Genomic DNA, 57,671 nt, shown 5'->3' with positions numbered 1-57,671 from the left:
TTCAAGTAATGATGTATTTAGGGTTATTATTTCGGTTTGATTTTTGTTTCTTTTCCTCAAAACTTTTTCTACTCTATTTCCCCTAAAATATTGTTCTATAATATGATTTAATTCTTTTTTTGTACATCTGTATTCTAATCCAAGGTACTTACAAATTTGTGAAAGCTCTTCTCGATACCAGTAGTATCTGTTAAATTCTTCAAATGATTTTATATCTCTAAAATCAGGTCTATGTTCTTCCAAATGCTCGCCTCTACAACTCCAAATTTATCTCATTATACCATAGATAATAAAAGTCATATCAATTTATACCCATGCCACATAAAGCTATAACAGAATATATTACAATCTTGTAATTACTGTATTTCTATTAAGCTTAACATTCTTATAAAATAAATAAGAAAAACAAACGATATAGTCCATCACTAGTAACAAGAAATACTAGAAGTTGAAAGATATAAAAACATTTAAATGGAAAGCATAGCAATAAACAAAACAGTCAGTAAAACGATGGTTTTGTTGTGTTGTTTCACTTGCTTTCTAATTTCCTCTTTTGACTTTATCCGCAGACGCCCTTTGTATTTTGATTTAGTCATGGAACTTCTAATAAGTTCGCTGACGTCCGTACTCACTTAAGGAAAGTTTTTTATATGACTTTATCTTCAATCTGAGACCGTTAAAACCTCTTTGTTTGAATCTTTCTAACTGAATTGGACACAAAAAAATCCACTCACCTGTGGTGAAATGGATTGTTTCTTTATTAACGGTTCAATAAGAAATTGAACAATTTTTCGACAATTTTTACGACCAACCAGCATAAGAATCCGATATAGCTAAAATAGAAAATGAGTGACAAAATCGTAATAATCATGGTTTCCTCCTTCGTCGATTACAAGTCCTTGTCTTATTATACCTTTTTATGCAATCGAACTCAATAGAATTTTGAAAATTGTCAGATTATTCTTTTTCTTTCTTATCTTCTTTTGCGTCTTGATCAGCTTCTTCACTGCCTTTATTGACAGCTGTCTTAAATTCAGCAAACATTTTGCCGATGGACTGGCCCAACTCAGGCAGGCGTTTTGGTCCAAAAATCAAGAGGGCACCCAGGATGATGATGATTAAACCTGGTGCTCCAATATCACGTAAAATTCCCATTTTTTCTCCTTTTTCTCGAATAGATGACTTTACTGATGGCGACACTCACTTCAAATAAGAGGATCAAAGGGAGCGTCATGGCCAAGTCACTGATAAAGTCTGCTGGGGTCAGCACGACAGCTAAGACCAGCAGGACAAAGTAAGCGTAACGACGATAAATGATTAAAAACTGTGGTGTCAAGAGCCCAATTGAGGTCAGAAAAGCGACTAAAACTGGTAACTCGAACAAGACTCCTAAAGGTAAGGTGGTGTGCCATAAGAAGGTTAAATAATTTTGCGCTGTCAATTGGGTATCAAACAGTCCTTCTCCCAAGCGCATCAAGACCTCTAAAATAGCTGGGCTGACAAAGAAATAACCAAACGCTAGCCCCAGCACAAAGCAAATAAAGCTAGCTGGGATGTAGGCAAAGACTGCACGCGCCTCCTTCTCCCTCAAAGCTGGCCTTACAAATTGCCAAATCTGGTAGACAATAAAGGGCAGTGTCAGGCTAAAAGCTGTGAGATTGGCCAGCGATACATAGATCCAGAGGATATCATTAGGCCCTAATACCAGCAATTTTTGATGCAGGCTAGCGGTCAAGATCTGGTAGAGTTCTCCCCCAAATACAAAGGCTACGATGAAGACGATAATATAACACAAGACCACAGCGATCAATCGTTTTCGAAATTCGACCAAGTGCTCGACAATGGTCATTTTATCTGCTCTACTCTTTGCCATGTTGTCTCACCGTGATAAGGGCGATCAGGGCCACAAAGAGTAGTTGAGGAAGAAGAACTTCCCAGCTTGGATAGATCCCCGCCCAATCGATGGTTGGAAGTCCATTGACCAAATGACTCGGTAGGATATTGGTCAACTGAAGGGCGTGGATGCTGACACCGAGCATCTTGAAGGCCAAGGCGTAAATCAACCACGTCAGAATGAAAAAGATCCGATGAGGTTGGATAGCTTGACTGGCCTTGGTCATCGCCACTGCAATGATAATGAGAACGGCTACGGCAAGCCCGATTCCTAGTATGAAATGAGCGGTTGTAATCCGTGGAATGATCCCAACGTAGAAGAGAATGGTCTCAGCCCCTTCACGAAAGACTGCTAAGAAACTGAGGGCAAACATAGAAACAAAACTTCCTGTAGCCGTTACCGTCTTCATCTGACGGTCCATAAAGGCATTCCACTGTTTGACAGAGGACTTGCTGTGTAGCCAAATTCCAATGAGGATCATCATGACCACAGCGAAAATCCCAACGCCCCCTTCAATGATTTCCCGGTTAGACCCCGAAATAACAGCAGGAAAAGCTACTTGCAAAACAAGAGCGATCGCTGCGCTGGCAAGAACCCCCGCAGCAGCTCCACCGTAGACCCATTTGAGGCCTTTCCTCATCTTAGCAGCCTTAAGGGTCGTTACAAGCGCCATGACGATCAGAAGGGCTTCTACTCCTTCACGCAGAAGAATCAACATGGCATCAAAAGCGTTGTAAGAAGCTGTCGTATCGATCGCAGACAGGTCCCTGATCAAGGCTTGTAATTTCTCTTGATAGGTCTTTTCTTTCCCCTTAACCATAATGACCGGGGATTCACTCTCTACGCGCGTGTAGAGGCTCGGATTGGTCGTGCTGACATCCCCCTCAATGGTTGGCCAGATGGTGATGAACTGCTTCATAGTTGCTGCAGCAGATTTATCGTCGCCGGATTGGAATTGGCTTTGCGCCTTCTCCAAAAGCTTGATCCCATCTTTCAGTGTCAAATCCGTACTAGCACTGCTAATCGCTTCTCCTTTTACAAAGGCATCAATCCCATTTTTGAGGTCATCATAGGAGGACTGGATGCTGGTGAAGTCAGTAGGCTCTGTTTCAATGCTACTACGTAAGAGCGAAATGGCCGTCTCGATTTTGCCATAGTAAGCTGTGCTGTGATCTCTTACCACCGCTTCGTTTCGCGTCCAGGTATTATTAAGATCTGCATAGGTTTGACGGGTTTTATCCAGATCCTTAGCTGTAATGGCATCTTGTAGGTTCTTAAAATAAGGAGCGAGGCGACTCACGAGTTTGTCTTTTTCCGCCTCTAAATCGACTGGATTTTGCTCTTTTTCAAAAGCTAGCAAGGCTGATGAGATCTTGGTGATATCCTCTTTGGTTATCTCCCCTTTTATAGCTAAAGCTTGGCTAACTTTTTTTCCTGCCTTGGAATCATGGTGGTCCTTGGATTTAAAATCAGCCTGAATCTCAGCGATTAATGCCTTGGCCTTATCCTGGTTCTTATTTTCTACAGCGGTTGTTGCATCTGTGATCTTGATAAAGAGATCGCTATAAGATTCCGCAGCTACTGGATAAGTCCAGAACAAGGCAAGAATGCCTAACAAGATCAAGAGTTTATTCAAAGAGTGCTTGACCAAGGTAGCCTCCTTTCTCTACGCCTGAAAAGCAAGCAAAGAGTCCACTTCCAATATGGGTGATGTACTCGTTCATTTTATCCACTGCACCTAGATTGGTTTGGATTTTAACAAAACTGTTTGGATCTTTTTGAAAGGCGATAAAAATCAAACCAGCATCAAATTGCCCAGTCTGTTCATTGATGCCATCCGAATAGGAATAGGACCGCCGTAAAATCGGACGATCCACTTCTTTGGCCAAACGGACATGTGAATCTACTGGTAGTTTAGATAAATCTACTTCATCAAATTCGTTGGTTTTCCCAAATGGAGCGCCGGACTCCTTGTAGCGACCAAAGGTGTTTTCTTGCTCCTGCAAATTGGTCCGGTCCCAAGTTTCCAAGTGCATTTGGACTAGGCGAAGAGCCATATAGGAACCACCCTTCATCCAGTCCTTACTGTCAGTCCAGACGACCTTATCAAAGTCCTTCTCCGTCGTAACATTTGCTGTTCCATCTTTAAAGCCAAAGAGGTTACGCGGCGTTTCTTTTCTGTCACCAATCGCCGCAAAACCGGACTTGCTCCACTTCATGGTGATGGTATTGCGACCTTTGCGGATGAGATTTCGGACCGCATGAAAGGCTACTTGCTCATCGTCGGCACAGGCCTGAATGACGATATCTCCACCAGTGTATTTGTCCTGCAACTGCTCCTTTGGAAATGGAGGCAAATCACGAAAGAGCTTGGGACGTTTGGACTCTAAGCCCAGTTTCTTTAGAAAGGAAGCTGAAACCCCAAACGTCAGGCTCAAGCGATAGGGGTTGAGTCCCACTGTTTCACCTGTATCCGTTGGTGGCAAGAGGGCATTGGAACCATCTTTTTTGACCAATTCTCCTTCGACTAATTTACTACTATAGTCGGTCCAGTCTTTAAAGAGCTGGATGACTTCTTTTTTGTCCGTCGTGTGAAGATCCAGCACCACCAAGTAGCAAGCCTTCTGCATGGCCGTCGTAATCCCGGCTTGATGCTTGCCATAAAAGGAGATGTCTTCATCCCCATCATAAGCTTTTTTACTAGAACTGTCTTGATTAGCGAAAAAAGCAGATGCACCAGAGAGGCCCAGTGCTAGACCAGCCCCTCCAATACCTGCTTTTTTAAGAAATTCACGACGGTCCATTTTTTTATCTAAAAATTTTTCGTCAGCCATTTTTCTTATTTCCCATCTAAAATCACACCCATTTGAGACAACGGTTCACCAAGTTTGGTCACCGCTTCGGCCAATTCTTTGGTATCTTCCTTGGTCAAATCTGTGTAAGACTTGTAATTTGTTTCATCAGTCATGTGTTTGTCCAATAAATCATTGACATTTTTGAATTCTGCTTCCAAGGTTTTAACCAACTTGGCATCTTTTTTCTCAATCAAAGGTTTAAAGAGTGAGAAAATCTTTTCAGCTCCTTCAATATTGGCACGGAAGTCGTACAGATCTGTATGAGAGAAGACTTCTTCTTCACCCGTGATCTTTTGCGTTGCCACTTCATTGAGCAGATCAACAGCCCCAGTTAGCATCACATCAGGAGTCACATCAACGGTTGCGATCTTAGCTTTCAACTCCTTGATATCGTTCACCAGTTGGTCTGCATATTTGTCAGTGCCATCTGTGGTATTGTTTTCCCAAAGGATACGCTCAATGCGGTGGAAACCTGACCAGCCATCTTCTGATTTATTTTCATCCACATAATCCACCAAGCGGTAGTCGATCTTGACATCTGATTCTCCGAAAGTTTCAGCAATCGGTTCAGAACGTTCATAGGCCATACGGATCAAGGGGTATTGCTTTTTAGCTTCTTCCAAATTTCCAGCTTTTAGGGTATCTCGGAATCCTTCTGTATCCTTGAGCAATTGGTCAATTTGCATTTCAACAAAGTCTTTGTATTCAGCTGTCGCATTGTCCAAGGTCTTCTGGTCAGCCTTTGACAACTGCACCGTTGAGCTGGTTTGCGTCTTTTGATTCGACTGTTTGCTAGTAGAATTCGCACATCCTGCTAAAAGAGCAACACTCAATAAGAGTAGACTATATTTTTTCATGAAAGACTTCTCCTCATTTGTTCTTGCCCTCATTTTACCAGATATTTTCTCATTTTTCAACAATTGTCTGAAAATTTAATAATAGAAAGGCTTTTCTGAGAATTTGTCTTTTACAAAAGAATATCCTTGACCCGTCCGATTTCGGATTCTTTAACCACCACAAAGATGCTATCACCTAGATACAAGCGGGTCGCACCATTGACCGTATAGCTCTTACCGCTTCGAATTTGCGTAGTGATCAAGATATCTTGAGGGAGGTGCAGTTCATGAACTTGCTTTCCTGCGATCTTTTCTGATACAGGGATCTCAATTAAAGTCAACTCTCCTTCTTCTTGCGCCTTATCCGGCAACAATTGCTCTAGCATGGCTTCATAGACTGGCGCTCCATGGAAGAGATCCATGATCATATAAGCGAGCAAGGTCACCATACCTAGGGGCATTAAACTGCGAATATCACCGACCATCTCTGTTACCAAGATCATAGCTGTTAATGGCGCTTTTGAAATAGCCCCAAAATACCCACTCATTCCTAAAATGATGAAAAGAGGCAGCTGATTTTGAGAGATAAAGCCAATGTTTTGGAGGAAGGTTCCAACGATGGCCCCTAAAAGAGATCCTAATGCTAAAATTGGAAGGAAGATGCCTCCTGGCAAGCCACTACCATAGCTCAACATACTCCAGATGAAACGGATCGCAAAATAAAGAAGGATGGTCAGCACTGGATACGGTACTCGAGCTAAATCCAAAACCAATTGGTTCCCGCCACCAAGAATTTGTGGAAGGAAATAGCCGATTGGAAGAATCGAGACAAAGGCAAATAAGGAAGAGTAATGAGAGGGAACATGAAAAATCTTTTCAAGTAAACGATACAATCGACCGATATTCAGCACCACTACTTCATAGACATAACCTGCTGCCCCCAAAAAGACTCCAAGAAAAAGGTAAATCCAGTACTGAGACAAATGGAGCGGCGGAATATTTTGCGGCATATGAAGTACGGGTGTTTGACCAAAGACATTGAGTGAAATAAAATTAGCAGTCAGACTAGCAGCCAAGGTCGAAATCCAAAAGAATCGAGAAAAATGATGGTAGACTTCTTCCACGACAAATAAAAGTCCTGCTATAGGTGCATTAAAGGCGGCTGCAAGGCCTGCAGCAGCTCCACTTGCAATCAAAGACCGCTCTTCAACCGGGCTGACCTTCAAATGATGGGCCACTCCTTTTCCACCCATAGCCCCTAATTGAATACTAGGACCTTCACGACCAAGCATCAAGCCACTTCCGATGGCCAAGACACCTAGAATATACTTCTTCCATAAGGTATCCCACCAGCTCACCGCCAAAAGACCCTTGAGCTCTGCTTCGACTTGAGGAATTCCTGATCCCTTGATATCCCGATTGGTGCGAATGAGGCAACCAGCAATCAGTACGATCACTCCATACCCCAACAGCATCGCAAACAAATAAAATGGTTGAGTCGACATCTCCTTGTAAACGCCTTGAACAAAATGAAAAATATGTTCGATCAAAAAACGAAAACTCGAGACGATGCAGCCCACTACGATCCCAACCAGAACACCTCTGACAATATGGGCCACAATTGAACTAGAGGCAAATTGAAATTCATTTTTAAAGGCTTCTTCTTTAGCAGACATTCCCTAACTCCTTCAAACTCTTATCCTATTCATTATACCTTATTTCACTGCCTCTGAATACATGGAAAGACAGAAAAAAACAAAACTACCCTTGTTAGTTTTGTTTAGAATGTAGACAAACCATTTTATCAAGTAAAATAAGTTAAGAAATTCTACAAAGAAATATAAATATGTTCTATTTATTATGGAACGAATAAAGAAAAGTCAAAACTTTCCGCTGTGAGAAAAGTGCCTGAAACAATAGAGTTTCAGGCACTCGGAATTATTGAGACCTTAGGCTCAATAATTAGTCATGGAACTTCTACGAAGTTCGCTGACGTCCGTACTCACCTAAGGAAAGTTTTTAATAGAACTTTAGCTATTATTCAGCAGTTAAAGCTGCCATTGTGATGTAGTTGTATGGTTTGTTGAAGTGTGGCAAGAAGAACAAGTCTGTCAAGGCCAATTTATCAATCGTCACGTGTTCTTGAATCGCAAGTGAGAACATGTGGATAGCCATTGAAATGGCGCTATCACGTGATACCATTTGAGCTCCAAGGATTTGACGAGTATCTTTATCATAGACGATCTTGATACCAACTTCATAGTTATCGTGTTTGATAAATTCAGGTTTTTGAAGGTCGTTAAAGCCAGTTTCAGTGGCATTGAAGCCTGCAGCTTTCGCTTTTTCAAGCGTCAAACCAGTTGAAACCATGTGAAGGCCGTAGATAGAGATACCGTTAGAACCTTGAACACCGATTCCTTCTAATTCATGACCAGTCGCATTGTAGGCACCGACAATACCTGAACGAACCGCATTAGACGCAAGAGCGATGTAGCTCATTTCGTTACGAGCGTTATCGAAGATAGTCGCACAGTCACCAACTGCGTATACACCTGGAAGTGACGTTTCTTGTTTCTTATCAACAAGGAAGGCACCGTTGCGGAAGAGTTCGATCTTACCATCAGCAAGAGCTGTATTAGGACGGAAACCAACAGCCAAGATAACCATATCTACATCGAAGGTTTCTTTATCGGTTACAAGGCGTTCCACCTTACCATCTCCTTCAACCGCTTGAACCGTTTGTCCAAGTGCCAAACGGATGTTGTGGTCTTCCAAGTTTTTCGCCATGATGTCAGTGAAGTCTTTGTCGTAGTAGCCATTCAAGACAGTGTCCACGATATCCACCAAGACAACGTCTTTACCAAGACGTTCGAAAGCTTCAGCAAGTTCAACACCGATGTAACCACCACCAACTACGGCGATACGGTTCAAGTGTTTGCTGTTGTCTTTCAATTTTTCGATGACTTCTTCAGCATTTTGGTACAATTTAACGAATTGAAGATTTTCAAGTGTTGCTTTGAATTCGCGGTTACCAGGTACGATTTCAACTCCTTTAATTGGAGGAATGATTGGTGTTGATCCAGTCGCAAAGATCAATTTTTCGTAAGATTCTTTGTGTTCTTTCCCATCAACTTCCGCTGTTACCACTTTGTTATCATAGTCAATTGAAAGAACAGGAGAGTTCATGTAGACTTTCGCACCTTTTGCTTCCAATTTTTCTTTGTCAGAGTAGAAAAGACCTTCAGGACCATCGATTTGTTCACCGATCCAAAGCGCCATCCCACATCCAAGGAATGAAATGTTTGAGTTTTGGTCAAAAACCACAATTTCATTTTCATTTCCAAAATTATCTAACATAGTGTTGATACAAGCTGTTCCGGCATGGTTTGCCCCTACAACAACGATTTTACTCATAGAATAAATCCTACCTTTAATTTAATTTACTTCTTGAGTATATCATAAAAATGATATCGGTTACAATTATTTTGCTCAGAATTTGTGATCTTTTTTTCAATTTTCCAGAAAATCACACTTCACATGTTTCAAAAAATGTCAAACAATATGCTCGAAAGGATTGTGAAAACGATATCTTTTTGATATACTGTAAGTGAGTGAAAATAGGAAAGGATAGATTTTTAGTGGACCTAAGTAGTCGATCCGAACGTTTGATGGGAACGACCATCACTGTTTCGATCTGTCACCCACAAGCGAATGAACTCTTAGCCCGCTGCTTTGAGCTTCTTCGCTCCTACGAACATCGCTTCAGTGCTAATGATGCAAGTTCTGAACTCATGGAGGTCAATCACCAAGCTGGTATTGCTCCTGTCCAAGTTCATCCAGATCTTTTTGAACTGATTGCATTAGGTACCTTGCATAGTCAAGCTCAAGACAGCCATTTAAACATCGCCATTGGTCCTCTTGTACAAACCTGGCGAATTGGATTTTCAGATGCTAGACGTCCCCAGCAAGGGGAAATTGATCAAGCCCTGGCCAAGATCGATCCTCACCAAATCCAGCTCGACCCAGAAAAACATACAGTCTTTCTGATGCGTCCTGGAATGAAGATTGATTTAGGAGCCTTGGCTAAGGGCTATAGTGCAGACTGCATTGCGACCTTTTTAAAGAGCCAGGGAGTAACAGATGCCTTGATTGATCTTGGAGGCAATATCCTCACTGTCGGTCAACACCCCATCAAACAACAGCCTTGGCGGATTGGTATTCAAAATCCAGTCGAAAAAAGAGGCCAGCACCTACTGGTCCTCTCCGTCAAGGATAAATCTGTTGTCACCTCTGGTATCTACGAGCGTCATTTAGAAGTTGACGGCCAGTCGTTTCACCACATCTTTGATAGCGCGACGGGCTATCCGGTCGAGACAGACTTAGCCAGTATCACCATCATATCTGATCGATCCGTAGACGGGGAGATATGGACTACCCGCTTGTTCGGGGAATCTCCTGCTTCTATCCTCAACACTGTTGAATCACTTCCTGGTATAGATACCTTATTGGTTTCTCAATCAGGCAAGATCGCCTATACAAGTGGGCTTCAATCTTATTTATAATTCTCCTATCAGAAAGGAATTTTCCATGATAAAACTTATTGCGATTGTGGGGACTAACTCCAAACGTTCTACAAACCGTCAACTGCTTCAATACATGCAAAAACATTTTGCTGATAAGGCTGTGATCGAATTGGTCGAAATTAAAGATATCCCTGTCTTTAACAAACCAGCCGACAAACAAGTGCCTGAAGCTGTCTTGGATATTGTTGCAAAAATTGAAGAAGCTGATGGGGTCATTATTGGAACTCCAGAATACGACCACTCTATTCCAGCAGTCTTGATGAGTGCACTCGCTTGGCTCTCATACGGAGTCTTCCCATTGTTGAACAAACCGGTCATGATTACTGGGGCATCATACGGTACGTTGGGATCTTCACGCGCCCAACTTCAACTTCGCCAAATCTTAAATGCTCCAGAAATCAAAGCGAATGTCTTGCCAGATGAATTCTTGCTCTCTCATTCATTGCAAGCCTTTGATCAAAATGGAGACTTGGTGGATTTAGATGTTATTCAAAAATTAGATGCCGTCTTCAATGATTTCCGTGTGTTTGTGAAAATTACAGACAAATTGCGCAACGCCCAAGAATTACTTCGCAAAGATGCTGAAGAATTTGACTGGGAAAACTTGTAAGATAGGAGACAGAAAAGAATGAAATTTGTTGGACTTGTAGGATCGAACTACGATCAATCATATAACCGTAAACTTTTGGAATTCATTCGCCGCCAATTTAAGATCAAATTTGAATTGGAAGTTCTTGAAATCGACGAAGTTCCAATGTTTAACCAAGATGAAAAATGGGACGAAAGTTTCCAATTGCGTCTTTTATATAACAAAATCACTCGTGCAGATGGTGTCATCATTGCCACTCCAGAGCACAACCATACGATCTCTGCTGCTCTCAAGTCTGTTCTTGAATGGCTCTCTTTCGAGGTGCATCCATTTGAAAACAAACCCGTTATGATCGTTGGTGCTTCTTACTATGATCAAGGGACTTCACGTGCACAAGTTCACCTCCGTAAGATCCTCGATGCCCCAGGTGTCAATGCTTATACTCTTCCAGGAAATGAATTCCTTCTTGGAAAAGCAAAAGAAGCTTTTGACGAAAACGGCAATATCATCAACGAGGGAACCGTCAAATTCCTTGAAACCTGCTTGGATAATTTTATGAAATACGTTGAGGTTGTATCGAAATTGAAAAAACCAAAACCAATTGAACCAGAAGACTTGGATTGTAATCATCCAATCGCTACAACTGTTACTGAAGTCGATCCTGACGATCCAGATTGGGTAGAAAAGGTAGCTGAAATCACTGGTGCCGTTTCTGGCGATACCTATGTCAAACTCGACCACGGTATCCTAACCGTTAACCAAATTGATATGTTCTTGAAGGCTATGCCATTTGAATTGACTTATGCCGATGATAACAACCAATTCCTCTACTACAACAATGCCCATCAAGATCCAGATACCATGTTTGCTAAACGCGTGCCACCTCAATCAGGAAGCCGGATGTCAACCGTTCACGGCTCCCTACCACCAGCACGTATGAAAAACGTGGAATGGGTGATTGGTACCCTTCGTAACGGTAACCAAGACTATGTTCGGACCATTGTTCCAGGATCTCCTGAAGGCGTGATCAACACTCACAACTACCAAGCTATGTACTATGAAGATGGTTCATACGCTGGTATCAATGAGATTGTCTTCAACTTCAAACCATGGTTGGACTGGTACCTACAAACAACAGGACAACGTCTAGTTGGCGGAAGCGGTCCATTTGCTCCTGCTGGTGGACACGGTAGTGCAGATGCAACTTCTGGTGCTTCTGATGCTGGAGGACATGGTGACGGAGGGCACGGAGATGCCGATGCCACTTCTGGCGCAAGCAACTAAGAAACTAGAAAAAAATGAAGCTTCGTGCTTCATTTTTTTATTGTAAGTCTTTGATGATCTTCTTAGCATCGTCGTTTGAAATAGCCCCTAATTGGACATGTCCAATTTTCCCATGACTGTCTATAAAGACTTCTGTAGGAATAGAGCGAACCTGATAATCTGCAAATGCAGAACCATCTGGATTGTACAAGACCGGTACGGACTTGTAATCTTGTTGATCAAACCATTTGACGAATTCTTCTTCTGTTTTTTCACCTTGGAGTCCTGGTGCCATAATGGTAAGAATTTCAAAGTCTCTATCCGTATCCTTGACCAATTTCTCTAGTTCAGGCATACTTTGCCGGCAAGGGCCACACCAGGTTGCCCAAAATTTCAAATAGACCTTCTTCCCTTTGTAGTCTGAAAGTTTGACCGTATTCCCCTTCATATCCTTTAACTCAAAGTCACTGGCGTTTTTTCCTACCAAAGGATGCTTATTCGTTGTTGTATTCATTGTTGGCTGATTGCCCATACTACTCTCACTGGATTGATTCATGGAACAAGCTGACAGCAAAGCTAAAGAGAGAACTGAGAAACAAGCGTATTTAATACCTTTCATCATGTGTTATACCTCCGGATTATTTTATGAAAAGATAGATGACAAACTGTTCAATTGTCCCAAAAGTAAGAGAATTCCCATCAGAATAATGATAGCTCCGCCGATTTTCTTCAGCAATAACAAATGGGGTTTGAGACGATTAAAGTAAGGTAGGACCAGACTAGATGCTAAGGCCAACAGTAAAAACGGAAGGGCCATTCCCAAGGTATAAACAAGGAGATAAATAGCTCCCATAAGAGCATCTTGCCCATCTGATGCTGCTAAAGCAAGAACTGATCCTAATACTGGACCAATACAAGGCGTCCAACCAAAACTAAAGCCAAGACCAAGGAGAAAAGCTGAAAACAATTCATTCTTCTGTTTGTTGGCTCCAAAATCTACTGATTTTTGCTTTTCAAGGAAATGAAAATGAAAGACTTCCATTTGATGAAGACCAAGGATAATGATGAGGGCTCCCATCAGATAACGGAACCAATTGGTGTACATGATCTTTCCAAGCAAGCCCGCTCCAAAACCAATGAGGAGGAAAATAACAGAAATACCTGCAATAAAACAAAGGGTTTTCAGCAAGCCATGCCAGCGAATTTTTTTCCCGAACAATTGGATAGCCTTTTCCTGATCACTTCCTAGTAAGATTCCAATATAAACCGGAAGCAAAGGAAAGACACAGGGAGAAAAGAAAGACAGAATACCCGCAAGAAAAACTGTCAATGAAAAAACGATTGGATTCATAGTTCACTCCGTATATTGATATGCTACATTCAGTATAACATTGACTGACAAAAAATAAAAATTTCTGCTACGTTTTTTTACTAAAGTTTGGATTTAGATACTAGTTTCAAAAGAAAAACCCTAAAGCACAAACCTTTAGAGTTTCTAATATGACTTATTCTTCTGCCGTTTGTTTATTTGGTAATACGAGCGATAAAAGAATCCCTATAACTACTGGAACCAACCATGGAAGAGATTGAGCTGCAAATGGAAGCAAGGCAATCCCCTTTTCTACTAGTGAAATTTTAAAGGTACTTGCCAGAACACTTGCAAGAGAAACCAAGCTGACCAAGAAAATAGTCAGTTGCATTCCTGGTTTTGAAAGAGCCACAAATTTATTCACTATCACAATCAATACAATGGTAATGGTGATTGGGTAAAGAATCATCAAGACCGGCAATGAGAAAGCAATAATGGCATTCAAGCCAAGGTTGGCAATCGCAAAACCAATCAAAGTGAAGGCACTTGCATAGACCTTGTAAGAAACCTTAGGGAAGGTACTATGGAAGAATTCACTGGTAGAGACGATTAAACCAGCGGTTGTGGTAAAGCAAGTTACCGTCACCATTCCTGCTAGGAAAATCTGAGCAGTCGGACCAAAGATCGCTTTGGTCGCTTCTGATAATACATACACCCCTTTATTGGTATCAGATGCCATAACAGAAGCTGGAATTGGAAAATGATTCCCCAGATATCCTAAACCGATATACAGCACACTAAAACCAAGGGCTACGACAATCCCAACCAACCAAATGGTCTTGATATATTCTTTCTTACTTGAAAATCCAAGTTGATTCAAGGTAGTCACTGCGATCACACTAAAGGCAACAGATGCCAAGGCATCCAAGGTGTTGTAGCCCTCTAAAAATCCTTGCCCAAAGGCAGAAGCCTGATAGGCTTTTGTAGCCACCATTGGAGCATGTCCACTGTATTTTAGAGCTCCAAGAACAACCAAGATCAAAATGAGAATCGCAAAGATCGGGGTCAAAATACGACCGATTCGATCTAGAATCTTAGATGGATTCAAAGCAATCAGAAAGGCAAGCAAAAAGTAGACCAGGGTAAAAATGAAAAGTGCTAAACTGGCATTCATTCCACCTAATAAGGGGGCTATCCCCACTTCGAAAGATACCGTCGCCGTTCTTGGAATGGCAAAGAAAGGACCAATCGAAAGATAAAGCGCAACTAAGTATACAATCGCGAAAACAGGTGAAATCTTACGAGAAATCTCATGAATATATCCTTTGGGATTAAGCGTCCCGATAATCAAGGTCACAATGGCAATTCCCACACCTGAAAGGACAAACCCAGCAATAGCTGGCCAAAATTGATTACCCGATAAAGCACCAAGAGCCGGTGGGAAAATCAGGTTTCCAGCACCAAAAAAAATACCAAACAGTAATAAACCTGTCAGGGAACCTTTTCGTAACATACGATCTCCTTAAAAAAACGATATTCTTAACTTTATCAAATTCATTTGAAGAAAGCAACTTATTTTCATGAACAATCCGCTAGTTCTATCAGTCATTATGGTACAATGGATGTAAGATTTTACGAGGTGCAAAACATGTATCTATATCTATTCTGGTTATTTCCAGCTCTTATCTTTTTATTGTTCTTTATGAGTGATCGCAGAAGGCTTTTCAATGCTTATCTCTTTTCGATAAACCTGGGGCTTCTTCTACTGATTTCTGCATTTCTACTAGTCGTTCGAACTGAGCTATGGTTTAATCAACAAATTGCAATGATTGTCTTTGTAGTGATTTCCATCCTCGTTTTTCTCAGCATTATTTTCTCATCTATCTTTCTCCTTTTTAACGGCCGTCAAATGATGGCTTTTGAAGGAAAAAGACTAGCCAACCTCCTCTCTCTGCTTTATGGACTGTTTATTATCGGAGCTTTGTCACTACATTTTCTACCCTATTTCCCAGGGAATGACATCCTCATTTATCTGACTGACTTCGCCCTGTTTTACATGACTTTTCTCTACCTCTCTTATGTATCCTATGGGACTTTTTGCAATCTCTTTCCAGTTCGCAAAGAGCCAGACGCCATCATCATCCTTGGCTCAGGTTTGATTGGAGCCAAGGTTCCCCCACTCTTGGCCCAGCGTCTTGATAAGGGAAAGGCCATCTATGAGCAGTTCGAGGGACGACCAAAGCTGATTGTTTCTGGTGGTCAAGGGTCAGATGAGCTGATCGCTGAGGCGGAAGCGATGGCCGGATACTTGATGGAACACGGGGTTCCAGAAGACGCCATTCTCATCGAGAATCGCTCTCGTACTACTTTTGAAAACCTGACCTTTAGCAAGCGTATCCTTGAAGAAGAGGGGCTTGGCAAGAGAGTCCTTGTGGTGACCAATTCGTTTCACGCGCTCCGTGCAGGTGTCTTTATGAGACGATTGAAAATACCCGGTCGAAGTATCGGTTCAAGAACAGCTTTTTACTATCTCCCATCCGCTTGGATTCGAGAAACCGTTGGCTTGGTTTCACTCTATTGGAAGTGGCATGTTACCTTCCTAGCTCTTCTGTTTCTGCCTTGGTTCTTTACACAAATCATGAAACTAATTGAGTTCATCATACAACATCTAAACTAAAAGAGAGTGGGACAGTAATCGGTAATTCGTTAGAATTCGATTTCATCGTCCCACCTCCGCACTGTTGAGTAGGGCTGTAAAAGCTGATGAAATCAGCGTAGTAGAGCCCACTCAACCACTGCGTCTTGCTCGACAATCCAAAAAATAATTGAGAGGCTAGGACTTTTGTCCCAGCCTCTTTCTTGTCTAGTGGTCACTAAAGCGTCTATATTTAATGCGGAAATCGAAATAATTTTCTTCCTGCAGTATACGGAAAATATCGCGATAAGCCTCTTCATCAAAGTGATCACCCCGATAGAGAATTTCAAAGCTCAGTCCTTCGTATTCTAAAAAAGCATTAGCAGTTTTAAATCCATTTCGCTTATAGAAGTCCATCCGAGACTGACGTTGCTCTAGATTGTCACATTCTTCATCTAAACGTTCCACTTCAAGAATCATGGTCCTTTGGTAAAATTCTACCAATTTTTCAATGATTTCTTGACCATAACCGTGGCTACGTAGGTGGGGCATAATGGCAAAGAAGCTAACATAAAAAACTTTCTGGTTATAGATAGAAAAAGCAAATCCTACAAATTCTTCTTCGTTATAAAAAGCAAAAAAATTAGCATCGTCATTGTCCGTATAACGTAGGTATTCCGACAAAGGGACTCGCTCTTCTTCTGGGAATGCCTCGATATTCAGCCTCTCGACCTTGTCCAGATCTGGGAACGTTTCAGTGATTAATTGGCTGGTTAAGCTCATAAAAGCCTCCTTTTCTGCCCTGATTATACCAAAAAATGTAAGGGCCTTCAACTATCGACGCTTGTCGCTAGTTCCTGAAGTTGGTATAATGACACTATGAAAAGAATTCAACGTGTGGACCTCATAGATGGTCCTATTTTACCCGCTCTATTGAGTTTTGCCTTTCCTATTCTTTTGTCCAATATCTTTCAACAACTCTACAATACCTCGGATGTTATGATTGTAGGGCGTTTTTTAGGTCAAAAATCATTGGCTGCCGTTGGAGCAACCTCTGCCATATTTGATTTGATCGTTGGATTTGCTGTCGGTGTTGGAAATGGGATGGGCATCATTATCGCGAGAAATTATGGAGCCAAAAACGAAGACCAATTACGAAAATCAGTCGCCGCAACTGCTATTATTGGTGGCATCCTCGGTCTCTTTGTGATCTTCATTGGTGCTGTCGGACTTTTTCCCCTGCTCCAATTTTTAGGGACCCCATCATCAATTGTGTCTCAGTCTTATCTCTATATCTCCACTATTGTAAATGGTGTGGCTGTGACCTTTGCCTATAATCTTTGTGCCGGACTTCTTAGAGCGGTTGGCGATAGCTTAGCGGCACTCTACTTCCTGATTATCGCTGCCATTCTCAATATTCTTCTCGATCTTTATTTTATTACCCAACTTCATCTCGGAGTTCAATCTGCTGGGATTGCGACCATAATCGCCCAGGGTATTTCGGCCCTTCTTTGTCTTCTCTATATTCGTAAGAAGGTTCCTTTTCTGCTCCCGCATCGCAAGGATTTTGTTTGGGACAAGGAGCTTTATCAGGATCTGCTAAGTCAGGGCCTTGCCATGGGCCTCATGACTTCCATCGTTTCGATTGGAACGGTTATCCTCCAATCCGCTATTAATCAGCTTGGAACAACCATTATCAGTGCACAGGTCGCAGCCCGTCGTATCATGTCCTTTGCCGTTTTACCGATTACAGCTATCGCCTCAAGTATCACAACCTTTATCTCGCAGAATTTTGGCGCAGAGCAATTCCAGCGGATCAAAAAAGGCGTTACCATTGCCAACCTTCTTTCTTGGGCTTGGTCTGTCTTGGTTGCTGCTCTTCTATTCTTCACAAGTCCGTCTTTAACCAGCTTTATTTCCGGCTCGACAAATCCTGATCTCATTGCAAATGCCAGTCTTTATCTCCAGATCAGCTCTTGCTTTTATCCTATTTTGGCGAGTCTCATCATCCTGAGAAATGCCCTACAGGGAATGGGTAAAAAATTAACCCCACTCACATCCAGTTTTATTGAATTGTTTGGAAAAATTTTCTTCGTTCTGTGGATTATTCCTCACACCGGCTACATGGGGGTCATTCTCTGCGAACCCCTTATCTGGATTCCCATGACCCTACAGCTCATCATAATCTATCGAAAAATCAGGTACCAACTCCTTACTGAATAATGATTGATTAACAAGACCAAAACAACTTCTGCTCATTTGAACAGAAGTTGTTTTTAGATATCTAGCTATTAGAACAAACCGATGGCTGTTCCATCAGCAGCCACATCCATATTCAAAGCAGCTGGACGTTTTGGTAAACCAGGCATGGTCATGACATCCCCAGTCAAAGCGACAATAAAGCCTGCTCCCAATTTTGGAACCACTTCACGGATAGTGATTTCAAAGTTTTCAGGAGCTCCCAAGGCATTTGGATTATCAGAGAAGCTATATTGTGTTTTGGCCATACAGATTGGCAACTTATCCCAACCATTTTTCACGATTTGGGCAATTTGTGTCTTAGCTTTCTTCTCAAAATTCACCTTCGTACCGCGATAAATTTCTGTAACAATCTTTTCAATTTTTTCTTCAACAGAAAGGTTATTATCATACAAGCGTGTGTAGTTAGCTGGACTTGTTTCGATGGTTTTAACCAAGGTTTCAGCAAGTTCAACTCCACCGTCAGCACCATTCGCCCATACACTCGCAAGCTCAACTGGCACCTCAATTTCAGCACACAATTCTTTCAAAGCAGCAATTTCTGCTTCTGTATCAGTGATAAATTCATTGATGGCAACCACTGCAGGAATGCCAAACTTACGGATATTTTCAACGTGACGTTTCAAGTTGGCAAAACCAGCACGAACAGCTTCTACATTCTCTTCAGTCAAAGCATCCTTGGTCACTCCACCGTTCATCTTAAGAGCACGGAGAGTCGCTACGATCACAACCGCATCTGGTGAAGTTGGCAAGTTTGGCGTTTTAATATCGAGGAATTTTTCAGCACCGAGGTCAGCCCCAAAACCAGCTTCTGTAATCGTATAGTCGGCTAAATGAAGAGCTGTCGTCGTTGCTAACACAGAGTTACATCCATGGGCGATATTGGCAAATGGACCACCGTGAACAAAGGCAGGTGTACCATAGATGGTTTGAACCAAGTTTGGCTTAATCGCATCTTTGAGGATCAAGGCAAGAGCCCCTTCTACTTCTAAATCACGGACATAAACTGGACTACGATCATAGCGGTAACCAATAACAATGTTGGCCAAACGACGTTTCAAATCTTCAATATCTGTCGCCAAGCAAAGGATGGCCATGATCTCAGAAGCAACGGTAATATCAAATCCGTCTTCACGAGGAATCCCATTGAGCGGTCCACCGAGACCAACCGATACGTGTCGCAAAGCACGGTCATTCAAGTCCACTACCCGTTTCCAGATAATCCGACGTTGGTCTATTCCAAGCTCATTTCCTTGGTGCAAATGATTATCAATCAATGCTGAGAGGGCATTATTAGCCGTTGTGATCGCATGCATATCCCCTGTGAAATGAAGGTTGATGTCTTCCATCGGTAGAACTTGGGCATAGCCACCACCAGCAGCACCACCTTTAATCCCCATAACTGGACCTAAAGAAGGTTCGCGAATGGCAATCATGGTTTTTTTACCGATTTTATTCAAAGCATCTGCTAAACCAATGGTGATGGTTGATTTCCCTTCTCCAGCTGGAGTTGGGTTGATCGCAGTGACTAAGATAAGTTTTCCTACTGGATTTTTCTCAACTTCACGAATCTTATCAAAGCTCAATTTTGCCTTGTATTTTCCATACAATTCAAGATCATCGTCAACCAAACCAATTTTCTTAACAACGTCCACAATCGGTTGGAGTTCAATGCTTTGAGCAATTTCGATATCTGTTTTCATAAGGGACTCCTTTATATTTGATAGATCTATTATACCTAAAATTCGCGAAAATAACATGGTTTTTCCACCTTTTGAATCGAACGTTCGTTTTTTATCTAAATTTTATGGCTATACATAGTTAATCCTAATAGCTTCAGAACTTTACTTACGTATCTTTTTTGTGTAAAATAAGCATATGCATATTTTAATTACATCAGGTGGGACGAGCGAAGCCATTGATAGTGTTCGTTCGATCACCAATCATTCCACCGGGAGCCTAGGGAAAATCCTTGCAGAAATGGCTCTTGCAAAGGGACATCAGGTGACCTTGATCACAACGCCTACCGCGCTTAAACCCGATCCTCACCCACAGCTTCGACTTCTATTGATCCAGAATGTCGAAGAACTTCTCACACAAATGAAAACGGAAGTCCCTCAACATCAGGTTTTGATTCACGCTATGGCAGTCTCAGACTACACACCTGTTTACATGACCGGCCTTGATGAAGTTGAGAAAGCTCAAGACCTTCATAGCTTTATCCATCGTGAAAATCAGGAAGCGAAAATTTCTTCCAAAGAAGAATACCAAGTACTCTTTCTAAAAAAAAATCCGAAGATTATCTCGCTCGTCAAAGAATGGAACCCTGCCATTCAACTGATCGGCTTTAAGCTATTAGTCGACGTTTCTTCTGCAGAGTTGATCCAAGTAGCGCGTGAAAGCCTCGTTAAAAATCATGCCAGCATGATCGTTGCCAACGATCTGACCAAGATTCAGAACGGTCAGCATCAAGCCTATCTAGTGACAGATGATCAGGTCCTAGAAGCTTCTACGAAAGCAGAAATCGCAGAGGCTATCCTACGTTATATCAAATAAAAAGGAACATATGACACACATTACTTTAGCGGTTACCGGTAGTATTTCCGCCTATAAAGCTGCTGATATTACTAGCCAACTAACCAAATTGGGATTTGAAGTGAAGGTCCTCATGACTCCTTCAGCCCAAAAATTTATCACCCCTTTAACCTTGCAAGTTCTTTCAAAAAATCAAGTGGGGCTTGATGTTATGATTGAAGACGATCCACAGCGGATCGAGCACATCGACATTGGGAAAGAAACTGACCTCTTTCTTGTAGCGCCGGCCAGTGCCAATACCATTGCTAAATTGGCTATGGGACTGGCAGATAATATGGTCACAAGCACAGCTCTAGCCTTGCCTCAAAGGACTAAAAAATTACTGGCCCCTGCTATGAATACAAAAATGTTAGAACATCCCGCTACCCAACGAAATCTAAAACTCTTACAAGACTATGGTTACCAGATGATCCAACCTCGTGATGCTATTCTTGCTTGTGGGGACAAAGGTGCTGGAGCTCTAGCGACTGTAGAATCTATTGTTGAAGCTGTTAAGGAGAATTGTTTATGAGAAAGTCATCTTCTATTTCACGAATTGCCATCTTTTTTGCAGTGATGATTACCATTCACTTTGTGACATCTTTCATTCTGCAATTTGTTCCATCAGGAATTCAACCAACCTTGGTTCATATTCCTGTCGTGATCGCCTCTATCATATACGGTCCACGGATTGGAGCTATCTTAGGACTCCTCATGGGACTCTTTAGCCTCACCATGAATACCCTGATTATAACACCAGCCAGCTATCTCTTTAGTCCCTTTGTTCCTCACGGGAATCTCTACTCCCTTATCATTGCCATAGTCCCTCGGATTCTCATTGGGGTAACCCCTTACTTCGTCTATCGTTGGATTCGCAATCGTACAGGACTTGTGATCGCTGGAATTGTCGGCTCTATGACCAATACTATTTTCGTTCTAAGTGGGATTTACTTCTTCTTTGGGAACAGCTTTGGAGGGGGAATTCAAAATTTCCTTGGTTTGATTGTGTCTACTAACTCTCTTATTGAAGTCGTTGCGACAGTCCTCATTACCAGCGCAGTTGTTCCATCTCTTGAAAAATTAAAATAATCTTCCAAGTCAAGACAGATTCGTCTTGGCTTTTTTAATGGTTAAATGCTTATTATTTTTGAAAAGATTTACAATTATAGCTAGAATTTTCTGAAAAAATCTGCTATAATGAAAGCGATTAAATATAACGCAAAAAGGAGACGCTTGCATGACCTATCAAGAAAACTACCAAAAATGGCTCGACTTTGCTGAATTACCAGCTTACCTTCGTGATGAGTTGGTCGCAATGGATGAAAAAACAAAAGAAGATGCCTTCTACACTAACCTTGAATTCGGAACAGCTGGTATGCGCGGATTAATCGGTGCTGGTACCAACCGTATTAATATCTATGTTGTTCGCCAAGCAACTGAAGGATTGGCCCAATTGATCGAATCAAAAGGGGAAGAAGCTAAAAAACGTGGAGTTGCCATTGCTTATGACAGCCGTCACTTCTCTCCTGAGTTCGCTTTTGAATCTGCTCAAGTTTTGGCTGCCCATGGTATCAAATCTTATGTATTTGAAAGCCTTCGTCCAACACCTGAATTGTCATTTGCTGTTCGTCACCTCCACACATTTGCTGGGATCATGGTAACAGCTAGCCACAACCCTGCTCCATTTAATGGATACAAGGTATACGGTGAAGACGGTGGACAAATGCCACCTGCAGATGCGGATGCATTGACAGATTACATCCGTGCGATCGAAAGTCCATTCACTGTTCAATTGGCTGATCTTGAAGAAAGCAAAGCTAACGGCTTGATTGAAGTTATCGGTGAAAACGTCGACGCTGAATATTTGAAAGAAGTGAAAGGTGTTAACATCAACCAAGACTTGATCAATGAATACGGTCGCGACATGAAGATTGTCTACACTCCTCTTCATGGTACAGGTGAAATGTTGGCTCGTCGTGCTCTTGCACAAGCTGGATTTGAAGCAGTTCAAGTTGTTGAAGCTCAAGCTGTTCCAGATGCAGACTTCTCAACTGTTAAATCTCCAAACCCTGAAAACCAAGCTGCTTTTGCTCTTGCTGAAGAACTTGGTCGCAAAGTAGACGCTGATGTATTGGTTGCAACTGACCCAGATGCAGACCGCCTTGGTGTTGAAATCCGCCAACCAGACGGTTCTTACCTCAACCTTTCTGGTAACCAAATCGGAGCGATCATTGCTAAATATATTCTTGAAGCTCACAAAACAGCTGGTACGCTTCCTGCAAATGCTGCTCTTTGTAAATCCATCGTATCCACTGAGTTGGTGACCAAGATTGCAAAAAGCTACGGCGCAACGATGTTTAACGTCTTAACTGGTTTCAAATTTATCGGTGAAAAAATTCATGAATTTGAAACACAACACAACCACACTTACATGCTTGGTTTTGAAGAAAGCTTCGGTTACCTCATCAAACCATTCGTACGTGACAAAGATGCTATCCAAGCCGTTCTTATCGTTGCTGAAATCGCAGCTTACTACCGCTCACGTGGTATGACTTTGGCAGATGGTATCGAAGAAATCTATAAACAATATGGTTACTTCGCAGAAAAGACTATCTCTGTTACCCTTTCAGGTGTGGATGGAGCTGCTGAAATCAAGAAAATCATGGATAAATTCCGTGGTAACGCTCCTAAACAATTCAACAACACAGACATTGCTAAGACAGAAGACTTCTTAGAACAAACAGCTACTACTGCTGACGGCGTTGAAAAATTAACAACTCCTCCAAGTAACGTATTGAAATACATCTTGGCTGATGATTCATGGTTTGCCGTTCGTCCTTCAGGTACAGAACCAAAAATCAAATTCTACATCGCTACAGTTGGTGAATCTGAAGCAGATGCTAAAGAAAAAATTGCGAATATCGAAGCAGAAATCAATGCTTTTGTAGGCTAAAACATGAAGCTGGGACAAAAGTCCTAGCCTCTTAATCTTTTTTGGATTGTCAAGCAAAACGCAGTGGTTGAGTGGGCTCTACTACGCTGATTTCATCAGCTTTTACAGCCCTACTCAACTGTGCGGAGGTGGGACGACGAAATCGAATTCTAACGAATTACCGATTTCTGTCCCACTCTCTCTTTCTTTCGTATCAAAATACAGCATTTTTTCGCCCTTTATGGCATACTAGATTTATAAGAAAGCGAGGTAATCTCATGGAACAATTTTTAGAAGATATTAAAGATCTTGAAGTCACAACTGTTGCGCGTGTGCAAGAAGCGATTGACAAAAAAGAAACAGCAACCTTCTTTATCGGACGCAAGACTTGTCCTTACTGCCGGAAGTTCGCTGCTAAATTAGCAACTGTCGTAGCTGAAACAAAAGCTCATATCTACTTCATCAATAGTGAAGAACCAAGTCAGCTAGACGCATTACAAACCTTCCGCTCAACTTACGGTATTCCAACTGTCCCTGGATTTTTACATGTTGAATCCGGCGAAGTCACTGTTCGTTGCGACTCTTCCATGTCAGAAGAAGAAATTAAAGCATTCGCTCATCTATAAAAAATTAGCTAGAGATCATACTCTAGCTAATTTTTGTTTACCGTAAAAATTGTCCAACTTTTAGAATTTTTTTCATCAAACTATTTTAGTAGACTATTTTTCATTTTAAGAAAAATATTGGAAATTCATGCTCCTCTAGCCTACCATCAAGATTAAAGTGTTTTGTAAACCATTTTCTGTACTTTTCAAAAAGTAATTCATTTATGAATACGGTAGCAAATATCAAGATTAAGAAGATAGTAAGATATATTTTATTTACATTTTTAAAGTCAGTTGTATAGTTCATAACTGTATAGTACCTTATAAAATAAAAATAAAGAAAGAAACATATAGGCACAAAATTTAAATAAAGCAAATAACTGCATAAGAATAGAAATTGGTGTTTCTTTGATCTTCTTCTGTAATGCATTTTATATGTTTTCGTTATTTTATTGAATAAAGGAAACCTGCTTTTAAAACTTCCATAATATTTTGGCGAGGCGTGGTAACCAAGCCAGTGAAGTATTTTAAAATTTAACTCACGTGTTAACCAAAATAAATTGTAAAAAATAAATAAATAAATTAAGATAAAGCTGATTTTCACATGATTAGAATATAATTTGTAAATAATATAATAATATACGCCAGCCATAATATAATTAAAACAAGCTAATATAAAATAGAGAATACTAGCAAATATACTACGAGATCCAATAAAATTTTTATCTGAATAATCTGGTATATAATCCATATAACTTACATAATCCTATTCTATCTTCATAAACTTATGCTCTATATTAAATTAAAATGAACGTTCATTTATTAAATGCTTCCCAGATCTTTTGCTGGGGTTTGGCAAAAGGATAATTCGAAAATTCTTCTGGTGTTAACCAAACAGTCGATTCACTTGATTCTTGCTCTCCTTCTTTTACTAAACCGTAACGAAGTTGAACCTGCCACTTACGATGAGAAAAGACATGCTGGATGATAGGATAAGACCGGTTCTGCCAATCAATGGCCAAGTCATAGTCCTGTTCAAAGGAAAGTATTTCTGGGGTGTCTACTGCCTGCCCCTGCCCATCCAGTAGTGACAACTGGCCATGGTTCTCTGATAGACTATCCACTTCGATCAAAGGAAAATGCCAAAAACCAGACAAAAGCCCTTCTCGCTCATTTTTCTCCAGCAAGTAGCGCCCTTGACTATCCTTGATGATAAAGGCCGTTAAATATACTGGCACCGGTTTTTTCTTAGGAGCCTTGATTGGATAACGATCCATGGTTCCATGTTGATAGGCCGCGCTAAACTCTTTTACAGGACTCTCTTCAGGCCGTGGGTTGACTGGGGATTCAATATCTGATCCCAAATCCATCAAAGCCTGATTGAAATCACCAGGACGATCTGGATCAATCAAGATCTCCATCATGGCTTGGAAAATCTTGCGATTGGTCGGGACTCCAATATCGTAGTCCACCTCAAACAAGCGGGCTAGAACACGCATGACATTGCCATCCACAGCCGGCTCTGGCAAACCAAAAGCAATACTCGCAATGGCACCAGCAGTATAAGGCCCAATTCCCTTAAGTTTTGAAATAGCCTCATAGTTTGATGGAAACACACCACCGTGGTCTTCCATCATCTGCTGAGCAGCTTTCTGCATGTTGCGAACCCTTGAGTAATAGCCCAAGCCTTCCCATGCTTTTAAGAGCCTTTCTTCAGGAGCTTGAGCCAAATCAGCGACAGTTGGAAACCAGTCCAGAAAGCGCTCATAATAGGGAATAACCGTATCGACACGTGTCTGCTGTAGCATAATCTCTGAGATCCAGATTTTATAAGGATCCTGCGTCCTTCTCCAGGGGAGATCCCGTTTATTGGCATCATACCAGGCTAATAACTTTTCTCGGAAGGAAGCAATTTTTTCATCCTCCCACATGATAATCCCGTAATCTTTTAAATCTAACATATTCCTAGTATACCATAGAACGGCTTAGAGTTTACAAATTCTGATTTTAAAAAGAAAAAGGCTCAAGATCATCCTGAGCCTTTCAATCATTCTTATTGTTCTACTGCTTGTGCCGCTGTAATCAAGGTCAATTTGTACACGTCATCTGAATTACATCCACGAGAGAGGTCGTTCACTGGTTTGTTCAACCCTTGCAAGACAGGACCTACTGCTGCAAAGCCACCAAGACGTTCTGCCATCTTGTATCCAATGTTACCTGCCTCAATACCAGGGAAGATAAAGACATTAGCTTGTCCTGCCACCTTGCTTCCTGGAGCCTTCAAGGCTGCAGTTGCTGGGACAAAGGCTGCGTCAAATTGCAATTCCCCATCAATTTCAAGGTCTGGACGAAGTTCATGAGCAAGCTTAGTCGCTTCAACAACCTTATCAACACTTTCCCCAAAACCAGAGCCTTTGGTTGAATAGCTCAACATGGCAATTTTTGGATCAATGCCAAACATCTTAGCTGTGATAGCAGAGTTGATGGCGATTTCAGCTAAGCCTTCAGCATCTGGATTAATGTTGATGGCACAATCCCCGAACAAGTAGCGTTCGGATCCACGTACCATAAGGAAGGCACCAGAAGTCCGTTTGACATTTGGACGAGTTTTGATAATTTGAAGAGCTGGACGAACGGTTGCAGCTGTTGAGTGAATCGCACCTGATACCATCCCATCAACAATTCCCATGTGAACCAACATCACACCGAAATAGTTAACGTCGTCTTTCAAGACTTGACGCGCTTCTTCTTCTGTCATTTTGCCCTTACGACGTTCTACCAAGGAAGCTACCATCTCTTCAAAACCTGGATAAGAATGAGGATCAATAACTTCATATCCATCCAAAACCCCTTCAATTTCAAGGTAAATCCGAATTTTATCGGGATTACCAAGCAAGACAGGGGTTACTTCTGTCTCCTTCACAATGCGTTTTGTCGCTTGGAGAATACGAGGTTCTTCACCTTCTGGTAATACAATACGTGCATTCTTACCAACGAGGTTGGCTTTGAGATTTTCGAAAACTTCCATGAGTTTTACTCCTTTTAATAATTAATAACTGGTTTGAAGCTGTGTTAGAACAGCTTGGAAATCTGGAGGCAGTAGGCTTTCTATGACCAATTCTTCCTCTAGAAATGGATGATAATAGGATAGACGATGGCAATGGAGGGCCTGGCGCTCAATGCCATCTTCTAGACTTCCGCCATAGAGATCATCTCCCAAAAGCGGGAAACCAATGTGAGAAAAATGAACGCGGATCTGATGGGTTCGACCAGTGTGTAACTGGATATCCACTAGGTGAATATCACCAAAAGATTGAACAACCTGGTAGCTAGTATGAGCATACTTGCCTCCCTTTGCTACCTTTCGAGTAATGATCGACTCTTCATCACGCGCAATCGGGGCAATGATCTCTCCAGCACGATCTAACTGACCTTCTCCCTTAACCAAGGCATAATAGCGTTTCTGAATCGTTTTAGATTGCAATTGTTTGTCCAAGCGAGCATGGGCATAACCATGTTTGGCAAAGAGCATGACACCACTCGTATCCTTATCCAGGCGAGTGACAATGTGAACCTGCTGGTTCTCGTAGCCCTGCTTCACATAGTAGCCTTTTACAAAATTTGCTAAGGTATTGGAATGAATCGCACTTGGAATCGAGGCAATGCCAAAGGGTTTGTTTAAAACCAAAAAATGATCATCTTCAAACAAAATATCCAAAGGCCGATCCAGGGGTTTTAGGGTTTCGAACCCTTCTTCCGCTGGAATATCAATGACCAAGCGATCCCCAATATCCAACAAATAAATTGCATTCTCCGGACGTCCATTGACAAGGATCTGGCCACCACGAAACTTAATCTTTGCTAAGAGACCCTTAGAAACCTCGTGCTTTTTCAGGAAAGTCTTGACCTTGACATGCTCATCGACAATGAATTCAAATCTCATTCCCGATCATCTCCGATAAAGGCATCCTTGACCCGATTCCAGAAGCTGGTATGACTAGAACTAGCCACAAAATTGATCTTATGGTTGTCAATCTGGTACTCCACCTTTGCTATATTGCGATAGGAATAAGTTGAATTGTCAACAGAGATAATGTGGAAGCCAGGTCTCGTCGGTGTAATCTCAATCTTATCCTTTTTAGGGACAATAACAGAAGAACCCAAGGTACGATAAACACGGTTGTTGAGACTGGCAATTTCCGCAATCTGCAGCGCCTCAATTGTTGGGTGAAGGACTGCTCCTCCCAAGGATTTGTTGTAAGCCGTACTTCCTGTCGGAGTCGAAACAGTAATGCCGTCTCCTCTAAAGCGCTCAAAATCAACCCCATTGATGGTAAGATCGGCAACCATGGTCCGGTCGCTTCTCTTAATTGTCGCTTCGTTCAAGGCTCTCATGGTACGGGTTTCCCCATTGTCAAAAGTAATCTTGACATTCAAAATAGGGTAGGAAACCTTAGCTCCAGTATCATATTTTAAGTTCTCAACCAGCTTATCGATTTCACTGTCTAAGTAATCTGTATAAAATCCTAAGTGTCCGGTATGGACGCCAACAAAGCGAACTCGATCCAACTGGTGTTCATACTTGTGAAAGGCCGATAGCAACATCCCATCTCCACCAATGGAAATCACAATATCCGGATGCTTTTCCGTCAAAATAAAATTATTTTTTCGAAGCTTGTAGCGCAACTGCTGAAAAACCTCTTCACTTTGACGCTTGCGATTGCGAATAATGGATACTTTTTTACCTGTAGTCTTCATCTGTGTCATCACTATTTCCAACGCCATCATTTAACTTACGATGAAGTGGATCAAACAGGGCTTGAGCCTCCTGAATCGCATCCCGAATCGCTCCCATCTCTTCATCCAAGAGATAGGCCAGGTTTGCAGTCGTCTCTAAGCGTTTTTTGATCTCGTCTGGAAAGTCTCCTTTATATTTATAATTGAGCGAGTGTTCAATCGTTGCCCAAAAATTCATGGACAAGGTCCGAATTTGAATCTCTGCTAAGATTGTCTCATTACCATCAATGGTATCAACCGGATACTCTACCACAACGTGGTAACTCCGGTAACCACTTGATTTCTTGTGGCGGATGTAATCTCTCTCTTGGACCACGCGCATGTCCTGCCGTTGTCTCAAAACTTCTAGGATCTCTTCAACATCGTCTACGAACTGGACCATAATGCGAAGACCGGCAATATCCTGCATATCCTGCGCCAGATTTTCTTCAGAGATATTTCTTCGGATCATCTTTTCTCGGATGCTCTCGATCGGTTTGACACGGCCAGTGACAAACTCAATTGGAGAATGCTTTTGTTGCTTACGATATTGTTTACGAATCCCACGCAGTTTGATTTTTAATTCCCCAACTGCTTGGATATAAGGATCTAAGAAGTTTTCCCAATCAATTGCCATCCTACCACCTTGTAATCTGAACCATTTTTGTATACAATAAACACATCTCTTATTATATCATGAATCGCTTTCGAAAAAAAGCAAAGGACCACAAAATGAACCATTTAGAAATTGAATACAAAACCTTGCTAGACAAGGAGGAATACCAATCCCTCCTTCCACTTTTTGCTGATACAGAATTGGTTGTCCAAACCAACCACTATATCGATACACCCGACCAGCTCATCCGCAAGGAAAAAATGGCCTTGCGGGTGCGTACCTTCACAGATCAGGCGGAATTGACCCTCAAAGTTCCTGAAACAGTTGGCCATTTCGAGTACAATCAAAACCTCAGCCCAGAAGAAACTGACGCGATCCTTCAACACCAACAGTTTCCTGACGGAGAAATCAAAAACCTCTTGATCTCTAAAGAAATCCCCGTTGAGCATCTCGCTGTCTGGGGAAGCCTTACAACAGAACGCTTCGAAAAAGAAACAGCTGCAGGCTTGGTGGCACTAGACCACAGTCTCTATCTAGACACTGAAGATTATGAATTAGAAATCGAGGTCGAAACTGCTGAACAGGAAGAAAATTTCCATCAGTTCATCAAAGAGCATGGAATCGTCTACAAAGCAGCAAAAAATAAAATCGCCAGATTGGCTGAAAGATTGTAAAATAGCTGAAATTATCGCAAATTTTTGCTAAAATAGTGCTAAGATCAAAAATCTAAATGAGGTTGGAATCACATGTCAGATAAAAAAAATATGAAGCTCTTCTCTCTCAATTCAAATCCAGAGATTGCGCAAAAAATCGCGGATCATGCTGGGGTTCCACTTGGGAAAATTTCATCCCGTCAATTCTCAGATGGTGAAATCCAAGTCAATATTGAGGAAAGTGTTCGTGGATATGATATTTATATCATTCAATCAACCAGTTTCCCTGTCAACAATCACTTGATGGAACTCTTAATTATGGTGGATGCTTGCCAACGGGCCAGCGCAAATACTGTCAATGTGGTCATGCCTTACTTCGGTTATGCCCGCCAAGACCGGACTGCTGCTCCTCGCGAACCAATTACTGCTAAGCTTGTCGCAAATATGTTGGTCAAAGCTGGGGTGGATCGTGTCGTCACTCTGGATCTCCATGCAGTGCAAGTCCAAGGTTTCTTCGATATTGCCGTGGATAACCTCTTTACCATTCCTCTTTTTGCAGAACACTACATCAACAAAGGTCTAACAGGGCCTGATGTCGTAGTAGTCAGCCCTAAAAACTCTGGTGTCAAACGAGCTCGCAGTTTAGCGGAATATCTTGATGCACCGATTGCGATCATTGATTACGAACAAGATGATGCAAACCGTGATTATGGCTATATTATCGGGGATGTCAAAGATAAGAAAGCAATCTTGATTGACGATATCCTCAATACCGGTAAGACATTCTCAGAAGCTGCGAAAATCGTCGAACGCGAAGGTGCTACTGAAATTTATGCTGTTTCAAGCCACGGTTTATTTGTAAAAGGCGCTGTTGAATTATTAGACCAAGCTCCGATCAAAGAAATCTTGGTGACCGATTCTGTTGCTCCAAATGGACCAACTCCAAAAAATATTAACTATCTGACAGCTAGCGAACTGATCGCTGAAGCTATTGTTCGCATTCAAGAAAGAAAACCTGTTAGTCCTCTATTTGCCTACCACAAGAAATAAGGTCTTAATGTGATATATTTTGATAATGCCGCAACAACTCCCCTTCTACCTGAAGTCATTGATAAAATGTCTGAAACTATGAAGACCACTTTTGGAAATCCATCGAGCCTTCATGCTCATGGACGGATGGCTAGTAAACTCCTCCGAGAATCTCGCGAGCAGATTGCTCAGTCTCTCCATACTCTTCCAAATCGTATTTTCTTCACTTCAGGTGGATCAGAAAGTAATAATACCGTTATAAAAGGCTACTGCTTGAAACACCAAGCAGATGGCAAACACATCATTACGACCGCTTTGGAACACCATGCGGTTCTCGAACCCATCGAATACCTTGTAGAACGTTTCGGATTTGAAGTTACGATCGTCCAACCAAGAGATGGACGCATTCAGGCTAGTGATATCAAGGCTGCACTTAGACCGGATACCATTCTTGTCTCTACCATGTTTGCCAATAACGAGACAGGCGATCTTCTACCGATTAAAGAAATCGGAGAATTCTTAAAAGATCATCCAGCTGCCTTTCACGTTGATGCGGTCCAAGCAATCGGAAAGGTCCCTGTCTATCCCGAAGAGTTGGGAATTGATTTTCTCAGTGCTTCTGCCCACAAATTCCACGGACCAAAGGGAGTCGGCTTCCTTTATGCAGCCGTCCCAGATTTTGATAATCTCATCCATGGTGGGGATCAGGAAAGTAAGATGAGAGCCAGCACGGAAAATCTCATTTCTATTGTCGGGATGGCAACTGCGCTTAAGCAAGCTACACTTCATCAAGAAGAAAATTTCAACCAGGTTCAAAAACTCGGCCAAGAACTAGTCAATGGTTTAGCAGCCTACGACTACTACGTTAATGCGAATGAAGATCATCTTCCATTTGTTTGGAATCTTGGCTTTCCGGGTGTCCAAAATGATGTATTATTAATGCGACTCGATCTTGCTGGAATTTCTGTCTCTACAGGTTCTGCTTGTACCGCTGGTACAGTTCAACCCAGCCATGTCCTTGAGGCGCTCTATGGAAAAGATAGCTCACGCCTAAAAGAATCCCTTCGAATTAGTTTTTCAGAACTCAATACCGTAGAGGAGGTTCAAGACTTCCTCTCAAAACTTAAAGAAATTTTATCATAGGAGAACAATATGGCTTTTGAAACAAGTGTTTCATTGAAAGACTGCAAATATACCTATAGTCTACACCCAAATGTAAAAAAATATACCTTACGTGACAATACATTCGCTGTTACAAAAGTTGGAAATTACGAGTTAAATCGTTTGCTCGAAGCAGTTCCAAATAGCGGCGAAGGCTTCCTACTTAAAATCATTTTCAATAAAGATTTGACAGGTTTTAAGATCAATATTACAGACAAGTCTGGGCTTCGCCTGGTTAATATCTTTAAAAATCCAGAAAATGACATTATCCAACAAAAATTCTATTTCTTAATGGATAGTCTTGTCGAAAGAGAAATTTTCAACAAAACAGAGGCCTAATATGGTAACCCTAACTTATATCGATGCTTACCAAGTAGAACGAACGACTACTTATCCTGACCTTGCAGCCTGTATCCTAGCTTTTTCAGGCTGTGTAACCTTGCCTGACTCTTACTCAATCGTATCCATTGAATACAAGGGGGAAAAGCTCCCCTATACAGGACGTGTCGATGGACTTTATGCTTTTTTGAAAAAGGTAGAACAAGCTGAAAACTAAGCTGATGCTGATGGAACTCTCCATCGCCATCAGCTTTTTCTTTAGACAAAAATATTTTTTAAAAACCGCTCTAGATAGTTGATTTTTTCACAATCTTCCTATACAATAAGAGGGAAAGGTTGTGATATTGTGAAACATGATAAAAATACTCCAATTCCACGCGCAACAGCAAAACGCTTATCGCTCTACTACCGCATTTTTAAACGCTTTAACTCTGAAAAAATAGAGCGCGCCAATTCCAAGCAAATTGCTGATGCAATTGGGATTGACTCTGCTACCGTTCGCCGAGATTTTTCTTATTTTGGTGAATTAGGAAGACGGGGATTTGGTTATGACGTAAAAAAACTAATGAACTTCTTTGCCGATCTTTTAAATGACAATGCCATTACCAATGTCGCTATTGTGGGGATCGGAAATATGGGAAGTGCGCTTCTCAACTATCGCTTCCATGAACGCAATAAGATGAAAATTGTCATGGCTTTTGATGTAGATGATCATGAACTGATTAATACCAAAAGTAAGGATGGGATCCCCATTTATGGGATTTCTACGATCAAAGAGAATCTCAAAAAAGAAGGCATTCAAACAGCAATTTTAACTGTCCCAAGTATTAAAGCGCAGGAAGTTGCTAGTCTTTTAGTAGATGCCGGTGTCAAAGGAATTCTAAGCTTTTCTCCGGTCCATCTGACAGTTCCTAAAGACGTTGTTGTCCAATATGTCGATCTCACTAGTGAATTGCAAACACTCCTTTATTTCATGCGAAAAAACGAAGAATAAAGATTTATACATTAACAAGAAAAGAGGCTGGGATAAAAATCCTAGCCTCTCAATTATTTTTGGATTGTCGAGCAAGACGCAGTGGTTGAGTGGGCTCTACCATGCTGATTTCATCAGCTTTTACAGCCCTACTCAACTGTGCGGAGGTGGGACGACGAAATCGAATTCTAACGAATTACCGATTTCTGTCCCACTCTCTATTTTATACCAAATAATCGGTTTCTTCACGGTAACTATAATAGTTTTCTTCAGATACAATCAAGTGATCTAATAGGGTTAAGCCCATCACTTCACAGGCCTCTAAAACTCGTTGCGTTACTTCATCATCATTTTTACTCGGAAATACGGCACCAGATGGATGATTGTGAGCCAAGATGATAGAGGTTGCCATGTGCTTCAGTGCATAATGCAGGATTTCACGTGGCTCCGCAATACTTCGATTCACGGTTCCAATAAAAATGGTCTGCTGATGAATAATTTCATTCTGCGTATTTAAATAGAGGGCAACCAGGTGCTCCTGTTTCTTATGGCCGATTTCCTGTTGAATTTTATGGGCCAATTTCTGGCTGCTCATGATCTGTTCAGAACTCATCAATTCGTCTTTATGAATCCTTCGTCCAAACTCAATCACAGCCTGAAGTTCGATGGCCTTCACCCGGCCAATCCCAGAGATTTCCTGCAGCTCCTCTAGGGTTAATTGACTTAACTCCTTTAAACTATTAACGGAGCTCAAAAGACCTTGTGCAATATCATAAACGCTTTTTTTCTTATTGCCTGTCCGTAAGAGAATGGATAACAATTCTTGATGACTCAGCTTATCTACCCCTTCAGAAACCAAACGTTCTCTAGGAAGCAAAGATGGTTCAATAAATGATATGTCGTACATAATTTCCTCCTCACTTATTAATTCGTAATAAATAGAGAAAACGACGACCTTGCATTATTTACAGGCGATCTCTTCCTTCAAATCATCTAACACTAAGACTTCATCTTTATTAAAGCGGATCTGGTAACCTGTTTGAACTTGTTCAAGCTCCTTTAAAAACTGTTGAATTTCACAGCGGATCAAGTACTCCTGGCTCTGAGGAATGGCCTCTAAAGCTTGGTAGACCTGCTCTACTTCGTAGATACCTTTCGTAATTAAACCATTTCGTGGAAAATCGTTTACTAAGAGATTATAGAAATGATGCAAGAGATGATAAATTCGCTCTTTTGTCACTATTCTACCTCCTTATCATACTCTTTCTCCTCTATTATATACTGATTTTCCCTCAATATTATGACAAATTCCTTACATAATATTACCAATCTCTTACAATTTTACAAGAATTTCTCCTAGCTTCCTACATAGAAAAAGCCCTAGCATCTCTGCCTCGGGCTTTATTTTCTTAAAGTTGCATTTGATTATAAGACTTGCTGAATGAATCCAGGATGTCTTTTGGAGCCTTGTCATAGTCAACAGAGGTTTCCAAATTTCCTTTTACAATTGTCCGGTAAGTCGCTGCAGCATCCTCACAGGTCACCAAGGTGATCTCATTGACGCCTTCACGATCTTGAATAACATCTACACGGTCTGGAGTCACTGTCTCAACAGATGAGATGACATAAGTATAGATTTTTTCTTTGTCCGTGATGTAGATCTTCATACCCGCCTTGGCTTTCTCTAATGGTGAGAATAACATGGCATTAGCTCCAGTTAGGCCAAATACGTGGTGACTAGCAAGAGAATAATTGCCTTGTCCCATGACTTGGTTTTCCTTCATGGTCCCTGCTCCGTAGTAGAGGGCTACATTTTCAAGCCCCTTAAAGATCGGAAGGTTCATGTTTAATTCAGGAATCGAAATTCCCCCAATTACTGGTAGTTTTTGAGCTTGCCATTGGGCATTGATGACGGCTTCCGTCGAAAGTGACTGGACATGTTGGAAATCAAAGCTCGTCTTCACTTCTTTATTCTTATCAATGGTTTTTTTATCGACCTTGCTAACCTGATATTGGTTGGTATGCCACACCATAATCATGTTTCGGATCGGAGCATTGAAAATCAAGAGAAGCGAGAGAATAATCAAAAGTGTTGCAACGATGTTGATAAGAGTATTGCGTAAACTCTTTTTCTTTTTTCTTTTGCGTGACATGCTGTCCCCTTATCTATTCGTTTTCTTCCACTACTTCTTCATCTTTTTCATCGGGTTGGACTGTTGTAAAGGTCACAATTTTCGCATCCTGATCCAGTCTCATGACTTTCACACCCTGAGTTGAACGACCCGTTTGAGAGATATTCCCAACACTTGTGCGGATCATGACTCCGGTATCGGTAATGATCATCAGATCTTCATCCCCTTTAACGGTTAAAAGACCAGCTAAGGGACCATTTTTCTCTGTGATATTGACTGTCTTGATTCCTTTACCGCCACGGCCTTTGGTTGGGTATTCGCTAGCCATTGTCCGCTTACCATACCCTTTTTCAGTGATGATCAATACTTCATCTTGATCCGTAACGACGCTAGCCCCAACAACCTTGTCTCCTTCACGGAGATTCACACCACGTACACCTGTGGCAGAACGTCCCATATTCCGGACTACAGCCTCATTAAAGCGGACTGAATAACCATACTTGGTACCGATAATGACGTCAGCATTGCCATCTGTAAGGAAGACATTGATCAATTCATCCTCATCGCGCAGATTCAGAGCTTTGAGACCGTTCTGACGAATATTTGAAAATTCAGCTACATTGGTCCGCTTGACCAAACCTTGTCGCGTCGTAAAGAAGAGATATGCTTCGTCACTGCGATCTTGCTCCACATTGATAATGGTTTGAATCGATTCACCTTCGTCCAATTTTAAGAGGTTGACGATTGGTAATCCTTTGGCTGTCCGGCCATATTCTGGAATCTCATAACCTTTCAGACGATAGACACGCCCTTTATTGGTAAAGAAGAGCAAATGATCATGGGTGCTCGTAGAGACCAGTTCACGGACAAAGTCATCATCTTTGACACCAGTTCCCTGAACACCACGTCCACCACGTTTTTGAGCCGTAAATTCCGCTTGATCCAAACGTTTGATGTAGCCTTTGTTAGAAAGGGTGATCAAGACATCTGTTTCTTCAATCAAGTCCTCATCCTCAAGAGAAAGGACTTCACCAACCATCAACTCAGTTCGGCGAGCATCGCCAAACTTACGTTTGACTTCTTCCAGTTCTTCCTTGATGATGGTCGCCACACGTTCTGGCTTCGCCAAAATGTCAGCCAAATCAGCAATCAAGGCAACCAAATCATCGTATTCACTTTGGATCTTGTCTCGTTCCAAACCGGTCAAACGACGAAGACGCATGTCCAAAATGGCTTGACTTTGACGTTCAGAAAGCTTGAATTTAGCCATTAATTCAGCTTGTGCTTCAGCATCTGTCTGGCTATTGCGGATGATCCGGATCACTTCATCGATGTGATCCAAGGCAATGAGCAAACCTTCCAAGATATGGGCACGTGCTTCCGCTTTTTCTTTATCAAAGATGGTCCGTCGAGTCACTACTTCTTTCTGGTGCTCGATATAAGCACCTAAAATTTGGCGAAGAGAAAGAATCTTTGGAACGCCATTTTGGATCGCTAACATATTGAATCCAAAATTGGTTTGCATTTGTGTCATCTTAAAGAGGTTGTTCAAAATAACGTTAGCCGAAGCATCTCGGCGGACCTCAATCACAAAACGAACCCCTTCACGGTTTGATTCATCCCGTACAGCTGTAATCCCTTCGATCCGTTTTTCTTGCACCAAGCGAACGATGTGCTCGTGCACCTTGGTTTTATTGACCATATAAGGGAACTCAGTGACAACAATCCGTTCACGGCCACTCTTGGTTACTTCAATCTCTGTACGAGAACGAAGAACGATTGATCCTTTTCCGGTTTCATAGGCTTTGTGGATACCTGATTTCCCCATGACCAAAGCACCTGTCGGAAAATCTGGACCAGGAAGAACTTCCATGAGTTCACGGGTCGTTACCTCAGGATTATCCATCATCAGCTTCACTGCATCAATGGTTTCTCCCAAATTGTGAGGAGGAATATTGGTTGCCATCCCAACGGCAATCCCAGTAGCACCATTGACGAGAAGGTTAGGGAAACGTGCAGGTAAGACCAAAGGTTCGCGCTCACTGGCATCATAGTTATCTACGAAATCAACTGTATTTTTATTGATATCCCGCAACATTTCAAGAGCGATCTTACTCATGCGAGCTTCGGTATACCGTTGTGCAGCGGCACCATCACCGTCCATAGAACCAAAGTTTCCATGACCATCTACTAACATGTAGCGATAACTCCACCATTGCGCCATCCGAACCATGGCTTCATAAATAGAGGAATCCCCGTGTGGGTGGTATTTACCCATAACATCCCCTGTGATACGGGCTGATTTCTTATGTGGTTTATCTGGTGTAACACCTAATTCATTCATTCCGTACAAAATACGACGGTGAACAGGTTTCAAACCATCACGAACATCAGGGAGGGCACGAGCAACGATAACACTCATGGCATAATCGATAAAACTCGTCTTCATTTCTGATGTTAAATTCACATCAATTAGATTCTTATCCTGCATTCAAAAAATGCCTCTCTTTACTTAATTCACCATACTATTATAACACATTTTAGCCTATTTTTCTTCTTAGGAACACAAACGTAAAAACGTTTACATCAAGGATTCATACTGTTTCAGATGACAAAGACTTTCAAAAGTGGTAGAATGAAGACGTATGAGAATCTATCTCAAAAAAATATGAAGGAGACGTTTAGACTCATGGATATGACTAAACAACACAAAAAAGTTATCCTTGTCGGTGACGGTGCCGTAGGTTCATCTTATGCATTTGCACTTGTCAACCAAGGAATTGCACAAGAGCTTGGAATTATCGAAATTCCTCAATTGCACGAAAAAGCTGTTGGAGATGCGCTTGACCTTAGCCACGCCCTTGCCTTCACTTCACCTAAGAAGATCTATGCGGCTGAGTACGCTGACTGTGCGGATGCTGACCTTGTTGTAATTACTGCAGGTGCTCCTCAAAAACCAGGTGAAACTCGCCTTGATCTTGTTGGTAAAAACCTTGCCATTAACAAATCAATCGTAACACAAGTTGTGAAATCAGGATTTAACGGTATCTTCCTTGTAGCTGCTAACCCAGTTGACGTTTTGACATACTCTACATGGAAATTCTCAGGATTCCCTAAAGAACGCGTTATCGGTTCTGGTACTTCTCTTGACTCAGCTCGTTTCCGTCAAGCACTTGCTGAAAAATTGGACGTTGATGCTCGTTCAGTGCACGCCTACATCATGGGTGAACATGGAGACTCAGAATTCGCTGTATGGTCACACGCTAACATCGCTGGTGTAAACCTTGAAGAATTCCTTAAAGATACTCAAAACGTTCAAGAAACTGAATTGATCGAATTGTTCGAAGGTGTTCGTGATGCTGCTTACACCATCATCAACAAAAAAGACTCTCATACTTTGAGAGTCTTTTTTGAGCTTTGAAACGAACAAAAAAGGCTGAGAGTTCTCAACCTTTTTTCTTTCCACCCTGAGGGAATCGAACCCCCATCTCAAGAACCGGAATCTTACGTGATATCCATTACACTAAGGGTGGCAACTGTTATAGTATATCAAATTCTCGAGAATTTTACAAGTAAAAAAAGCTTACCGAGAGGTAAGCTTTTTGAATATTACAATTCGATATCGCCAAACAAGTCAGCCATTGAGAATCCAGTTTGAGTTTCTGGAAGATCAAAGTCACGTTTTTCTTGTTTTGGACGACGTGGGCGAGATTGACGTTTTTCTTGTTTTTCGCCTTCTTCTTGAGCTGGACGTTCTTCAAGAGCTTTGATAGAAAGTGATACACGTTCATCTGCAGCATTTACTTCAAGAACTTTAACAGTTACTTCTTGTCCAACTTTAAGAACATCTTTTGGATTTTCAACACGTTTGTGTGAAATTTGTGAGATGTGTACAAGTCCGTCGATACCTGGCAATACCTCAACGAATGCACCGAAGTCAGTCAAACGTTTAACAGTTCCTTCGATAACATCACCAGCAGCCAATTTTTGTTCAACGCCATCCCAAGGTCCAGGGGTTGTAGCTTTCAATGAAAGTGATACACGACCTTCTTCTTCGTTCAAGTCAAGAACTTTCACTTGGATTTCTTCACCAACAGTTACAACTGATTTAGGTGATACGTTGCGTTCGTGTGATAATTCTGTCAAGTGAACCAATCCATCAACACCACCAAGGTCAATGAAGGCACCGAAGCTTGTGATACGTGCAACTTTACCAGTTACGACATCACCAACGTTCAATTTACCAAATACTTCTGCGCGTGCTGCAGCTGATTCAGCTTCAACAACTTCACGACGTGAAAGGATAAAGCGGTTTTCTTTTGGATCTACTTCTTTGATTTTAGCATCAAATTCTTGACCTACGAAACGTTCAGTGTTACGTACAAAACGAGTATCAAGCATTGAAGCTGGAATAAATCCACGAAGTCCTTCAAATTCTACTGAAAGTCCGCCCTTAACAGCGCGAGTTCCTTTAACAGTAACAACTTCTTCTTCACGTCCAACCAATTTGTCCCATGCTTTGCGAGCTTCCAAACGTTTTTTAGATACAAGGTAAGTTACTGTATCAGTATCTTTACCAACTACTTGACGAAGAACAAGCAATTCAAGTGTTTCACCTGGTTTTACCAAGTCGTTGATGTCAGCATCACGATCGTTTGTCAATTCGCGAAGAGTCAAGACACCTTCGACACCAGTTCCAGAGATTGCAACGTTAGCTTGGTTCGCGTCAACTGTCAATACTTCAGCAGTAACAACGTCACCTGGTTCAACTTGGCTAACACTGTTTAGCAAATCTTCAAATTCATTCATCTAAAAAATCCTCCAACAATCAAGTTTTCTAAAACTTGACATACTTATAATTATTTTTCCTAAGCAAGCACTCGCAATGAGATCATCTACAATCTTTAACGACTCATCCTATAAAGAAATAAAATACCTGGATAGATATTTTATCACTTATCTGATATTACCTAAGAACTGGGGTAGCTGGATTCGAACCAACGCATGAGGGAGTCAAAGTCCCTTGCCTTACCGCTTGGCTATACCCCATGAATGAAATGGAGAGAGAGGGATTCGAACCCCCGAACCCGAAGGAGCGGATTTACAGTCCGCCGCGTTTAGCCTCTTCGCTATCTCTCCATATAAATCAACAGGATCTATTATACCATTGATTTATTATGATTGCAAGCCCTTATTTATTCAAATTATAATTTTCTATCAAAATTTCAACGGCTTTTTCAAGTTTTTTGTAAAGAGAATCCACATTTCCATTTTTGATAATGGCAAATTGCCCACCCATGTCTGCAATTTCACCAATCGTTTTCTTGCCAATGGACAAAGTGAATCCATCAAAAGTGTCTTTTCCGACGGTTACTTTACTATCAACGATTTGAATCTCAATTTTCTTATCTTTTTTACTCATTTCAACCCTCTTTTCACTTTTTCTATTTTACAAAAATTCTTTTGATGACGCAAGAGAAAAGGGAGTGAGACAGAAAGAATTTAAATAGAAATTCCTTCTTCATCCCACCCCCGAAAAGGTCATTCAGCTTCTTTTGAGCCTATAAGCGAATGAAGAGAAACATTAGCTGCTGTGTTCTTTCGTTAAGACTCGTTCTCATTGAAGCTTGGACACTTTTGTCTCAGATGCTTTCGTTTTAATCGACTTTGACAATCCATCCTTCTGGCGCTTCGACATCGCCAAATTGGATACCGGTCAACTCGTCATAGAGTTTCCGTGTGACAGGACCTACCTCTGTTTCAGAATAGAAGACATGGAAGTCATCTCCGTGTTGAACGCCTCCGATTGGAGAGATGACAGCTGCGGTACCACAAGCTCCTGCTTCTACAAAGCGATCCAAATCATTGATAAAGACATCCCCTTCAATTGGTGTCATACCAAGACGGTGTTCTGCCAAATAAAGTAAAGAGTACTTGGTGATCGATGGCAAGATAGAAGGACTCAATGGGGTCACAAATTCGTTATTAGCAGTGATACCAAAGAAGTTTGCAGAACCAACTTCTTCAATCTTGGTGTGCGTCGCTGGATCAAGGTAAATCACGTCAGAGAAGTTACGATCATGCGCAATCTTACCTGGCAACATACTCGCTGCGTAGTTCCCACCAACTTTTGCAGCCCCTGTACCATGTGGTGCAGCACGGTCATACTCATCTTGAATCAAGAAGTTCGTTGGAACCAAACCACCTTTAAAGTAGTTACCGACAGGCATGGCAAAGATGGTAAAGATATACTCATCTGCTGGATGCACACCAATAATATCACCAACCCCAATCAAAAGTGGACGAAGATAAAGTGTTGCACCAGTACCATATGGTGGAACGTACTCTTCATTGGCTTTTACCACTGCCTTACAAGCATCTACAAACATATCTGTTGGAACTTGAGGCATCAACAAACGATCTGCTGTACGTTGCAAACGTTTGGCATTTTGATCTGGACGGAACAATTGGACGCTTCCATCTTTTGTACGGTAGGCTTTCAACCCTTCAAAGGCTTGCTGACCGTAATGCAAACTTGGAGAGGATTCGGACAAATGCAAGGTCGCATCTTCTGTCAATTCCCCTTTTTCCCAAGCTCCATTGCGATAATGTGCCAAATAGCGATAAGGTAAATTCATATATGAAAAGCCAAGGTTTTCCCAATCAAGTGATACTGTCATGATAGTGCTCCTTTTAATTCTTTCTATTCCTAGTCGATCTGATGCAGGTCGATTCAGTTTCTCAATCTATGTACACTATTGTACACCATTTCATGAGAATTTCAAGTGATATTTTCAATTTTCAGAAAATTTATTTTTAAAGAAAGTCAGTCCTAGAATGGACCGACCCCTTCTTTTACTTGATAGTGGCTGAAAAAACTTCTTGATCCGAAATGGTATCATTGACAAAGGATCCATTGCTTGTTCTTTCAGAAATGCTTAATTGTGTCAAATCAACCTCGGTCACCTGTCCAGTGGTAGAGGTAATAGCAAGAATTTGATCTTGCTCTCCTACTTCTTCCTGGCTCGTAAAGAGATCAAAATCTCCTTGGTCCGTGAAAACTGGACCTGCCTTGAAGACTCGGTGTGGTTTAGACTTCAGTTCACGTAAGACTTGAAGTCCGCGTTTAGCTCGGCTGGTAACAGGAATATCGTCCTGGGACATCCGTTTCAGACTGCCTCGCTGGGTCAGAATGTACATGCTTGGAGTCGTTGACTTAAAGACGGCTACCACTTGATCTCCATCTTTCAGGTTAATAGCTTTGACCCCTGCTGCTTTAGCACCAACTACCGGCACCTCTTCAATATTGAAGCGCAGACCATAGCCATTTTGGGTAATGATCATGATGTCCTCGAGGACAACTGGTGCAACCGCTACGATACGGTCCTCTTGGTCTTTCAGCTTAGCGTACTTCGTTGATTTGGAGCGGTAGGTCCGCCATGGGCTCAATTCCTTGCGTTCAAAGCGCTTGATTTGTCCTTGTTGGGTAGCTGCAAAGTAGGTCACACCTTCAAACTGATCCACAATCTCCGCAAAGAGAATTTCTTCTTCCTGCTCGAAATTGGTCAAAGTTTGACTCAAGTGCTCCCCAATATCCTTCCACTTGGTATCTGTCAATTCATGAATTGGTCGATAAATGGCATTTCCCAAGTTGGTAAAGAGTAAAAGATGCTGGGTAGTCTTAGCAGGCTCTACGAAAATCAACTCGTCATCATCTCGTTTTCCAACTTCTTCCAGTGTTGAGGCATTGAACGAACGAGGAGAGGTCCGTTTGATATAGCCAGCACGGGTCACGCTAACGAAGGTTTCTTCTTCGACAATGAGACTGGCTGTATCAATCTCAATCGTTTTAGCAGTATCTTGTAGCTCACTGCGTCGCGGATTGCCAAAGAGCTTCTTAACTTCACGCAATTCCTTCTTCATGAGATTGAACATGGTCCGTTCATCCCCTATAATAGCAGCCAAGGTAGCGATTTGCTCCTTGAGGTTAGCATGCTCTTCTTCCAAGGTGACGATATCTGTATTGGTCAAACGGTACAATTGCAAGGTGACAATGGCTTCTGCTTGTTCTTCCGTGAAATCGTAGCTGACCTTGAGGTTTTCCTTGGCATCTGCCTTGTTATCAGAAGCGCGGATCAAGGCAATGACTTCATCGAGGATAGAAATCACGCGGATTAAGCCCTCTACGATGTGGAGCCGTCGTTCTGCCTTTTCCTTATCAAAGCGCGAGCGAGCGACAATGATATCCCGACGGTGAGCAATGTAGCTAGAGAGAATCGGTACAATCCCCACTTGACGTGGTGTGTAGTTATCAATTGCCACCATATTGAAGTTATAGTTGACCTGCAAGTCTGTATACTTGAACAAGTAGTTCAAGATCAAATCTGCATTGGCATCTTTTTTGAGCTCAATGGCAATACGAAGACCATCTCGGTCAGACTCATCCCGGACTTCTGCGATACCGGCAACCTTGTTGCTAACACGAACATCGTCGATCTTCTTGACCAAGACTGCCTTGTTGATCTCATAAGGAATCTCGGTGACAACGATTTGTTGCTTACCGCCTTTGAGTTGCTCGATCTCTGTTTTAGAGCGGACAACCACCCTGCCCTTACCAGTTTCATAGGCTTTCTTGATCTCATCGCGTCCCTGGATAATGGCACCAGTTGGGAAATCAGGTCCAGGTAAAAACTCCATGAGTTTGTCTACTTTGGCAGATGGATGGTCGATCATGTAGACCACAGCATCGATGACTTCTGCAAGGTTGTGTGGCGGAATATCAGTCGCGTAACCAGCTGAAATCCCTGTAGCTCCATTGACCAAGAGGTTTGGAAATGCTGCTGGCAAAACAGTTGGCTCTTTTTCTGTATCATCAAAGTTCCAGGCAAATGGCACTGTATTCTTTTCGATATCTTGCAAAAGATAGCCAGCAATTTCAGACAAACGAGCTTCCGTATAACGCATGGCTGCCGGTGGATCCCCGTCCATGGAACCATTGTTTCCGTGCATTTCAACAAGGATCTCGCGGTTCTTCCAGTCTTGAGACATACGGACCATGGCATCATAGATAGAACTGTCCCCGTGAGGGTGAAAATTCCCCATGATGTTCCCGACAGACTTGGCAGACTTGCGGTAGCCCTTGTCATGGGTATTGCCATCCTTATTCATAGAATAAAGAATCCGCCGTTGAACAGGTTTCAAGCCATCCCGAATATCAGGAAGAGCCCGTTCTTGAATAATGTATTTGGAGTAGCGACCAAAGCGCTCCCCCATGATGTCCTCCAGGGACATATTTTGAATATTAGACATAAGATACAAAGCCCTTAAAATACAAAGTGAAAATTAGAAATTTATCTTTTTCACACAGCACTCAGGGCGTGTTCAACTCCTTTCAAAGAATGTTGAGTAGTCTTTTAGGAAAAAGGAATTCGGTTACACCAAGTAACCAAACGTTCCTTTCTGATGTTTAAAATAGATTCATTAATGATTAGAAAGTTTCTCTTTAGCATAAGAAGTCATTTTCTCTGCAACTTCCATATCGTAAGTAAATCCCATCTTTTGGGCCAGAATTTGAGCTTCTCGATTGAATAGCCCCATGGTAGCAAATAAAGACTGAGTGATTTTATCGATACTAGATAAATCAAGCAGTGCTGAGAACTCCTTCTCTTGCCCGGCTGGTAGATACTGGAAGAGGTGCTTGTAGTTCTTTCCGATATCAACTACTCCCCTATCGCTTGTCACCAGCCAAGCTAAGACCTTGAGGAGTTCTTGCTGGCAAATGCCATAGAGGTGGTCGGTCGCATAGATAAGCTGATTTCTTCGAATGGCCTTAACAACATAAGCCGATACCCACCAAAATTCATTGCAGGATGCTGCAAATTCCTCTTCAGTAGGTGGAGCTGTCCAATAGCGCTTGGAATTAGGCTGATAGGCTTCAAACAAGCCTTTGTCGTCTTTTATAACTTCAAAATTTGCTTCGCTGTCCACCCACTCTTGGATAGACTCCTTGGGGCAGAGGGTCAAATCGATACGGTTGCCGTCTTCAAAGAGCATGAGATACAGACGACGGTGTCCAAGGACATTGTGCTGTTCAATCAGACGCATTCCAAACTGGTCTAGCCAAGATAAATCAGATAACAAGTCGTTCAGATTTTCAACTATATAGACCACATCATAATCTTGAAACTCGTCTTTGGGTGCCCGAGGATTCGTTCGTGATCCGGATAAGGCAATTGCCTCTACTTCTAGAGTATCAGCTATTTGCAAAATCAGATTCATCATTTCTGTATCAGTTCTCATGTCGATTCCTTACCATTTCTACATCCCAGCTTATTTAATTTATAAGTAGAAAGTGATTAAAATACCGTATTTTCTTCCAGGGTAAACTTAACGTTATCTTCAATCCATTGACGACGTGGTGCAGCCTTATCTCCCATAAGGACAGAGACACGGCGTTCTGCACGCGCCAAGTCATCAATGGTGACACGGATCAGGGTACGAGTTTCTGGATTCATGGTAGTTTCCCAAAGCTGATCCGCATTCATTTCTCCCAACCCTTTGTAACGTTGAAGGGTTGCTCCACGGCCAAAGGTCCGACGTAACTCTTCTAATTCGCTATCTGTCCAAGCATAGGCTACTTCTTCTTTCTTGCCTTTACCTTTCGACATCTTATAAAGAGGAGGAAGGGCAATGTAGACATGCCCTGCTTCTACCAAAGGGCGCATATAGCGATAGAAGAAAGTTAGGAGCAAGGTTTGAATGTGGGCACCATCCGTATCCGCATCGGTCATGATAATGATCTTATCGTAGTTAGCATCTTCCACTGAGAAATCTGCACCAACTCCAGCACCAATGGTGTAGATCATGGTGTTGATTTCCTCGTTTTTGAGGATATCACTCATATTGGCCTTCTCAGTATTAAGCACCTTCCCACGAAGTGGAAGAATCGCTTGGAACTTCCGGTCCCGTCCTTGTTTGGCAGAACCGCCGGCTGAGTCTCCTTCGACCAGATAGAGTTCGTTTTTCTTAGGATTTTTAGACTGGGCTGGTGTCAATTTACCAGATAAAAGTCCTTTGTCTTTTTTGCTCTTCTTACCATTTCGGCTTTCATCCCGCGCTTTTCGAGCGGCTTCACGCGCATCCCGGGCTTTAATAGCCTTACGAATGAGATTAGAAGCCAATTCTCCATTTTCCATGAGGAAGAAGGTTAATTTATCAGAAACAATGCTATCGACTACTGGACGAGCCAAGGGACTTCCTAATTTGTCTTTGGTTTGTCCTTCAAACTGCAAATGAGCTTCTGGAACCAAGATCGAAAGAACAGCTGACAAACCTTCACGATAGTCTGATCCCTCTAGGTTCTTGTCTTTTTCTTTGAGGAGTCCTGTCTTTCTTGCATAGTCGTTCATAGCCTTGGTAATGGCTGTCTTCAGACCCGTCTCGTGGGTTCCCCCATCTTTTGTGCGGACATTATTAACGAAGGACAAGATATTATCTGAGTAGCCATCATTGTATTGCATAGCCACTTCTACCTGAAAACCATCTGATTCGCCACTAAAGTAGAGAACCGGTGTCAAAGTTTCCTTGTCTTCGTTCAAGTACTCTACGAAATCTTGAACACCATTTTCATAGTGAAAGGCCACATGGTTGTCTTCTTCCTTACGGAGATCAGTCAGCGTCAGCGTCACGTCCTTAAGCAAGAAGGCTGATTCTTTGATTCGCTCAGCAATGGTATTGAATTTGAAATCCGTCGTTGAAAAGATGGTTGGATCTGGCATGAAAGTAACCTTAGTCCCTGTCTTAGACTTAGGAGCAGAGCCGATCTTTTCAAGAGTCGTAACTGGTTTTCCCCCATCTTCAAAACGTTGCTTGTAGACAGCTCCATCACGGGTAATTTCTACCTCTAGCCAGCTAGAAAGGGCATTGACAACAGAAGATCCCACTCCGTGAAGACCTCCAGATGTCTTATAGCCTCCTTGACCAAACTTCCCTCCGGCGTGGAGAACCGTAAAGATCACCTCAACGGTTGGTTTACCCATAGCATGCATCCCGGTCGGCATTCCACGTCCCTGGTCTTCTACCGATAGCGAACCATCTTTATTAATCGTTACATCGATTTGTGAGCCAAAGCCAGACAAGGCTTCATCGACCGCATTATCCACGATCTCCCAGACCATGTGATGCAAGCCATTTCCGTCGGTCGATCCGATATACATCCCTGGACGTTTACGGACTGCATCCAACCCTTCTAGTACCTGAATGGCATCGTCATTATAATTATTAATATTGATTTCCTTTTTTGCCACAAGGAACCTCCTGTTTGTTCATCTTTTCTATATTACAGTTTTTTAGGAAATTTTGCAAAATTTTTTCTCTTTATATGGAGATTTCCATATCCTAGTAAAAAATGTTAGCTGGGCACTTTCTTCAGATGTCACACTTGAACTCCAAAAATTGCTTTTTCTATTGATGCCTTTTTGATATAATGAAAGTATGATAAAAGAAATAAGTGTTTTAATTTTAGCCTATCTGTTAGGCTCCATTCCTTCGGGATTATGGATTGGGAAAATCTTTTTCCATATTAATTTACGGGAACATGGCTCGGGCAATACTGGAACGACCAATACCTTTCGGATTCTAGGGAAGAAAGCTGGAATCATTGTCTTTGCGATTGATTTCTTGAAAGGAACTTTGGCCGTTCTCCTTCCGACTTTCTTTGGAATTCAGGGGATCTCGCCGATGGTCTTTGGTCTCTTAGCCGTTTTGGGGCACACTTTCCCAATTTTTGCTGGATTCAAGGGTGGAAAAGCAGTGGCGACGAGTGCTGGTGTCTTACTTGGTTTCTCGCCTATCCTGCTACTCATTTTAGCTGTTTATTTTGTAGCCAGCCTGTACTTAACCAGTATGATTTCGTTTTCGAGTGTTACCGTTGCGCTACTCGCCATTCTTTCGGTCCTCCTTCTTCCTTTGACTGGATGGATCTTGCACAGCTATGATCCGCTTTTTACAGTCATTGTCTTGGCCTTAGCTACCTTGATCATTCTACGACACAAGGACAATATCCAACGGATCAAAGAGAAAAAAGAAAATCTCATCCCTTGGGGAAAGAACATCACCCATCAACAACCAAAAAACTAGAGCAGGCGCTCTAGTTTTTTTGGTTGGATCTCCCTTATACTTTTGAACAGATCCTCATTATAATGCATCGACTAGGTCCATCAGTATTTCCATAGGAGTTTTTTTCCTACGACCATTAACAGTTTCGATCATGTGATAAACTTTTAAATGATTGTCATTGCTAAAGACAAACTCAAAGCGGAATTCGCGTCCGTTGGGTGCCACTGTATCAAATTTCGTTTTATATTTATCATGAACGGGGCTAACTGGAAACTTATTGAAGAGCAAGCGTCGTTTCTCCCCTGCTTCTTTCAAACAATTTTCTAGTTCTTGACAATAGTTATAAAACAGCTGATAGAGGTCTTCTTCTGAAATTCTTCTTCTCCGAACTAATGATGTAAAATCCGAAAAATTTCTGCGCGGGATGTCAATACTAAATGAAAATCCCTCCTGATTGATTCTTTCTAAAAATGCATCTCTTGAAATCATAGAACTACTCTTTCTTTTATCAATCTTTAGCGAACCCTTATTGTTTCTATACATCGTCAATCCATTATGTAATCAAGCAGGTCCATCAGGGTGAGTTTCTTGCGACCATTTACGGTCTCAAAGAGATTATAAACTCTTAGTTCTTGGTTCTTTTTAAAAGCAAACTCAAAGCGAAATTCGCGACCATTGCATGCGACTATATAAAATCCGGTCTGATACTTTCTCTTATCGGCTACTGCCTGCATTTGCCGGTCTTCTACCTCTCTACAAAGTAAAAGAAAGATCTGATAGAGTTGCTCCTCAGAGAGCCTTTTTCTTCGAACCAATGACTTGAAGTTATTGTACGTCCACCATGGGATTTGGATGTTGAAGGAAAAACATTCCTGATTGGCTTTATCGATAAATGCTTTTCTGGAGACCATACTAACTCCTCTTCTATTGGAACATCGTTTGACTTTATTATACCATCTTTTATCCTTTCACAAAAAAAGCATCCCAAATGGAATGCTTTTTTCTGTTTCTTAATAGTATTCCCCTTGGCGGTAGTTCCAAGAGTTGAAATGATCAGATAAGTGCATCATGATCTTATCGATATCCAATCCTTTACGGATCACAACTGGACAAGTATTGACAGAACGGCTACCTGCTCCTTGTTCTGGAATCAGTTTTCCTTCGGCATCAACCATAGAGACCATCACACCTTGTTCATAGCGAGTTTCAATGGTCTTGTCTGGTTGGATAGAAGCTACATAAGCATCTGCTTCGATGACCAAGTCCACGGCACCTTCGATGCGCTCACCAATTCCTTCGACCTTCCCGCGGTTTCCTTTACCGGAAGGGTTGGCTGAAGAAGCGTAAACCATCTTGCCTTCTTTTTCCCACATTTCTTTGGCAATTTGCTCACCAGCTTTACCAAATTTGATGACAAAACAGCTGGTTCCACGAACGTCTGTCATGAGTTCTTCACGTCCATCTCCGAAAGCCTGCAATTTTGCATAGGCATCTTCACGCCAAGGAAGGATACAACCAAGCAAGATATCTTCATCCCAATGTTTTTGGTAGAAGGCTTCGATTTCAGGATTCAATTGCGCAAGGGCACGAAGTTCATCCATGCTTCCGCAGAGAACCACACCTGGTTTGTTGCGGTTGCGTTCTTTGGCTTCGAATTTACGTTCCAAGCCAGCCTTGTCACTGGTCATGATGATATAGCCAACTTTGGTAGGGCAGACGATACAGCCACCCTCTCCATTTAGAATATCAAATCCTTCTTGTGAAAGTTGTCCGTCCCATTGAATGTGTTTTGTCATAAGTCTCTTTCCTTTTCTATTCTTTTTAGTATTGTATCAAAAAACAGTCTCAAATTCAATATATTTTCAGAAAATTCGTAATTCAGTATACAATTTTATCATTGCCAGTAAGCTGGCCTGTTCTTCTCATAAGCTGCGATCAAGTCTTCATACTGAAGTGTAATCCCGATATCATCCAACCCGTTGAGCAATTTGTGCTTCCAATCTTGATCGATCTCAAAGCGAAACTCTCCAACAGGCGAGAGGATCTTCTGCTCTTCCAAATCTACCGTCACTGGATCTGCCGGCTTCAAACTTGCCAATTTTTGACGAACCTCTAGCGGTTGGACAATCGGCAGCATGCCATTATTGAGCTCATTATTGTAATGGATATCTCCGAAGGATCCGGCGATAACGACTTTAAAGCCATAATCAGCTAAAGCCCAGGCTGCGTGTTCCCGAGAGGAACCAGCCCCAAAATTGTCACCAGTGATCAAAATGGTTGCCTTGCGGTATTCTGGCTTGTTAAAGATAAAATCTGGATCCTCAGTATATTGGTCATCCAAATAGCGCCAAGCATACATGAGGTATTTCCCAAAACCTTTTTTATCAATTAACTTTAAGAATTGCTTGGGGAGGATTTGGTCAGTATCAATATTATCGTTCATCAAAGGAACTGTAGTTCCCGTATAACTGGTAAATTTCTCCATGCTTCCTCCTTTTACTCGACTTCTGGCATTTGGCGCACATCGACAAAGCGACCAGCGATTGCTGCTGCAGCGGCCATTGCTGGGCTACAGAGATGGGTTTTAGCCCCAAATCCTTGGCGGTCTTCAAAGTTCCGGTTGCTAGTAGAGGCACAGTGGACGCCATCTGGAACCTTGTCCGGATTCATTCCTAGACACATGGAGCATCCTGGATCACGCCATTCAAAGCCTGCATCCATAAAGATTTTATCCAAACCCAACTTTTCGGCGGCTTGCTTAACCGGACGAGAGCCAGGGACCACAATAGCAGTTAAGTTTGGTGCAATTTTTTTGCCTTTCACAAACTTGGCTGCCACCTCCAAATCACTGAGACGCGCATTGGTACAAGAACCGATAAAGATATAGCCCAATTCAATGTCTGCTGGTTTTTGGCCAGGTTCTAGATCCATATAATGATAAGCCCGTTCATCATTCATGTCTCGAATCTCTGGAAAAGGAGTCTCGAAGTCCACTCCCATAGAAGGATTGGTCCCCCAAGTCACCATCGGAGCAAGATCGGATACATCCATACGGATGACCTTATCATAAACGGCATCGTCATCACTAACCAGAGTCTTCCAATCAGCTACTGCGGCCTCAAAATCATCTGGCACACATTCGCGTCCCCGGAGGTAGTCAAAGGTCGTCTCATCTGGATTCATGATCCCCATTTTGGACCCGAACTCGATCGACATATTGCAGATGGTCATGCGTTCTTCCATGGTCAAGCGATCAATTGCTTCTCCCCGATACTCTACGACATAGCCAACTCCACAAGCAACACCGTAGCGCGCTATCAAAGCTAGGATGTAATCCTTTGAATAGATCCCTTTTTGTGGGGTTCCGGTGAATTCAACCAACATTTTCTTGGGTTTGACTTGCCAGATGGTTTGGGTAGCAAAGACATGCTCCACTTCACTGGTTCCAATCCCAAAGGCAATGGCACCAAAGGCTCCGTGGGTTGCGGTATGGCTGTCTCCACAGACAATAAATTTCCCAGGCTGGGTCCGACCGGTTTCAGGGCCCACCATATGAACGATTCCTTGCTTAGCAGAACCATGGGCAGCATGATCAATCCCAAAGTCCACCACATTCTCAGCTAATTTATCAATCTGGGCTTTTGAAATCACATCTCGAATATCAAAAATATTGACCGTTGGAACATTGTGATCAAAGGTTCCAAAGGTTAAATCGGGTCGTCGAACCTTGCGTCCTGCGTCCCGTAATCCTTGAAAGGCTTGCGGACTCGTCACTTCGTGGATGTAGTGTTGGTCCACATACATGAGTTGGGGTTGCCCTTCCACTCCTGTAATAACATGGCGGTCCCAAAGTTTATCAAAGATTGATTTTCCACTCATCGTCTTTCTCCTTTTATCTTCTTGTTAGGAAATCCATTGAAGGATTAGAAAGAGGGCACCTGCTAAAAGTAGGCTACTGCCCCACCAGCTAGCTTGAAAATACCATTTCCGCACCTTGTGGTGAAAGAGATATCCGCCTAGTAGAGCTCCGAATCCACCAAGTAGCCAGCTCTCGAGTAACAGGACCTTTTCAGGAATCCGCCACCTCTTTTGGATAGCTTTTCGTTTATCTAAACCATAGGTCAGAAATACGATACTATTCCAAATAGCAATAAGAACTAAACAGCGATCTCTCCAAGTCATCTTAGAGATTCCCAATAATGGCTGCAGTCATCTCAGCAGTAGAAGCCTGACCACCTAGATCTCGCGTTAAGATTCCTTGATTCAAGGTTTGATTGACAGCTTCTTCGATCATTTCTGCACCTGCTGTTTCTCCAAAACTGTCTCGGAGCATCATGGCAACGGACAGGATCATGGAGATCGGATTGGCAATGCCTTGACCAGCAATATCAGGTGCTGAACCATGAATCGGTTCGTACATACTTGGCCCTTGGTCAGAATGACTAGCAGATGGCATCACGCCTAGTGTTCCTGGAAGGACGCTCGATTCGTCAGATAAGATATCTCCAAATAAATTCTCTGTTACGACGACATCAAAGCGAGCTGGATTGGTGATCATGATCATGGCTGCACTATCGACAAGCTGGTGCTCTAAGGTCACATCTGGAAATTCTTTGGCAACTTCTTCTGCTACTTGGCGCCATAATTTAGATGTTGCAAGGACATTTTGCTTATCGATACTGGTCACTTTCTTGCCACGTCCTTGCGCAATTTTGAAGGCTTGGCGCATAATCCGACGGATTTCTTCTGCGCTGTAATCATTGATATCGCGCGCTGTATCTTCTTTCAAGATATGCTCTCCAAAGTAAATCCCACCTGTCAATTCACGCACGACTACAAAGTCGACACCCTCGATACGCTCTGGTTTCAAAGGAGACAGATGTTTTAAGGCGTCAAAAATCCGTACAGGACGAATATTGGCAAAGAGATTTAATTCCTTGCGAATAGCGAGCAGGCCTTGTTCTGGACGAACAGGAGCATGGTCATACTCAGGACTCCCGATGGCTGCGAGAAGAATAGCATCCGCTCCTTTAGCTGCTTCGAGAGTATCTTGGGGAAGTGGGTGGCCAGCGGCATCAATCCCAGCACCCCCAAAAGGTTTGTCTTCTAGACTATAATCAAAGCCAATTTTGGGAGCAACGGCTGCGAGAACCTCTAGTCCAGCTGCCATGATCTCAGGGCCAATCCCATCTCCTGCAAGTGTTACAATTTTCTTTGTCATGTTCATTTCCTCTTAGGCTTGTGGAAGATCCCGGTAAGAGACAGTTCGTCCCATTTCACCCGCATTCTCTTTTTGAACCAGCGTATTGGCATTGATATAAGCAATGGCAGAGGCTTTTAATACGTCAAAGTCCAAACCAGAGGCATTGAAGATCGTATCTGTATCGACATTTTCCACCGATACCAAGACACGGGCTTGAGCGTCGATCCCATCTGTCACTGCATCGATATTGTAAGAGGTCAAGCGAACGGTTTGGTTGAAGAATTTATCAATCGCATTAAAGATGGCTTCAACCGACCCTTGACCATTGGCAAGGAACTCAAGCACTTCCCCTTCTTCATTGCTGAGGCTAACTGCTGCTGTAATCGTTTCGTCTGCATTGGTGGTTAAGCGTAGATCATTAAATTGGAATCCTTCTGGATTTTCCACTGCTGTACCGGCAACAAGGGCGCGGATATCGGCATCTGTGATCTCGTGTTTCTTGTCTGCCAGAGATTTGAACTTAGCAAACAATGGCTTGATATCTTCTTCTGTGAAATCCAGTCCCAACTCATGCAGTTTTTCGACAAAGGCATGGCGACCAGACAATTTTCCAAGAGGGAGACTATTGCTCTTAACACCCACCAACTCAGGCGTGATGATTTCATAGGTAAGAGGATTTTTAAGAACTCCATCTTGGTGGATCCCAGACTCGTGTGAGAAGGCATTGCCACCAACAACCGCCTTGTTTTTAGGAATTGGAATACCAGAGTAACGAGAGACCAACTCAGAAGTGTTGATGGTTTCATTAAGGACAATCGGACTTTCAACTTGGTAATAATCTTCACGGATATTGAGAGCAACCGCTACCTCTTCAAGCGCCGCATTGCCGGCCCGTTCACCGATTCCATTAATGGTTCCTTCGACACGACGGGCACCATTTTTAACAGCAGCGAGACTATTGGCCACTGCCATTCCTAGGTCATCATGGCAATGAGGGGAATAGATAATCTCGCGATCTGTCTTGACATGGTCAATCAAGTATTTGAAAATGGCACCGTACTCCGCTGGTATCGTGAAACCGACTGTATCAGGAATGTTGATGTAGCTAGCACCAGCATCAACTGCAGTCTGTACGACTTGCAAGAGGAAATCCAATTCTGTCCGAGTTGCATCTTCGGGAGAGAATTCAACAATTTCAAATTTTGAGCGAGCGTAAGAAACGTGTTCTTTGATCATTTCAAGGATTTCTTCCTTTGTCTTGTTGAGTTTAAACTCCCGGTGAATGGGACTGGTTGCGATAAAGACGTGAATTTGTGGATACTTAGCATCCTTCAAGGCTTCATAACAAGCATCAATATCTGATTTGACAGAACGAGCTAGGCCAGTTACGGCTGTCTTGGTCAAGACCTTTGCAATTTCCTGTACAGCTGTGAAGGAATCCGGACTAGCCGCTGGAAAACCTGCTTCAATAGCAGAAATACCCCATTTTTCCAATTGTTTGGCAATAGCAATCTTTTCTTTGATAGAGAAATTAACTCCCGGAGTCTGTTCACCATCCCGAAGGCTGGTATCTAAAAATTCAACTTTACGCATAGGGTCTCCTCATTTCTATGTAGTGGATATAAAGAAAAACATCTCACTCGGTTAACCAAGCGAGATGTTTTTGCCCGCTTGGTAAGCCAAACAGGACTAATGCTTCTGCACTAGCCCTTATACCTCAACAACAAAGCAAATTGAATAAACTTAGCTGTTTTCATGTTTGACTTTCTCCTTTGTTCAATGTCTTGTTTAGTATTTTAGCATAGGGAAAAAGCAATGTCAAGAATTTTCTGTAATATTCTGAATTTTTTGAATAGAAACAAAATAAAGCGTTCAGTTCTAGTTAGATTGAAGATAAAGTCATCTTAGAAACTTTCCTTAGGTGAAGACGGACGTCAGCGAACTTCAAAGAAGTTCCATGACTTAGTTTTGGACCTAAGGTTCCAAAACTCCCGAGTGCTAGAAACAAAAGTGTTTCTAGCACTTTTCTCACGGCGGAAAGTTTCAATATTTATTGAATAAGCCTAATAGTAAGTATCGTTTTTATTTTCAGCATCATTCTAGTTGTTTTATGTAAAATACAATTTTCCATCAATCTGAATAGACCCTGTTACTCTACTTCTTCTGATACAAATCAAAAACGATCTTGTCATTATAGAGATCAATGGTATTGGCCTTGACATAGATTCCAAAGTCATTATCAATTTCAGGTAATACAATGGTGATGGTAGACTCTTTTGGCGAAATCTGGATAAAATCTGGGATATTTTTATTTTTGTTCAAAAGCCGCAAAACCATTTTTTGAGGAATTTGAAAGGTTCCAACTGAAAAATCCTTCACCGTCAAGAGGATGTTCCCATTTTCCAATTTGGATGGTTGGAAGTAAATATATAAGGGATACTCCTTCCCTAAGAGACTCAACTGCCCTTCTAATAGGATTTGCTGATTGTCTGCATAGACCTTGTAGTCGGACAGCTTATATTTTTTCAGAAGCGATTTGATGGTGTCATTGAGTTGATCTCGAGTCGTTGTCATGGTTCCAACTTTGACATCTTTGGTGCCAACTGATTGATGAAGCTGGCTAACATCTTCTCTTGGCGTCGCTAAGCGTCCTTGCACGACTATAGCAAAGGCTAAGAGAAGGCTCACCAATCCTAAAAACAACCATTTCCAAATATTAATTTTTTGAAGGAAGGGGACCTTCTCGTTGATGGGATTATTTTTGACTCCAAGTTTTCTTCGTGGCATTGATTTTCTCCAATATTGCTTGTTTCATCTTTTCATAGCCCGTATTGTTAGGGTGAAAGCTATCCTCTTCATACAGGGCATCATTGATAACGGTAGTCTTCCCGTCACTGACTTCTGATACGCCCATTTTGCCATCAATTCCTTTATAAAGCAGATCATTGATCGGGACGAAATAGACCAGATCAAATTGCGCGATGGTTTCTTCCGTCCTCTCATTCCAACGATCGACAGCCGTCTGGATATTAGTTAATTCAGGAAAATTCAGGTAAAGAGGATTGTAGATCCCCACTACATAAATGGGAAGATGGGGATTGTCCTTTCTGGCCTTTGTAATAATTTCTTTGAGGTTCGCTGTATAATTCTTGAGCGGCTTTTGGATATCCGATAGGGAAAAGTCACTCAGATGATCGACAACGACTTTGCGCAGGTCATTTCCCCCAACCGTTAAGGTCATGACACGCGCCTTTTTGAGATCCTTCTGAAGATCTGTTTGCTTCTTGAGTCGATCTAAGATCTGAGCACTTGTATTCCCAGCTACTCCATAGTTGACAG

At 42.0% G+C, this 57,671-nt stretch carries 55 protein-coding genes, 3 tRNA genes and 1 pseudogene (2 of these 59 only partly in view); 18 read left to right on the top strand and 41 right to left on the bottom strand.

Annotation, left to right across the window (positions count from 1 at the left end; all coding sequences use genetic code 11):
• The 8 genes from I2E70_RS02065 to nox form a co-directional block, all read right to left on the bottom strand.
• Positions 1-243 carry the start of an SAP domain-containing protein gene (locus tag I2E70_RS02065; protein ID WP_195423207.1) on the bottom strand. The gene continues 375 nt to the left of window position 1, outside the view, so 243 of the gene's 618 nt are visible here — the first part of the coding sequence; it begins with the start codon at positions 241-243; its stop codon lies off the left edge, out of view.
• A 714-nt stretch (positions 244-957) separates the two neighbouring features.
• Complete coding sequence (locus I2E70_RS02060; RefSeq protein WP_009731003.1) at positions 958-1,155, bottom strand: Sec-independent protein translocase subunit TatA/TatB; 198 nt, start codon at positions 1,153-1,155, stop codon at positions 958-960.
• On the bottom strand, positions 1,139-1,873 hold the full coding sequence (tatC, locus tag I2E70_RS02055; RefSeq protein ID WP_195423205.1) for a twin-arginine translocase subunit TatC: 735 nt from the start codon (positions 1,871-1,873) through the stop codon (positions 1,139-1,141). The genes I2E70_RS02060 and tatC overlap by 17 nt, the downstream gene beginning before the upstream one ends.
• Entirely contained in the window at positions 1,860-3,545 is a 1,686-nt protein-coding gene (locus tag I2E70_RS02050) for an FTR1 family iron permease (RefSeq protein ID WP_195423203.1), read from the bottom strand. The genes tatC and I2E70_RS02050 overlap by 14 nt, the downstream gene beginning before the upstream one ends.
• Positions 3,523-4,728, bottom strand: coding sequence for an iron uptake transporter deferrochelatase/peroxidase subunit (gene efeB / locus I2E70_RS02045; protein WP_195423201.1), 1,206 nt, complete (start codon positions 4,726-4,728; stop codon positions 3,523-3,525). Before efeB ends, I2E70_RS02050 begins: the two co-directional genes overlap by 23 nt.
• Positions 4,729-4,733: 5 nt before the next feature.
• Positions 4,734-5,606 (bottom strand): iron uptake system protein EfeO, encoded by an 873-nt coding sequence (gene efeO, locus I2E70_RS02040; RefSeq protein ID WP_195423199.1) that lies wholly within the window; start codon positions 5,604-5,606, stop codon positions 4,734-4,736.
• A gap of 110 nt (positions 5,607-5,716) precedes the next feature.
• Complete coding sequence (locus I2E70_RS02035; protein ID WP_195423197.1) at positions 5,717-7,261, bottom strand: ClC family H(+)/Cl(-) exchange transporter; 1,545 nt, start codon at positions 7,259-7,261, stop codon at positions 5,717-5,719.
• A 361-nt stretch (positions 7,262-7,622) separates the two neighbouring features.
• The gene (nox, locus tag I2E70_RS02030) at positions 7,623-8,999 is read right to left on the bottom strand and encodes a H2O-forming NADH oxidase (RefSeq protein ID WP_003001563.1); all 1,377 of its coding nucleotides are present in this window, start codon (positions 8,997-8,999) and stop codon (positions 7,623-7,625) included.
• 224 nt (positions 9,000-9,223) lie between these two features.
• Between nox and I2E70_RS02025 the strand changes: the two genes are divergently transcribed.
• Genes I2E70_RS02025 through I2E70_RS02015 form a run of 3 tightly spaced genes read left to right on the top strand, consistent with a single transcriptional unit; the run spans position 9,224 to position 12,041 of the window.
• Positions 9,224-10,147 carry an FAD:protein FMN transferase gene (locus I2E70_RS02025; RefSeq protein ID WP_195423195.1) on the top strand — a complete coding sequence of 308 codons (924 nt, stop codon included), beginning with the start codon at positions 9,224-9,226 and terminating at the stop codon, positions 10,145-10,147.
• A gap of 25 nt (positions 10,148-10,172) precedes the next feature.
• Positions 10,173-10,778: an NADPH-dependent FMN reductase gene (locus tag I2E70_RS02020; RefSeq protein ID WP_195423193.1), complete on the top strand. Its 606-nt coding sequence runs from the start codon at positions 10,173-10,175 to the stop codon at positions 10,776-10,778.
• An 18-nt stretch (positions 10,779-10,796) separates the two neighbouring features.
• Positions 10,797-12,041: an NAD(P)H-dependent oxidoreductase gene (locus I2E70_RS02015; RefSeq protein ID WP_049507732.1), complete on the top strand. Its 1,245-nt coding sequence runs from the start codon at positions 10,797-10,799 to the stop codon at positions 12,039-12,041.
• 37 nt (positions 12,042-12,078) lie between these two features.
• Here the strand turns inward: I2E70_RS02015 and I2E70_RS02010 are convergent, their stop codons facing one another.
• The 3 genes from I2E70_RS02010 to brnQ form a co-directional block, all read right to left on the bottom strand.
• Positions 12,079-12,639 (bottom strand): TlpA family protein disulfide reductase, encoded by a 561-nt coding sequence (locus I2E70_RS02010; protein WP_195423397.1) that lies wholly within the window; start codon positions 12,637-12,639, stop codon positions 12,079-12,081.
• Positions 12,640-12,663: 24 nt separating this feature from the next.
• Complete coding sequence (ccdA2, locus tag I2E70_RS02005) at positions 12,664-13,371, bottom strand: thiol-disulfide oxidoreductase-associated membrane protein CcdA2 (RefSeq protein ID WP_049482972.1); 708 nt, start codon at positions 13,369-13,371, stop codon at positions 12,664-12,666.
• 154 nt (positions 13,372-13,525) lie between these two features.
• Positions 13,526-14,842 (bottom strand): branched-chain amino acid transport system II carrier protein, encoded by a 1,317-nt coding sequence (gene brnQ / locus I2E70_RS02000; RefSeq protein ID WP_195423191.1) that lies wholly within the window; start codon positions 14,840-14,842, stop codon positions 13,526-13,528.
• A 135-nt stretch (positions 14,843-14,977) separates the two neighbouring features.
• Here brnQ and I2E70_RS01995 point away from each other — a divergent pair, with 135 nt between their 5' ends.
• Entirely contained in the window at positions 14,978-16,006 is a 1,029-nt protein-coding gene (locus I2E70_RS01995) for a YdcF family protein (protein ID WP_195423188.1), read from the top strand.
• A 186-nt stretch (positions 16,007-16,192) separates the two neighbouring features.
• Here I2E70_RS01995 and I2E70_RS01990 read toward each other — a convergent pair whose 3' ends face one another.
• Positions 16,193-16,747 (bottom strand): GNAT family N-acetyltransferase, encoded by a 555-nt coding sequence (locus I2E70_RS01990; RefSeq protein WP_195423186.1) that lies wholly within the window; start codon positions 16,745-16,747, stop codon positions 16,193-16,195.
• 96 nt (positions 16,748-16,843) lie between these two features.
• Here I2E70_RS01990 and I2E70_RS01985 point away from each other — a divergent pair, with 96 nt between their 5' ends.
• Positions 16,844-18,187, top strand: coding sequence for an MATE family efflux transporter (locus I2E70_RS01985; protein ID WP_195423184.1), 1,344 nt, complete (start codon positions 16,844-16,846; stop codon positions 18,185-18,187).
• A 68-nt stretch (positions 18,188-18,255) separates the two neighbouring features.
• Here I2E70_RS01985 and I2E70_RS01980 read toward each other — a convergent pair whose 3' ends face one another.
• Positions 18,256-19,926 carry a formate--tetrahydrofolate ligase gene (locus I2E70_RS01980; protein WP_070661377.1) on the bottom strand — a complete coding sequence of 557 codons (1,671 nt, stop codon included), beginning with the start codon at positions 19,924-19,926 and terminating at the stop codon, positions 18,256-18,258.
• A 175-nt stretch (positions 19,927-20,101) separates the two neighbouring features.
• Between I2E70_RS01980 and I2E70_RS01975 the strand changes: the two genes are divergently transcribed.
• The 5 genes from I2E70_RS01975 (at position 20,102) to I2E70_RS01955 (ending at position 24,355) form a co-directional block, all read left to right on the top strand.
• Positions 20,102-20,779 (top strand): phosphopantothenate--cysteine ligase, encoded by a 678-nt coding sequence (locus I2E70_RS01975; RefSeq protein ID WP_070661380.1) that lies wholly within the window; start codon positions 20,102-20,104, stop codon positions 20,777-20,779.
• Between the two features lie 10 nt (positions 20,780-20,789).
• A complete protein-coding gene (gene coaC, locus I2E70_RS01970; protein ID WP_195423182.1) occupies positions 20,790-21,329 on the top strand; it encodes a phosphopantothenoylcysteine decarboxylase in 540 nt (179 codons plus the stop codon).
• Positions 21,326-21,886, top strand: a complete 561-nt coding sequence (locus I2E70_RS01965; protein ID WP_195423180.1) for an ECF transporter S component — start codon at positions 21,326-21,328, stop codon at positions 21,884-21,886. The genes coaC and I2E70_RS01965 overlap by 4 nt, the downstream gene beginning before the upstream one ends.
• A 148-nt stretch (positions 21,887-22,034) precedes the next feature.
• Positions 22,035-23,750 (top strand): phospho-sugar mutase, encoded by a 1,716-nt coding sequence (locus I2E70_RS01960; RefSeq protein ID WP_195423178.1) that lies wholly within the window; start codon positions 22,035-22,037, stop codon positions 23,748-23,750.
• A 257-nt stretch (positions 23,751-24,007) separates the two neighbouring features.
• Positions 24,008-24,355: a thioredoxin gene (locus I2E70_RS01955; protein ID WP_195423175.1), complete on the top strand. Its 348-nt coding sequence runs from the start codon at positions 24,008-24,010 to the stop codon at positions 24,353-24,355.
• A gap of 794 nt (positions 24,356-25,149) precedes the next feature.
• Here the strand turns inward: I2E70_RS01955 and mutY are convergent.
• From mutY to I2E70_RS01930, 5 genes are all read right to left on the bottom strand, one after another.
• Positions 25,150-26,295: an A/G-specific adenine glycosylase gene (mutY, locus tag I2E70_RS01950; protein WP_195423173.1), complete on the bottom strand. Its 1,146-nt coding sequence runs from the start codon at positions 26,293-26,295 to the stop codon at positions 25,150-25,152.
• A 92-nt stretch (positions 26,296-26,387) separates the two neighbouring features.
• Positions 26,388-27,362 (bottom strand): phosphate acetyltransferase, encoded by a 975-nt coding sequence (gene pta, locus I2E70_RS01945; protein WP_195189840.1) that lies wholly within the window; start codon positions 27,360-27,362, stop codon positions 26,388-26,390.
• 21 nt (positions 27,363-27,383) lie between these two features.
• Entirely contained in the window at positions 27,384-28,277 is an 894-nt protein-coding gene (locus tag I2E70_RS01940) for an RluA family pseudouridine synthase (protein ID WP_195423171.1), read from the bottom strand.
• Positions 28,274-29,092 carry an NAD kinase gene (locus I2E70_RS01935; protein WP_282184817.1) on the bottom strand — a complete coding sequence of 273 codons (819 nt, stop codon included), beginning with the start codon at positions 29,090-29,092 and terminating at the stop codon, positions 28,274-28,276. Before I2E70_RS01935 ends, I2E70_RS01940 begins: the two co-directional genes overlap by 4 nt.
• Positions 29,076-29,747: a GTP pyrophosphokinase gene (locus I2E70_RS01930; RefSeq protein WP_023918039.1), complete on the bottom strand. Its 672-nt coding sequence runs from the start codon at positions 29,745-29,747 to the stop codon at positions 29,076-29,078. The genes I2E70_RS01935 and I2E70_RS01930 overlap by 17 nt, the downstream gene beginning before the upstream one ends.
• A 95-nt stretch (positions 29,748-29,842) precedes the next feature.
• Between I2E70_RS01930 and I2E70_RS01925 the strand changes: the two genes are divergently transcribed.
• From I2E70_RS01925 to I2E70_RS01900, 6 genes are all read left to right on the top strand, one after another.
• Positions 29,843-30,400 carry a CYTH domain-containing protein gene (locus tag I2E70_RS01925; protein WP_195423168.1) on the top strand — a complete coding sequence of 186 codons (558 nt, stop codon included), beginning with the start codon at positions 29,843-29,845 and terminating at the stop codon, positions 30,398-30,400.
• A gap of 72 nt (positions 30,401-30,472) precedes the next feature.
• A complete protein-coding gene (locus I2E70_RS01920; RefSeq protein WP_003007186.1) occupies positions 30,473-31,429 on the top strand; it encodes a ribose-phosphate diphosphokinase in 957 nt (318 codons plus the stop codon).
• Positions 31,430-31,438: 9 nt separating this feature from the next.
• Positions 31,439-32,551 carry a cysteine desulfurase family protein gene (locus I2E70_RS01915; RefSeq protein ID WP_195423166.1) on the top strand — a complete coding sequence of 371 codons (1,113 nt, stop codon included), beginning with the start codon at positions 31,439-31,441 and terminating at the stop codon, positions 32,549-32,551.
• A gap of 9 nt (positions 32,552-32,560) precedes the next feature.
• Positions 32,561-32,908 carry a DUF1831 domain-containing protein gene (locus I2E70_RS01910; protein WP_009730974.1) on the top strand — a complete coding sequence of 116 codons (348 nt, stop codon included), beginning with the start codon at positions 32,561-32,563 and terminating at the stop codon, positions 32,906-32,908.
• Position 32,909: 1 nt separating this feature from the next.
• On the top strand, positions 32,910-33,125 hold the full coding sequence (locus I2E70_RS01905; protein ID WP_049490891.1) for a DUF4649 family protein: 216 nt from the start codon (positions 32,910-32,912) through the stop codon (positions 33,123-33,125).
• Between the two features lie 129 nt (positions 33,126-33,254).
• Complete coding sequence (locus tag I2E70_RS01900; RefSeq protein WP_049474902.1) at positions 33,255-33,902, top strand: redox-sensing transcriptional repressor Rex; 648 nt, start codon at positions 33,255-33,257, stop codon at positions 33,900-33,902.
• Positions 33,903-34,104: 202 nt separating this feature from the next.
• Here I2E70_RS01900 and radC read toward each other — a convergent pair whose 3' ends face one another.
• The 4 genes from radC to gyrA all read right to left on the bottom strand — a co-directional run bounded on the left by radC (position 34,105) and on the right by gyrA (position 38,504).
• A complete protein-coding gene (gene radC / locus I2E70_RS01895) occupies positions 34,105-34,788 on the bottom strand; it encodes a RadC family protein (protein WP_195423164.1) in 684 nt (227 codons plus the stop codon).
• Between the two features lie 54 nt (positions 34,789-34,842).
• Positions 34,843-35,121 carry a hypothetical protein gene (locus I2E70_RS01890; RefSeq protein ID WP_049474901.1) on the bottom strand — a complete coding sequence of 93 codons (279 nt, stop codon included), beginning with the start codon at positions 35,119-35,121 and terminating at the stop codon, positions 34,843-34,845.
• A gap of 169 nt (positions 35,122-35,290) precedes the next feature.
• The gene (locus tag I2E70_RS01885; RefSeq protein WP_014713268.1) at positions 35,291-36,034 is read right to left on the bottom strand and encodes a class A sortase; all 744 of its coding nucleotides are present in this window, start codon (positions 36,032-36,034) and stop codon (positions 35,291-35,293) included.
• A 13-nt stretch (positions 36,035-36,047) separates the two neighbouring features.
• The gene (gyrA, locus tag I2E70_RS01880; protein WP_195423161.1) at positions 36,048-38,504 is read right to left on the bottom strand and encodes a DNA gyrase subunit A; all 2,457 of its coding nucleotides are present in this window, start codon (positions 38,502-38,504) and stop codon (positions 36,048-36,050) included.
• Between the two features lie 198 nt (positions 38,505-38,702).
• On the opposite strand from gyrA, the pseudogene I2E70_RS01875 reads away from it, so the two are divergent.
• A pseudogene (locus tag I2E70_RS01875) lies at positions 38,703-39,398 on the top strand (L-lactate dehydrogenase); the annotation flags it as partial.
• Positions 39,399-39,474: 76 nt separating this feature from the next.
• On the opposite strand, the gene I2E70_RS01870 reads toward I2E70_RS01875, so the two are convergent.
• From I2E70_RS01870 to parE, 9 genes are all read right to left on the bottom strand, one after another.
• Positions 39,475-39,546: transfer RNA gene (locus I2E70_RS01870), tRNA-Arg, on the bottom strand.
• Between the two features lie 76 nt (positions 39,547-39,622).
• Positions 39,623-40,822 (bottom strand): 30S ribosomal protein S1, encoded by a 1,200-nt coding sequence (gene rpsA, locus I2E70_RS01865; RefSeq protein WP_003011990.1) that lies wholly within the window; start codon positions 40,820-40,822, stop codon positions 39,623-39,625.
• 168 nt (positions 40,823-40,990) lie between these two features.
• Positions 40,991-41,062, bottom strand: a tRNA-Gln gene (locus tag I2E70_RS01860).
• Positions 41,063-41,071: 9 nt separating this feature from the next.
• Positions 41,072-41,152: transfer RNA gene (locus I2E70_RS01855), tRNA-Tyr, on the bottom strand.
• Positions 41,153-41,204: 52 nt separating this feature from the next.
• Positions 41,205-41,435 carry a DUF2969 domain-containing protein gene (locus tag I2E70_RS01850; protein WP_021153135.1) on the bottom strand — a complete coding sequence of 77 codons (231 nt, stop codon included), beginning with the start codon at positions 41,433-41,435 and terminating at the stop codon, positions 41,205-41,207.
• A 235-nt stretch (positions 41,436-41,670) separates the two neighbouring features.
• Entirely contained in the window at positions 41,671-42,693 is a 1,023-nt protein-coding gene (locus tag I2E70_RS01845) for a branched-chain amino acid aminotransferase (protein ID WP_195423159.1), read from the bottom strand.
• Positions 42,694-42,868: 175 nt separating this feature from the next.
• Entirely contained in the window at positions 42,869-45,322 is a 2,454-nt protein-coding gene (gene parC, locus I2E70_RS01840) for a DNA topoisomerase IV subunit A (protein WP_070594549.1), read from the bottom strand.
• Positions 45,323-45,493: 171 nt separating this feature from the next.
• Entirely contained in the window at positions 45,494-46,312 is an 819-nt protein-coding gene (locus tag I2E70_RS01835; protein ID WP_195423157.1) for an aminoglycoside 6-adenylyltransferase, read from the bottom strand.
• 56 nt (positions 46,313-46,368) lie between these two features.
• The gene (gene parE / locus I2E70_RS01830) at positions 46,369-48,318 is read right to left on the bottom strand and encodes a DNA topoisomerase IV subunit B (protein ID WP_003007156.1); all 1,950 of its coding nucleotides are present in this window, start codon (positions 48,316-48,318) and stop codon (positions 46,369-46,371) included.
• A 187-nt stretch (positions 48,319-48,505) separates the two neighbouring features.
• Here parE and plsY point away from each other — a divergent pair, with 187 nt between their 5' ends.
• Entirely contained in the window at positions 48,506-49,150 is a 645-nt protein-coding gene (gene plsY / locus I2E70_RS01825; protein ID WP_049473029.1) for a glycerol-3-phosphate 1-O-acyltransferase PlsY, read from the top strand.
• A 57-nt stretch (positions 49,151-49,207) separates the two neighbouring features.
• On the opposite strand, the gene I2E70_RS01820 is transcribed toward plsY, so the two are convergent.
• The 10 genes from I2E70_RS01820 to I2E70_RS01775 form a co-directional block, all read right to left on the bottom strand.
• On the bottom strand, positions 49,208-49,618 hold the full coding sequence (locus I2E70_RS01820; RefSeq protein WP_195423156.1) for a hypothetical protein: 411 nt from the start codon (positions 49,616-49,618) through the stop codon (positions 49,208-49,210).
• Positions 49,619-49,674: 56 nt separating this feature from the next.
• Positions 49,675-50,040, bottom strand: coding sequence for a hypothetical protein (locus I2E70_RS01815; RefSeq protein WP_195423153.1), 366 nt, complete (start codon positions 50,038-50,040; stop codon positions 49,675-49,677).
• A 99-nt stretch (positions 50,041-50,139) separates the two neighbouring features.
• On the bottom strand, positions 50,140-50,925 hold the full coding sequence (locus I2E70_RS01810; protein WP_195423151.1) for an L-threonylcarbamoyladenylate synthase: 786 nt from the start codon (positions 50,923-50,925) through the stop codon (positions 50,140-50,142).
• 98 nt (positions 50,926-51,023) lie between these two features.
• Positions 51,024-51,614, bottom strand: coding sequence for a 3-isopropylmalate dehydratase small subunit (gene leuD / locus I2E70_RS01805; protein WP_070665884.1), 591 nt, complete (start codon positions 51,612-51,614; stop codon positions 51,024-51,026).
• Between the two features lie 11 nt (positions 51,615-51,625).
• On the bottom strand, positions 51,626-53,008 hold the full coding sequence (gene leuC / locus I2E70_RS01800) for a 3-isopropylmalate dehydratase large subunit (RefSeq protein ID WP_155199560.1): 1,383 nt from the start codon (positions 53,006-53,008) through the stop codon (positions 51,626-51,628).
• Positions 53,009-53,032: 24 nt separating this feature from the next.
• A complete protein-coding gene (locus tag I2E70_RS01795) occupies positions 53,033-53,311 on the bottom strand; it encodes a DUF1294 domain-containing protein (RefSeq protein WP_049474889.1) in 279 nt (92 codons plus the stop codon).
• A gap of 1 nt (position 53,312) precedes the next feature.
• Positions 53,313-54,350, bottom strand: coding sequence for a 3-isopropylmalate dehydrogenase (gene leuB / locus I2E70_RS01790; RefSeq protein ID WP_049474888.1), 1,038 nt, complete (start codon positions 54,348-54,350; stop codon positions 53,313-53,315).
• Positions 54,351-54,362: 12 nt separating this feature from the next.
• Complete coding sequence (locus tag I2E70_RS01785; RefSeq protein ID WP_195423149.1) at positions 54,363-55,925, bottom strand: 2-isopropylmalate synthase; 1,563 nt, start codon at positions 55,923-55,925, stop codon at positions 54,363-54,365.
• 561 nt (positions 55,926-56,486) lie between these two features.
• Entirely contained in the window at positions 56,487-57,119 is a 633-nt protein-coding gene (locus tag I2E70_RS01780) for a YpmS family protein (RefSeq protein ID WP_195423147.1), read from the bottom strand.
• A protein-coding gene (locus tag I2E70_RS01775) for an SGNH/GDSL hydrolase family protein (protein WP_049486214.1) crosses the window boundary here: on the bottom strand, positions 57,088-57,671 show its 3' portion. The gene runs 259 nt beyond the window's last position; only the last 584 of its 843 coding nucleotides appear in the window; its start codon lies beyond the right edge, outside the window; it ends in the stop codon at positions 57,088-57,090. The genes I2E70_RS01780 and I2E70_RS01775 overlap by 32 nt, the downstream gene beginning before the upstream one ends.

It is taken from the genome of Streptococcus parasanguinis, assembly GCF_015556095.1.
Taxonomy (GTDB): domain Bacteria; phylum Bacillota; class Bacilli; order Lactobacillales; family Streptococcaceae; genus Streptococcus; species Streptococcus parasanguinis_Q.
This window is presented reverse-complemented; position numbering and strand designations above follow the sequence as displayed.

What these genes read in the sequence shown, in the direction of transcription:
- I2E70_RS02060 (WP_009731003.1), bottom strand. Translation starts at nt 1,155, where the DNA reads ATGGGAATTTTACGTGATATTGGAGCACCAGGTTTAATCATCATCATC.
- tatC (WP_195423205.1), bottom strand. Translation starts at nt 1,873, where the DNA reads ATGGCAAAGAGTAGAGCAGATAAAATGACCATTGTCGAGCACTTGGTC.
- efeB (WP_195423201.1), bottom strand. Translation starts at nt 4,728, where the DNA reads ATGGCTGACGAAAAATTTTTAGATAAAAAAATGGACCGTCGTGAATTT.
- efeO (WP_195423199.1), bottom strand. Translation starts at nt 5,606, where the DNA reads ATGAAAAAATATAGTCTACTCTTATTGAGTGTTGCTCTTTTAGCAGGA.
- I2E70_RS02035 (WP_195423197.1), bottom strand. Translation starts at nt 7,261, where the DNA reads ATGTCTGCTAAAGAAGAAGCCTTTAAAAATGAATTTCAATTTGCCTCT.
- nox (WP_003001563.1), bottom strand. Translation starts at nt 8,999, where the DNA reads ATGAGTAAAATCGTTGTTGTAGGGGCAAACCATGCCGGAACAGCTTGT.
- I2E70_RS02020 (WP_195423193.1), top strand. Translation starts at nt 10,173, where the DNA reads ATGATAAAACTTATTGCGATTGTGGGGACTAACTCCAAACGTTCTACA.
- I2E70_RS02015 (WP_049507732.1), top strand. Translation starts at nt 10,797, where the DNA reads ATGAAATTTGTTGGACTTGTAGGATCGAACTACGATCAATCATATAAC.
- I2E70_RS02010 (WP_195423397.1), bottom strand. Translation starts at nt 12,639, where the DNA reads ATGAAAGGTATTAAATACGCTTGTTTCTCAGTTCTCTCTTTAGCTTTG.
- ccdA2 (WP_049482972.1), bottom strand. Translation starts at nt 13,371, where the DNA reads ATGAATCCAATCGTTTTTTCATTGACAGTTTTTCTTGCGGGTATTCTG.
- brnQ (WP_195423191.1), bottom strand. Translation starts at nt 14,842, where the DNA reads ATGTTACGAAAAGGTTCCCTGACAGGTTTATTACTGTTTGGTATTTTT.
- I2E70_RS01995 (WP_195423188.1), top strand. Translation starts at nt 14,978, where the DNA reads ATGTATCTATATCTATTCTGGTTATTTCCAGCTCTTATCTTTTTATTG.
- I2E70_RS01990 (WP_195423186.1), bottom strand. Translation starts at nt 16,747, where the DNA reads ATGAGCTTAACCAGCCAATTAATCACTGAAACGTTCCCAGATCTGGAC.
- I2E70_RS01985 (WP_195423184.1), top strand. Translation starts at nt 16,844, where the DNA reads ATGAAAAGAATTCAACGTGTGGACCTCATAGATGGTCCTATTTTACCC.
- I2E70_RS01980 (WP_070661377.1), bottom strand. Translation starts at nt 19,926, where the DNA reads ATGAAAACAGATATCGAAATTGCTCAAAGCATTGAACTCCAACCGATT.
- I2E70_RS01975 (WP_070661380.1), top strand. Translation starts at nt 20,102, where the DNA reads ATGCATATTTTAATTACATCAGGTGGGACGAGCGAAGCCATTGATAGT.
- coaC (WP_195423182.1), top strand. Translation starts at nt 20,790, where the DNA reads ATGACACACATTACTTTAGCGGTTACCGGTAGTATTTCCGCCTATAAA.
- I2E70_RS01965 (WP_195423180.1), top strand. Translation starts at nt 21,326, where the DNA reads ATGAGAAAGTCATCTTCTATTTCACGAATTGCCATCTTTTTTGCAGTG.
- I2E70_RS01960 (WP_195423178.1), top strand. Translation starts at nt 22,035, where the DNA reads ATGACCTATCAAGAAAACTACCAAAAATGGCTCGACTTTGCTGAATTA.
- I2E70_RS01955 (WP_195423175.1), top strand. Translation starts at nt 24,008, where the DNA reads ATGGAACAATTTTTAGAAGATATTAAAGATCTTGAAGTCACAACTGTT.
- mutY (WP_195423173.1), bottom strand. Translation starts at nt 26,295, where the DNA reads ATGTTAGATTTAAAAGATTACGGGATTATCATGTGGGAGGATGAAAAA.
- pta (WP_195189840.1), bottom strand. Translation starts at nt 27,362, where the DNA reads ATGGAAGTTTTCGAAAATCTCAAAGCCAACCTCGTTGGTAAGAATGCA.
- I2E70_RS01940 (WP_195423171.1), bottom strand. Translation starts at nt 28,277, where the DNA reads ATGAGATTTGAATTCATTGTCGATGAGCATGTCAAGGTCAAGACTTTC.
- I2E70_RS01935 (WP_282184817.1), bottom strand. Translation starts at nt 29,092, where the DNA reads ATGAAGACTACAGGTAAAAAAGTATCCATTATTCGCAATCGCAAGCGT.
- I2E70_RS01930 (WP_023918039.1), bottom strand. Translation starts at nt 29,747, where the DNA reads ATGGCAATTGATTGGGAAAACTTCTTAGATCCTTATATCCAAGCAGTT.
- I2E70_RS01925 (WP_195423168.1), top strand. Translation starts at nt 29,843, where the DNA reads ATGAACCATTTAGAAATTGAATACAAAACCTTGCTAGACAAGGAGGAA.
- I2E70_RS01920 (WP_003007186.1), top strand. Translation starts at nt 30,473, where the DNA reads ATGTCAGATAAAAAAAATATGAAGCTCTTCTCTCTCAATTCAAATCCA.
- I2E70_RS01910 (WP_009730974.1), top strand. Translation starts at nt 32,561, where the DNA reads ATGGCTTTTGAAACAAGTGTTTCATTGAAAGACTGCAAATATACCTAT.
- I2E70_RS01905 (WP_049490891.1), top strand. Translation starts at nt 32,910, where the DNA reads ATGGTAACCCTAACTTATATCGATGCTTACCAAGTAGAACGAACGACT.
- radC (WP_195423164.1), bottom strand. Translation starts at nt 34,788, where the DNA reads ATGTACGACATATCATTTATTGAACCATCTTTGCTTCCTAGAGAACGT.
- I2E70_RS01885 (WP_014713268.1), bottom strand. Translation starts at nt 36,034, where the DNA reads ATGTCACGCAAAAGAAAAAAGAAAAAGAGTTTACGCAATACTCTTATC.
- gyrA (WP_195423161.1), bottom strand. Translation starts at nt 38,504, where the DNA reads ATGCAGGATAAGAATCTAATTGATGTGAATTTAACATCAGAAATGAAG.
- rpsA (WP_003011990.1), bottom strand. Translation starts at nt 40,822, where the DNA reads ATGAATGAATTTGAAGATTTGCTAAACAGTGTTAGCCAAGTTGAACCA.
- I2E70_RS01850 (WP_021153135.1), bottom strand. Translation starts at nt 41,435, where the DNA reads ATGAGTAAAAAAGATAAGAAAATTGAGATTCAAATCGTTGATAGTAAA.
- I2E70_RS01845 (WP_195423159.1), bottom strand. Translation starts at nt 42,693, where the DNA reads ATGACAGTATCACTTGATTGGGAAAACCTTGGCTTTTCATATATGAAT.
- parC (WP_070594549.1), bottom strand. Translation starts at nt 45,322, where the DNA reads ATGTCTAATATTCAAAATATGTCCCTGGAGGACATCATGGGGGAGCGC.
- I2E70_RS01835 (WP_195423157.1), bottom strand. Translation starts at nt 46,312, where the DNA reads ATGAGAACTGATACAGAAATGATGAATCTGATTTTGCAAATAGCTGAT.
- plsY (WP_049473029.1), top strand. Translation starts at nt 48,506, where the DNA reads ATGATAAAAGAAATAAGTGTTTTAATTTTAGCCTATCTGTTAGGCTCC.
- I2E70_RS01820 (WP_195423156.1), bottom strand. Translation starts at nt 49,618, where the DNA reads ATGATTTCAAGAGATGCATTTTTAGAAAGAATCAATCAGGAGGGATTT.
- I2E70_RS01815 (WP_195423153.1), bottom strand. Translation starts at nt 50,040, where the DNA reads ATGGTCTCCAGAAAAGCATTTATCGATAAAGCCAATCAGGAATGTTTT.
- I2E70_RS01810 (WP_195423151.1), bottom strand. Translation starts at nt 50,925, where the DNA reads ATGACAAAACACATTCAATGGGACGGACAACTTTCACAAGAAGGATTT.
- leuD (WP_070665884.1), bottom strand. Translation starts at nt 51,614, where the DNA reads ATGGAGAAATTTACCAGTTATACGGGAACTACAGTTCCTTTGATGAAC.
- leuC (WP_155199560.1), bottom strand. Translation starts at nt 53,008, where the DNA reads ATGAGTGGAAAATCAATCTTTGATAAACTTTGGGACCGCCATGTTATT.
- I2E70_RS01795 (WP_049474889.1), bottom strand. Translation starts at nt 53,311, where the DNA reads ATGACTTGGAGAGATCGCTGTTTAGTTCTTATTGCTATTTGGAATAGT.
- leuB (WP_049474888.1), bottom strand. Translation starts at nt 54,350, where the DNA reads ATGACAAAGAAAATTGTAACACTTGCAGGAGATGGGATTGGCCCTGAG.
- I2E70_RS01785 (WP_195423149.1), bottom strand. Translation starts at nt 55,925, where the DNA reads ATGCGTAAAGTTGAATTTTTAGATACCAGCCTTCGGGATGGTGAACAG.
- I2E70_RS01780 (WP_195423147.1), bottom strand. Translation starts at nt 57,119, where the DNA reads ATGCCACGAAGAAAACTTGGAGTCAAAAATAATCCCATCAACGAGAAG.